General features: G+C 71.0%; 53 protein-coding genes and 1 pseudogene (1 of these 54 running past the window's edge). 17 read left to right on the top strand and 37 right to left on the bottom strand.

Annotation, left to right across the window (positions count from 1 at the left end; all coding sequences use genetic code 11):
- On the bottom strand, positions 1-382 hold the beginning of the coding sequence (locus ABLE53_RS23570) for a calcium-binding protein (protein ID WP_348861623.1). 1,004 nt of this gene lie to the left of the window's left edge; the window shows 382 of its 1,386 coding nt (coding positions 1-382); the start codon lies at positions 380-382; its stop codon lies beyond the left edge, outside the window.
- Positions 383-476: 94 nt separating this feature from the next.
- A complete protein-coding gene (locus tag ABLE53_RS23565) occupies positions 477-1,247 on the bottom strand; it encodes a YebC/PmpR family DNA-binding transcriptional regulator (protein WP_348861622.1) in 771 nt (256 codons plus the stop codon).
- A 125-nt stretch (positions 1,248-1,372) separates the two neighbouring features.
- Between ABLE53_RS23565 and ABLE53_RS23560 the strand changes: the two genes are divergently transcribed.
- Both ABLE53_RS23560 and ABLE53_RS23555 read left to right on the top strand, forming a co-directional pair.
- The gene (locus ABLE53_RS23560) at positions 1,373-3,790 is read left to right on the top strand and encodes an HAD-IC family P-type ATPase (protein ID WP_348861621.1); all 2,418 of its coding nucleotides are present in this window, start codon (positions 1,373-1,375) and stop codon (positions 3,788-3,790) included.
- 219 nt (positions 3,791-4,009) lie between these two features.
- On the top strand, positions 4,010-4,951 hold the full coding sequence (locus tag ABLE53_RS23555) for a type IV toxin-antitoxin system AbiEi family antitoxin domain-containing protein (protein ID WP_348861620.1): 942 nt from the start codon (positions 4,010-4,012) through the stop codon (positions 4,949-4,951).
- A 118-nt stretch (positions 4,952-5,069) separates the two neighbouring features.
- On the opposite strand, the gene pdxT is transcribed toward ABLE53_RS23555, so the two are convergent.
- The 21 genes from pdxT to ABLE53_RS23450 all read right to left on the bottom strand — a co-directional run bounded on the left by pdxT (position 5,070) and on the right by ABLE53_RS23450 (position 24,930).
- Positions 5,070-5,651 carry a pyridoxal 5'-phosphate synthase glutaminase subunit PdxT gene (gene pdxT, locus ABLE53_RS23550; protein ID WP_348861619.1) on the bottom strand — a complete coding sequence of 194 codons (582 nt, stop codon included), beginning with the start codon at positions 5,649-5,651 and terminating at the stop codon, positions 5,070-5,072.
- A 24-nt stretch (positions 5,652-5,675) separates the two neighbouring features.
- Positions 5,676-6,125, bottom strand: a complete 450-nt coding sequence (locus ABLE53_RS23545; protein WP_348861618.1) for a fibronectin type III domain-containing protein — start codon at positions 6,123-6,125, stop codon at positions 5,676-5,678.
- Positions 6,122-6,763 (bottom strand): SipW-dependent-type signal peptide-containing protein, encoded by a 642-nt coding sequence (locus ABLE53_RS23540; protein WP_348861617.1) that lies wholly within the window; start codon positions 6,761-6,763, stop codon positions 6,122-6,124. Before ABLE53_RS23540 ends, ABLE53_RS23545 begins: the two co-directional genes overlap by 4 nt.
- Positions 6,756-7,313, bottom strand: a complete 558-nt coding sequence (locus tag ABLE53_RS23535; protein WP_348861616.1) for a signal peptidase I — start codon at positions 7,311-7,313, stop codon at positions 6,756-6,758. Before ABLE53_RS23535 ends, ABLE53_RS23540 begins: the two co-directional genes overlap by 8 nt.
- A 5-nt stretch (positions 7,314-7,318) precedes the next feature.
- Positions 7,319-7,855 carry an alternate-type signal peptide domain-containing protein gene (locus tag ABLE53_RS23530; protein ID WP_348861615.1) on the bottom strand — a complete coding sequence of 179 codons (537 nt, stop codon included), beginning with the start codon at positions 7,853-7,855 and terminating at the stop codon, positions 7,319-7,321.
- 228 nt (positions 7,856-8,083) lie between these two features.
- On the bottom strand, positions 8,084-8,986 hold the full coding sequence (pdxS, locus tag ABLE53_RS23525; RefSeq protein ID WP_348861614.1) for a pyridoxal 5'-phosphate synthase lyase subunit PdxS: 903 nt from the start codon (positions 8,984-8,986) through the stop codon (positions 8,084-8,086).
- 62 nt (positions 8,987-9,048) lie between these two features.
- The gene (locus ABLE53_RS23520; protein WP_348861613.1) at positions 9,049-9,837 is read right to left on the bottom strand and encodes an inositol monophosphatase family protein; all 789 of its coding nucleotides are present in this window, start codon (positions 9,835-9,837) and stop codon (positions 9,049-9,051) included.
- The gene (gene pgsA, locus ABLE53_RS23515) at positions 9,834-10,457 is read right to left on the bottom strand and encodes a phosphatidylinositol phosphate synthase (protein WP_348861612.1); all 624 of its coding nucleotides are present in this window, start codon (positions 10,455-10,457) and stop codon (positions 9,834-9,836) included. The genes ABLE53_RS23520 and pgsA overlap by 4 nt, the downstream gene beginning before the upstream one ends.
- 53 nt (positions 10,458-10,510) lie before the next feature.
- A complete protein-coding gene (locus ABLE53_RS23510) occupies positions 10,511-11,128 on the bottom strand; it encodes a hypothetical protein (protein WP_348861611.1) in 618 nt (205 codons plus the stop codon).
- A 109-nt stretch (positions 11,129-11,237) separates the two neighbouring features.
- The gene (locus ABLE53_RS23505; RefSeq protein ID WP_348861610.1) at positions 11,238-12,362 is read right to left on the bottom strand and encodes an ROK family protein; all 1,125 of its coding nucleotides are present in this window, start codon (positions 12,360-12,362) and stop codon (positions 11,238-11,240) included.
- A gap of 65 nt (positions 12,363-12,427) precedes the next feature.
- Positions 12,428-13,702, bottom strand: coding sequence for a sugar ABC transporter permease (locus ABLE53_RS23500; RefSeq protein ID WP_348861609.1), 1,275 nt, complete (start codon positions 13,700-13,702; stop codon positions 12,428-12,430).
- A complete protein-coding gene (locus ABLE53_RS23495; protein ID WP_348861608.1) occupies positions 13,699-14,496 on the bottom strand; it encodes an ATP-binding cassette domain-containing protein in 798 nt (265 codons plus the stop codon). Before ABLE53_RS23495 ends, ABLE53_RS23500 begins: the two co-directional genes overlap by 4 nt.
- Positions 14,497-14,613: 117 nt before the next feature.
- Complete coding sequence (locus ABLE53_RS23490) at positions 14,614-15,747, bottom strand: sugar ABC transporter substrate-binding protein (protein ID WP_348861607.1); 1,134 nt, start codon at positions 15,745-15,747, stop codon at positions 14,614-14,616.
- 151 nt (positions 15,748-15,898) lie between these two features.
- Entirely contained in the window at positions 15,899-16,444 is a 546-nt protein-coding gene (locus ABLE53_RS23485) for an HIT family protein (RefSeq protein ID WP_348861605.1), read from the bottom strand.
- A gap of 63 nt (positions 16,445-16,507) precedes the next feature.
- On the bottom strand, positions 16,508-17,233 hold the full coding sequence (locus tag ABLE53_RS23480; protein WP_348861604.1) for a TetR/AcrR family transcriptional regulator: 726 nt from the start codon (positions 17,231-17,233) through the stop codon (positions 16,508-16,510).
- A complete protein-coding gene (locus ABLE53_RS23475; RefSeq protein WP_348861603.1) occupies positions 17,230-18,903 on the bottom strand; it encodes an FAD-dependent oxidoreductase in 1,674 nt (557 codons plus the stop codon). Before ABLE53_RS23475 ends, ABLE53_RS23480 begins: the two co-directional genes overlap by 4 nt.
- 18 nt (positions 18,904-18,921) lie before the next feature.
- On the bottom strand, positions 18,922-19,935 hold the full coding sequence (locus ABLE53_RS23470; protein WP_348861602.1) for an AurF N-oxygenase family protein: 1,014 nt from the start codon (positions 19,933-19,935) through the stop codon (positions 18,922-18,924).
- A 123-nt stretch (positions 19,936-20,058) separates the two neighbouring features.
- Positions 20,059-22,092 (bottom strand): threonine--tRNA ligase, encoded by a 2,034-nt coding sequence (gene thrS, locus ABLE53_RS23465; RefSeq protein WP_348861601.1) that lies wholly within the window; start codon positions 22,090-22,092, stop codon positions 20,059-20,061.
- A 106-nt stretch (positions 22,093-22,198) separates the two neighbouring features.
- Complete coding sequence (locus ABLE53_RS23460; RefSeq protein WP_348861600.1) at positions 22,199-22,975, bottom strand: GH12 family glycosyl hydrolase domain-containing protein; 777 nt, start codon at positions 22,973-22,975, stop codon at positions 22,199-22,201.
- An 86-nt stretch (positions 22,976-23,061) separates the two neighbouring features.
- Positions 23,062-24,060, bottom strand: a complete 999-nt coding sequence (locus ABLE53_RS23455) for an SDR family NAD(P)-dependent oxidoreductase (protein ID WP_348861599.1) — start codon at positions 24,058-24,060, stop codon at positions 23,062-23,064.
- A 105-nt stretch (positions 24,061-24,165) separates the two neighbouring features.
- The gene (locus tag ABLE53_RS23450; protein WP_348861598.1) at positions 24,166-24,930 is read right to left on the bottom strand and encodes a FadR/GntR family transcriptional regulator; all 765 of its coding nucleotides are present in this window, start codon (positions 24,928-24,930) and stop codon (positions 24,166-24,168) included.
- A gap of 189 nt (positions 24,931-25,119) precedes the next feature.
- On the opposite strand from ABLE53_RS23450, the gene ABLE53_RS23445 reads away from it, so the two are divergent.
- The 7 genes from ABLE53_RS23445 (at position 25,120) to ABLE53_RS23415 (ending at position 32,986) form a co-directional block, all read left to right on the top strand.
- The gene (locus ABLE53_RS23445) at positions 25,120-26,055 is read left to right on the top strand and encodes a proline iminopeptidase-family hydrolase (protein ID WP_348861597.1); all 936 of its coding nucleotides are present in this window, start codon (positions 25,120-25,122) and stop codon (positions 26,053-26,055) included.
- Positions 26,056-26,101: 46 nt separating this feature from the next.
- Positions 26,102-27,811 carry an ABC transporter substrate-binding protein gene (locus tag ABLE53_RS23440; protein ID WP_348861596.1) on the top strand — a complete coding sequence of 570 codons (1,710 nt, stop codon included), beginning with the start codon at positions 26,102-26,104 and terminating at the stop codon, positions 27,809-27,811.
- Entirely contained in the window at positions 27,808-28,857 is a 1,050-nt protein-coding gene (locus ABLE53_RS23435; protein WP_348861595.1) for an ABC transporter permease, read from the top strand. The genes ABLE53_RS23440 and ABLE53_RS23435 overlap by 4 nt, the downstream gene beginning before the upstream one ends.
- On the top strand, positions 28,857-29,825 hold the full coding sequence (locus tag ABLE53_RS23430; protein WP_348861594.1) for an ABC transporter permease: 969 nt from the start codon (positions 28,857-28,859) through the stop codon (positions 29,823-29,825). The genes ABLE53_RS23435 and ABLE53_RS23430 overlap by 1 nt, the downstream gene beginning before the upstream one ends.
- The gene (locus ABLE53_RS23425; protein ID WP_348861593.1) at positions 29,818-30,834 is read left to right on the top strand and encodes an ABC transporter ATP-binding protein; all 1,017 of its coding nucleotides are present in this window, start codon (positions 29,818-29,820) and stop codon (positions 30,832-30,834) included. The genes ABLE53_RS23430 and ABLE53_RS23425 overlap by 8 nt, the downstream gene beginning before the upstream one ends.
- A complete protein-coding gene (locus ABLE53_RS23420) occupies positions 30,831-31,844 on the top strand; it encodes an ABC transporter ATP-binding protein (RefSeq protein WP_348861592.1) in 1,014 nt (337 codons plus the stop codon). The genes ABLE53_RS23425 and ABLE53_RS23420 overlap by 4 nt, the downstream gene beginning before the upstream one ends.
- Before the next feature lie 146 nt (positions 31,845-31,990).
- Positions 31,991-32,986: a phage baseplate protein gene (locus ABLE53_RS23415; RefSeq protein WP_348861591.1), complete on the top strand. Its 996-nt coding sequence runs from the start codon at positions 31,991-31,993 to the stop codon at positions 32,984-32,986.
- A 13-nt stretch (positions 32,987-32,999) separates the two neighbouring features.
- On the opposite strand, the gene ABLE53_RS23410 is transcribed toward ABLE53_RS23415, so the two are convergent.
- From ABLE53_RS23410 to ABLE53_RS23395, 4 genes are all read right to left on the bottom strand, one after another.
- Positions 33,000-34,571, bottom strand: coding sequence for an HD domain-containing phosphohydrolase (locus ABLE53_RS23410; RefSeq protein WP_348861590.1), 1,572 nt, complete (start codon positions 34,569-34,571; stop codon positions 33,000-33,002).
- 10 nt (positions 34,572-34,581) lie between these two features.
- Positions 34,582-35,373 carry a methanethiol S-methyltransferase gene (gene mddA, locus ABLE53_RS23405; RefSeq protein ID WP_348861589.1) on the bottom strand — a complete coding sequence of 264 codons (792 nt, stop codon included), beginning with the start codon at positions 35,371-35,373 and terminating at the stop codon, positions 34,582-34,584.
- Complete coding sequence (locus tag ABLE53_RS23400) at positions 35,370-36,122, bottom strand: hypothetical protein (RefSeq protein WP_348861588.1); 753 nt, start codon at positions 36,120-36,122, stop codon at positions 35,370-35,372. Before ABLE53_RS23400 ends, mddA begins: the two co-directional genes overlap by 4 nt.
- 111 nt (positions 36,123-36,233) lie before the next feature.
- On the bottom strand, positions 36,234-36,536 hold the full coding sequence (locus tag ABLE53_RS23395) for a hypothetical protein (protein WP_348861587.1): 303 nt from the start codon (positions 36,534-36,536) through the stop codon (positions 36,234-36,236).
- A gap of 226 nt (positions 36,537-36,762) precedes the next feature.
- Here ABLE53_RS23395 and ABLE53_RS23390 point away from each other — a divergent pair, with 226 nt between their 5' ends.
- Complete coding sequence (locus tag ABLE53_RS23390; RefSeq protein ID WP_348861586.1) at positions 36,763-37,440, top strand: Crp/Fnr family transcriptional regulator; 678 nt, start codon at positions 36,763-36,765, stop codon at positions 37,438-37,440.
- 138 nt (positions 37,441-37,578) lie between these two features.
- Entirely contained in the window at positions 37,579-41,418 is a 3,840-nt protein-coding gene (locus tag ABLE53_RS23385; protein WP_348861585.1) for an adenylate/guanylate cyclase domain-containing protein, read from the top strand.
- A gap of 4 nt (positions 41,419-41,422) precedes the next feature.
- Here the strand turns inward: ABLE53_RS23385 and ABLE53_RS23380 are convergent, their stop codons facing one another.
- Together ABLE53_RS23380 and ABLE53_RS23375 are read right to left on the bottom strand one after the other, a co-directional pair.
- Complete coding sequence (locus ABLE53_RS23380; protein WP_348861584.1) at positions 41,423-42,070, bottom strand: hypothetical protein; 648 nt, start codon at positions 42,068-42,070, stop codon at positions 41,423-41,425.
- A 263-nt stretch (positions 42,071-42,333) separates the two neighbouring features.
- Positions 42,334-43,392, bottom strand: a complete 1,059-nt coding sequence (locus ABLE53_RS23375; protein ID WP_348861583.1) for an Lrp/AsnC family transcriptional regulator — start codon at positions 43,390-43,392, stop codon at positions 42,334-42,336.
- Positions 43,393-43,480: 88 nt separating this feature from the next.
- On the opposite strand from ABLE53_RS23375, the gene ABLE53_RS23370 reads away from it, so the two are divergent.
- The 3 genes and pseudogenes from ABLE53_RS23370 to ABLE53_RS23360 all read left to right on the top strand — a co-directional run bounded on the left by ABLE53_RS23370 (position 43,481) and on the right by ABLE53_RS23360 (position 47,403).
- The gene (locus tag ABLE53_RS23370; RefSeq protein WP_348861582.1) at positions 43,481-44,671 is read left to right on the top strand and encodes an amidohydrolase; all 1,191 of its coding nucleotides are present in this window, start codon (positions 43,481-43,483) and stop codon (positions 44,669-44,671) included.
- Positions 44,668-45,996, top strand: coding sequence for a DUF3100 domain-containing protein (locus ABLE53_RS23365; RefSeq protein WP_348861581.1), 1,329 nt, complete (start codon positions 44,668-44,670; stop codon positions 45,994-45,996). The genes ABLE53_RS23370 and ABLE53_RS23365 overlap by 4 nt, the downstream gene beginning before the upstream one ends.
- Positions 45,997-46,000: 4 nt before the next feature.
- Positions 46,001-47,403, top strand: a pseudogene (locus tag ABLE53_RS23360) (L-serine ammonia-lyase).
- 16 nt (positions 47,404-47,419) lie between these two features.
- On the opposite strand, the gene ABLE53_RS23355 reads toward ABLE53_RS23360, so the two are convergent.
- From ABLE53_RS23355 to ABLE53_RS23345, 3 genes are all read right to left on the bottom strand, one after another.
- Positions 47,420-48,124 carry a class II aldolase/adducin family protein gene (locus ABLE53_RS23355; RefSeq protein ID WP_348861580.1) on the bottom strand — a complete coding sequence of 235 codons (705 nt, stop codon included), beginning with the start codon at positions 48,122-48,124 and terminating at the stop codon, positions 47,420-47,422.
- Complete coding sequence (locus tag ABLE53_RS23350; RefSeq protein ID WP_348861579.1) at positions 48,121-49,563, bottom strand: MFS transporter; 1,443 nt, start codon at positions 49,561-49,563, stop codon at positions 48,121-48,123. Before ABLE53_RS23350 ends, ABLE53_RS23355 begins: the two co-directional genes overlap by 4 nt.
- 79 nt (positions 49,564-49,642) lie before the next feature.
- Positions 49,643-50,299: a PadR family transcriptional regulator gene (locus tag ABLE53_RS23345; RefSeq protein ID WP_348861578.1), complete on the bottom strand. Its 657-nt coding sequence runs from the start codon at positions 50,297-50,299 to the stop codon at positions 49,643-49,645.
- Positions 50,300-50,403: 104 nt separating this feature from the next.
- Here ABLE53_RS23345 and ABLE53_RS23340 point away from each other — a divergent pair, with 104 nt between their 5' ends.
- Positions 50,404-51,393, top strand: a complete 990-nt coding sequence (locus ABLE53_RS23340) for an ABC transporter substrate-binding protein (RefSeq protein ID WP_348861577.1) — start codon at positions 50,404-50,406, stop codon at positions 51,391-51,393.
- A 51-nt stretch (positions 51,394-51,444) separates the two neighbouring features.
- On the opposite strand, the gene ABLE53_RS23335 is transcribed toward ABLE53_RS23340, so the two are convergent.
- From ABLE53_RS23335 to ABLE53_RS23325, 3 genes are all read right to left on the bottom strand, one after another.
- Positions 51,445-52,341 carry an MFS transporter gene (locus tag ABLE53_RS23335; protein ID WP_348861754.1) on the bottom strand — a complete coding sequence of 299 codons (897 nt, stop codon included), beginning with the start codon at positions 52,339-52,341 and terminating at the stop codon, positions 51,445-51,447.
- 63 nt (positions 52,342-52,404) lie between these two features.
- A complete protein-coding gene (locus tag ABLE53_RS23330) occupies positions 52,405-53,205 on the bottom strand; it encodes a family 1 encapsulin nanocompartment shell protein (RefSeq protein WP_348861576.1) in 801 nt (266 codons plus the stop codon).
- Positions 53,202-54,308, bottom strand: coding sequence for a Dyp-type peroxidase (locus ABLE53_RS23325; protein WP_348861574.1), 1,107 nt, complete (start codon positions 54,306-54,308; stop codon positions 53,202-53,204). The genes ABLE53_RS23330 and ABLE53_RS23325 overlap by 4 nt, the downstream gene beginning before the upstream one ends.
- A gap of 250 nt (positions 54,309-54,558) precedes the next feature.
- Here ABLE53_RS23325 and ABLE53_RS23320 point away from each other — a divergent pair, with 250 nt between their 5' ends.
- Entirely contained in the window at positions 54,559-55,509 is a 951-nt protein-coding gene (locus ABLE53_RS23320) for a cation diffusion facilitator family transporter (protein WP_348861573.1), read from the top strand.
- 83 nt (positions 55,510-55,592) lie between these two features.
- Complete coding sequence (locus ABLE53_RS23315; RefSeq protein WP_348861572.1) at positions 55,593-56,063, top strand: hypothetical protein; 471 nt, start codon at positions 55,593-55,595, stop codon at positions 56,061-56,063.
- Between the two features lie 26 nt (positions 56,064-56,089).
- Here the strand turns inward: ABLE53_RS23315 and ABLE53_RS23310 are convergent, their stop codons facing one another.
- Together ABLE53_RS23310 and ABLE53_RS23305 are read right to left on the bottom strand one after the other, a co-directional pair.
- A complete protein-coding gene (locus ABLE53_RS23310) occupies positions 56,090-56,503 on the bottom strand; it encodes a hypothetical protein (RefSeq protein WP_348861571.1) in 414 nt (137 codons plus the stop codon).
- A 94-nt stretch (positions 56,504-56,597) separates the two neighbouring features.
- Entirely contained in the window at positions 56,598-57,161 is a 564-nt protein-coding gene (locus ABLE53_RS23305; RefSeq protein ID WP_348861570.1) for a CBS domain-containing protein, read from the bottom strand.
- Positions 57,162-57,296 lie beyond the last annotated feature (135 nt).

The raw sequence follows: 57,296 nt of genomic DNA, 5'->3' as shown, positions 1-57,296 counted from the left end.
CGCCGTTGCCTGTCAGTGCGTCCGTCCCGTCGTCCCCGAAGAGCCGGTCAGCGCCGTCGCCGCCGACGAGGCGGTCGGCGCGGGCGCCGCCGTGGACCAGGTCGTCACCGGCACCGCCCCAGACGTGATCGCCGCCGTCGCCGCCACAGATCACGTCATCTCCGCCGCGGCCCTCGACCGTGTCGTTCCCACCGAGGGCGACGATCACGTCGCGGCCCGCGGTGCCCACGAGGTGGTCGGCCTTCGCGGTGCCCACGATCGTGGCCGGCTGGCCGGCGCAGGTCGGGCCGGCGGCGTACGCCGGAGAGGTGGCGAGGAGAGGCACGCCGAGCCCCGTGACCGCGGTGGCGAGGGCGACGGCCGTGTGTCGTAGGTGTGTCATGACGGATCCTTCTCGAAGCAACAGGACCTGCCTTGGACGCGCCTCCGGCCGCCGAGGTTGTCCTCGACGGCCGGAGATCAGGATCAGGGGGGGCTCAGGCGTTCTCGAGCTCGGCCATGACCTCGTCGGGGACGTCGACGTTGGTGAAGACGTTCTGGACGTCGTCGAGGTCGTCGACGGCGTCGACGAGCTTGAAGACCTTCCCCGCGGCGGCCGGGTCGGCGACCGGGATGTCCATCGACGCGACGAACTCGACGTCGGCGGAGTCGTAGTCGATGCCGGCGGCCTGCAGGGCGGTGCGTACGGCGACGACGTCGCTCGCCTCGGACACGATCTGGAACGACTCCTCGAGGTCGTTGACCTCCTCGGCGCCCGCGTCGAGGGTGGCCTCGAGGACGTCGTCCTCGGTGACCTCCTTGCCCTCCTGGCTCTTGGGAACGACCACGACGCCCTTGCGGTTGAAGAGCCGCGACACCGACCCCGGGTCGGCCATGGTGCCGCCGTTACGGGTGACGGCGGTCCGGACCTCCATGGCGGCGCGGTTGCGGTTGTCGGTGAGGCACTCGACGAGGAGCGCGACGCCCTGCGGGCCGTAGACCTCGTACATGATCGTGTCGTAGCTGACGCCGCCGCCGTCGAGGCCGCCGCCGCGCTTCACGGCCCGGTCGATGTTGTCGTTGGGGACGGACTGCTTCTTGGCCTTCTGGATGGCGTCGTAGAGCGTCGGGTTGCCGGCCGGGTCGGGGCCGCCCATCTTGGCCGCGATCTCGATGTTCTTGATGAGCTTCGCGAAGAGCTTCCCGCGCTTCGCGTCGATGACCGCCTTCTTGTGCTTGGTGGTCGCCCATTTCGAGTGGCCGCTCATGTTCCCCGTCCTGTGTAGCTCTGCGATCGGTCGTCCGGGACCGCCGCCCGCGGCGATCCGACACATTCTATCGAGGGCCTCCCCGGCGACGGTCTCCACGTGCGTCGTCCGGCTAGGGTGCGTTCGTGACCAGGGAGTCGCCGGAGCTGACCGCCACCGCCTCCGTCCCCTTCCGTACGCCGACGGTGGGGCTGTCACAGCGCCAGGTGGCCGAGCGCGCGGCCGCCGGCCGGACCAACGCCTCCGACGTCCGCACCAGCCGTCCGCTGGTCGACATCCTGCGGGCCAACGTCCTGACACCGTTCAACGGGCTCCTCGCGGTCCTCTTCGTCATCATCGCGATCACCGGCCGCTGGCAGAACGCGCTCTTCGGCTTCGTGGTGCTCGCCAACACGCTCATCGGCGTCGTCCAGGAGCTGCGCGCCAAGCGGACCCTCGACCGGCTGGCCATCCTCAACGCGCCGCGTGCCCGCGTCATCCGCGACGGGACCGGCGAGGAGCTCCCGGTGGAGGAGGTGGTCGCCGACGATCTCGTCCTGCTGCGCACCGGCGACCAGGTCCCGGCCGACGGCGAGCTGCTGGACTCCGGCGGGCTCGAGATCGACGAGTCGCTCCTCACCGGCGAGTCCGACCCGGTCGCGAAGGAGACCGGCGACCACGTCCGGTCGGGCTCGATCGTCGTCGCCGGCGAGGGGCGCTTCCAGGCGACCGGCGTCGGCGACGAGGCGTACGCCGCCCGGCTCGCGACGGAGGCCAGGCGCTTCACCGTGACCCACTCCGAGCTGGTCGCGGCCACCAACAAGATCCTGCGCTGGGTCGCGGTGATGATGCTGGTCGTCGGCCCGATCCTGCTGGTGAGCCAGTTCCACAGCAAGGACAACGACACCTGGCAGGACGCCGTCACCGGCGCCGTCGCCGCGCTGGTCGGGATGATCCCGGAGGGCCTGGTCCTGCTCACCAGCCTCGCCTTCATGCTCGGCACCCTGACGCTCGCCCGCCGGCAGACTCTCGTCCAGGAGCTGCCCGCTGTCGAGGGGCTCGCCCGGGTCGACGTCGTCTGCCTCGACAAGACCGGCACCCTCACCCGCGGCGACGTCGTGTTCGACCGGGTGGAGCCGCTCGGCAGCCCGCTCAACGACGTACGACAGGCGCTCGCGCTGCTGTCCACCACCGGCGACGCCAACGCGACGGCGAGGGCGATCGGCGAGGCGATGCCCGCGCCGACGTGGACGGCGGTAGACGCAGTGCCGTTCTCCTCCGCGCGCAAGTGGTCGGCGGCGGTGACCGGCGGCCGGGTCACCTGGGTCCTCGGGGCGCCCGAGATGGTCCTGCCGAGCCCCCAGCCCGGCCCGCAGCACCAGGCCCGGCAGGCCGCCGACGAGCTCGCCGAGCAGGGCAGCCGGGTCCTCCTCCTGGCCCGCGCCGACTCGCCGCCGGGGCGGGACGCCGACGGCGACGCCGCGCTGCCGTCGTACCTCCTGCCGGCGGCGCTCGTCGTCCTCGCCGAGCAGATCCGCGACGACGCGCCGGACACGATGAGGTACTTCACCGAGCAGGGGGTCGCCCTCAAGGTCATCTCCGGCGACAACCCGCGCACCGTCGGGGCCGTCGCTGCCGCGGTCGGCGTCCCCGGCGTGGCCGGCGCCGACGACGCGGTCGACGCCCGGACGCTCCCGGAGGACCCGGAGGCCCTCGCCGAGGTCCTCGACACCCACAGCGTCTTCGGCCGGGTCGCGCCCCACCAGAAGCGCGCCATCGTCGGCGCCCTCCAGCGCCGCGGCCACGTCGTCGCGATGACCGGCGACGGCGTCAACGACGCGCTCGCCCTCAAGGACGCCGACATCGGCGTCGCGATGGGCAACGGGGCGCCGGCGACCCGCGCCGTCGCGCAGCTGGTGCTGCTCGACGGGCAGTTCGCCCACCTCCCGGACGTCGTCGCCGAGGGCCGCCGCGTCATCGCCAACATCGAGCGCGCCGCCTGTCTCTTCCTGGTCAAGAACGCCTATTCGCTGCTGCTCGCAGTCATCTCCGCGGTGACCTTCACGGCGTACCCGCTAGCACCCATCCAGCTCTCCCTCATCTCGAGCGTCACCATCGGCGTACCCGGCTTCTTCCTCGCCCTCGGCCCCAACCGGCGTCGCTACGTCCCCGGCTTCCTGCGGCGGGTGCTCCGGTTCGCCGTCCCGGTCGGGATCGTCGTCGGGGTGTGCGCGTACGCCGGCTACCTCCTGGCGCGGGTCGTGGAGGGCTCCGGCGTCGACGGAGGGCGTACGACGGCGACGCTGGTCGCCCTCGTGGTCGGACTGTGGGTCGTGCTGGTGCAGGCCCGGCCGATCGCGGGCTGGAAGCTCGGCCTCGTCGCGGCGCTCGGGGCCGTCGTGGCCCTCATCGTGCTCGTGCCGCCGCTGCACACGGTCTTCCTGTTCGACTTCACCCCGTGGCGGATCGCCGTCGCGCTCATCGTGGGCGCGGTGGGCTCCTTCCTCGTGGAGATCACGCACCGCGCGGCGGCGGTCCTCACCGCGCCACGGTCGCAGGTCTAGAGGCGCCGGCGGCGGCTGTTCGTCAAGGGATGCAGCCGAGCGGTCACTCCCCCGGCGGAGCTCCGCGTGGGAAGTCGCCGTCCGGCTGCATCCCTTGACGGGCATCCACCCAGGTCCGATGGGCCGTTCGGCGTTCACAGGTCCGTGCCGCGCCGGCGCCATCCACAGAGGCGGTGACAGAACCAGCGGCCGCGAGGCGCTTCGTACGACGGTGGCCGCATGGATGCCCTGCAGATCATGGCCGAACAACGCGGCTTCTTCACCAGGCCCGACGCGAAGGCGGTTGGGTACGCCGACCGGCAGATCACCCAGATGGTTCGACGCCGCCTCTGGGTGCGGATCAGGCGCGGCGCCTACGCCTTCGCGACGACGTGGGCGGCACTGGACCCAGTCGGCCGACATCGGGTGCGCTCGAGCGCGGTGCTGCACTCGCTTGGGCCGGCGGTGGCGCTCAGCCATGTCTCCGGCGTCGTCCGGCACGGCATCGACGTCTGGAACCTCCCGCTCGACCGGGTCCACGTCACCCGGCTCGACGGCGGTCCGGGGCGTATCGAAGGCGACGTCGTCCATCACGAGGGCTTCTGGACCGACGACGAGGTCGTCCAGGTCGCCGGCGAGCGGGTCCTGGTGCCGGAGAGATGCGTGCTCGAGGCCGCCTCACGCGCAGATGCCGAGGCCGCGTGGTGTCTCCTCGACTCCGGGCTGCGATCGAGGACGTTCGACCGGGCATCCCTCGAGGCGAAGTACGACCAGCTGGAGCACTGGCCCTTCATGCATCGCGTGGCCGCGCTCGTCCCCCTCGCCGACGGCCGATCGGGCTCGGTCGGGGAGACTCGTGGTCGCCACCTCTTTCGCATGCAGGGGATTCCCGACCCCGTCCTCCAGTTCGAGGTCCGGCGACGTGACGGCTCGATAGCCGGCCTCGCGGACTGGGGATGGCCGCGTCTGGGCGGACTCGGAGAGTTCGACGGCCACATCAAGTACGGCCGACTCCTCAAGCCCGGGCAGCAGCCGGGCGACGTCGTGTTCGAGGAGAAGCGGCGCGAGGACGAGATACGCGAGCTCACGAGCTACTCCATGGTCCGCCTGATCTGGGACGACTACGACCGTCCACGGCAGACCGCCGAGCGCGTACGACGGGCCCTGCGGCTGGTGAGCTGAGCCGGCGGCCCGGCGCTGCCTGTTCGTCTAGGTATGCAGCCGAACGATCACTCCCCCGGCGGAACTCCGCACGAGGAGTGACCACTTTCCTGCATACCTAGACGAACGGGCGAGCCCGCTACGCGCCGCGGACCAGGTCGACGAAGAGCCCGTGGACCCGGTCGTCCCCCGAGACCTCGGGGTGGAACGACGTGGCGAGCAGCGGCCCCCGCCGCACTGCGACCGGGTGGCCGGCGGCCGTCGCGAGCACCTCGACGCCGGGCCCGACCTCCTCGACCCACGGAGCACGGATGAAGACCGCGTGCACAGCCTCGGCGAGGCCGTCGACCGCGAGGTCGTCCTCGAACGAGTCGACCTGCCGCCCGAAGGCGTTGCGCCGCACGGTCACATCCAGACCGCCGATCGTCTCCTGTCCGGCCACCCCGTCGACGATCCGGTCCGCCAGCAGGATCATCCCCGCGCACGTCCCGAACGCCGGCATCCCCTCCTTCACCCGCGACCGCAGCGGCTCGAGGAGGTCGAAGGTCCGGGCCAGCCGCCCGATCGTGGTCGACTCGCCGCCCGGGATCACCAGGGCGTCGCACGCGTCCAGCTCCGTGGGCCGGCGTACGGCCGGCGCGCTCACCCCCAGCCGGGTCAGCGTCGCGACGTGCTCGCGCACGTCGCCCTGGAGCGCGAGGACACCGATGGTCAGAGGCACGCAGGGATCGTAGTCGGGCAGCGGTCAGGAGACGCACTTGCCGAGCACGTCGAGCCCGGCGAGGCTCGTGATGCTGACCTTCGCCGTGTTCGAGGGCGCCGAGGCCCAGCCACGAGCCAGGGTCGCCACCGTGATGCTGTAGGTCGCTACGACCGACAGAAGCGTGGACGTCGGCTGCCAGCTCGTCGTGGTGACGTCCTGAGAGCCGCTCACGCCTGTCGACACACCCGACGGGACATAGCTCACGCGATAGCCGTCCACCGGCACACCGGCGGACGGCGCAGACCACGAGATGGTCGGTGTGCCCAGCAGAGCGCCGTCCGTGCACGTGATCGAGACCGTCGGCAGCGTCGGCGCCGTGACCGTCCCCGTCGTGGCGGTGGAGGTGTCGACGTACGCCGCCAGCGACCCGCGCGCCGGAAGCAGGAGCACCACGGCGACCACGGCCGCGACCAGCCAGCGGGTCGGCCTCACGACGTGACCTGGGTGGCGGTGAAGCCCAGCGACAGGGTGGCGCTCCGGCCCTGGTTGTCGCTCGACGCGTCCGTCGCCATCTGGACGAGCAGACAGAGCTGCGTCGAGGTGCCGTGCGCGATCCGAGGACCGGCGAGGATCTGCGTCGGGGCGGCCGCGACGACCGTCGTCTGCACGGCGACGCCGCAGCTCTGCTGGACCGGGTACGCCGTGTCCGAGGTGTCGGGCGTGCCCACCACGAGCTGCACCCTGAGCGGGTCACCCACGAAGCCCCAGGTCGACCCGTGGGCGGCGGTGACCGAGACGGTGAAGTCGGCGTCGCCGACGTTCTTCACCGTGACCGGGAACGCGTACGCCTCCGACGGCGTCAGGGCGGACACCGTGATCGACGCCGCCGAGTACGCCGTCCCCGGTCCCGCGGCACCTGGGTCGGTGTCACCGGTGGCGAGCTGCAGGTCCATCGAGCCGCTGGCGATGCTGCCGGTGGTGACCGCGCTGGTGTCGTTCCAGAGCGCGAAGCTGCCCTGGGAGGAGAGACCGAGGACGAGGACGAGCGCGGCCCCGAGCAGGGCCACCACGGCCCGCAGCGGCGGCCTCCGTCCGGCGTGTCGTACGGCGCGTCGCCCCTGGTCAGCCACGAGGTGGCCCTGCCTCGACGGGTCGGCGGGACCGTGGGCGCCGCTCCCGCAGCGTCCCGGCGAACATCGCGAGGGCGTAGACGACCAGCCCGCCCGCCACGACGTAGACGGCGGTCTGCCGCTGCTCGCCGGTGAGCACCTCGCTGACGTAGCCGACGTACGGCACGGAGTACCACCGCGTGCCCTTGACCTGTACCGGCCGGACCCACGCCTCATCGGGCGTGGGGTTGGCGTCGCCCTGGGTCCGGAAGACCGGTCGGCCGTGGCCGTCGAGGCCCTGCGCCACGACTCGATGGGTGACCACCTCCGGCTCGCCGGAGCGGAGCTGATAGGTGACGACGTCGCCCACCGCGATGTCCGGGGCGTCGGCCGGGCGTACGACGACCAGCGTCCCGGGCGGCATCCCGGGGCGCATGGAGCCGGTGAGGATGGTGTACGGCGTCGCGCCAGTCACCCGCGGGATCAGGACCGCGACCGCGAGGACCGCGGCGATCACGAGGATCAGCGCCCAGACGACGGCGCGCCAGGCCCACCCGAGAGCAGCGCGCATGGAGGTCAGCTGTGGTTCTGCGACGCGGTGACGGTGATGCTGTCGAGCGTCGCGGAGAGGCCCTGGCTGTTGTTGCTCGACGCCGCGTCGAAGGGCACGGACACCACGACCGAGAGCCTGTGGCCGTCCTGATCCTTCGTGAACGTCGCCAGGTCGCCACCGTCCGTCGTGTCGCGCACCGCGACCGTCGGGTGCAGGTCGGCGACGAGGGCCGGGCCCGAGCCGTCGGCGAAGGTCGGCGTCGAAGCCGAGATGGTGCCGGAGAGGTGCTTGCCGGTCACGGTCAGCGTGTACGTGCAGGTCTTGCTCAGCACGTCGCCCGGGACGACCTTGTCGGTCGCGGCGTACGCCGTGCCGTCGGCGAAGGTCCAGCCGGTGCACGGCGCGTCCGCGTCGGCGGGTTCGAGCTTCAACGTGCCGGCGTCGATCCCGGTACCGGTGACGGTGTCCCCGGACGTCCAGTACGCCAGCGAGCCGGCACCCCCGAGCAGAAGGACGGCTGCGGCACCGGCCGCGAGCACGCCCTTGGTCGACTTCTTCATCGTGCGTGTTCCCACCCGCCGGCGGGGTCGCCGCCGGCTCGATCTGTGCACGGCGCAGCCGTGCCGCCCGGCGGTCGCCGGGACGGGGAACAGCAGACACCCCGGCGTACGCCTGTGTCCGTGGAACTGGTCTGAACCACCCGAACGGCACCGCTGGGTAGCCGGACCGGGCTATCCGACGTCTGTCAGAGGTGGTCCAGACAGGTCAGGTGCGCGGTCGCCGCGCCGTCACCAGCCGCGCTCGGCGAGCCGGTGCGGCTGCGGGATCTCCTCGACGTTGATGCCGACCATCGCCTCGCCGATCCCGCGGGACACCTTCGCGACGACGTCGGGGTCGTCGTAGAACGTGGTCGCCTTGACGATCGCCTCGGCGCGCTGGGCTGGGTTGCCGGACTTGAAGATGCCCGAGCCGACGAAGACGCCCTCGGCGCCGAGCTGCATCATCATCGCGGCGTCGGCGGGGGTGGCGATGCCTCCGGCGGTGAAGAGCACGACGGGCAGGTTGCCGGTCGAGGCGACCTCCTTGACGAGGTCGTACGGCGCCTGCAGCTCCTTCGCGGCTACGTAGAGCTCGTCGGCGGAGAGCGACCCGAGCCGGCGGATCTCCTTGCGGATGGTGCGCATGTGGGTCACCGCGTTGGAGACGTCGCCGGTCCCGGCCTCGCCCTTCGAGCGGATCATCGCCGCACCCTCGGTGATGCGCCGCAGCGCCTCGCCCAGGTTGGTCGCACCGCACACGAACGGCACCGTGAAGGCCCACTTGTCGATGTGGTTGTCGTAGTCGGCGGGGGTGAGCACCTCGGACTCGTCGACATAGTCCACCCCGAGCGACTGGAGCACCTGCGCCTCGACGAAGTGGCCGATCCGGGCCTTCGCCATGACCGGGATCGAGACGGCCGCGACGATGCCGTCGATCATGTCCGGGTCGCTCATCCGGGAGACGCCGCCCTGGGCGCGGATGTCGGCCGGGACCCGCTCGAGCGCCATCACCGCGACGGCGCCGGAGTCCTCGGCGATCTTGGCCTGGTCGGGGGTGACGACGTCCATGATGACGCCGCCCTTGAGCATCTCGGCCATGCCCCGCTTCACGGGGGTGGTGCCGGTGTGCTGCTCGTGGATGCTTCCTGCCATGCGGGAATCGTAGGCCCACGATGGTTGTACGCCGACGGCGGCCGCCTCCCGTGGACGGACGGCTACCCGGCGCGCTCGCCGGTGAGCGCCTCGCAGACGTCCGCCACGGCCGTCGGGGCACCCGCCACCGACCACAGGACGCCCGCCGCCGACACCTGCCGGGCCGCGCCTCCGGCACCCAGGACGAGGCCCCAGCCGGGCAGCCGGTCCCACGCCGGGACGCTGTGCTGGCACCACACGTCGAGCTGGCCCTGGGCGACGGCGGTGAGGTCCATGGAGCCCGAGCCGAGCATGCGCAGGGTCGCGGCGTGCGACGCCACCCGCACGAAGGTCTCCCCCACCTCCCCGGTGTAGAACGGCGGGTGCAGGTAGGTCGTGAGGCAGGACTCTTCGAGCCGCCGGTCGCCGGCCGGCTCGAGGGGCTCGCCGTTGCGGGTGGTGGGTGCGCCGGGGCCGCCGACGTACAGCACGTCGTCGTGGGGGTGGTAGACCGCGCCGAGCAGCACCTCGCCGTCGTCGGGCGTGCCGTCGACGAGGGCGATCGCCGTACACCACCAGGCGAGTCCGTGGACGAAGTTGTAGGTCCCGTCGACCGGGTCGATCACCCAGCTCCGCCCGCTGCGGCTCTCCCGGGAGGCGCCCTCCTCGCCGAGGACGCCGTCGTCGGGTCGCTCGGCCGCCAGCCGGGAGACGATCAGCTCCTCCGAGGCCCGGTCGGCCTCGGTGACGAGGTCGGAGACCGACGTCTTCCGCTCCGCGCTGACGCCCTCGCGGCGCATCCGGAGGGCCAGCCGGCCCGCCTCGCGGGCCAGCTCCCCGGCGAGGCGTACGTCGTCGGCCAGCGCCGTCACGCCGTCGCCTCCCGGGCCTCGGCGACGGCCTGCTTCCGCACGACCCAGATCCGCTGGCCGACGGTGATCGTCGACGCGACGGCGAGGGCCCACAGCGTGATGTAGATGAGCAGGTCGAGGTCGAAGATGCCGGCGAACCCGGTCATCACGAGGATCGAGACGAGCCGGTCGGAGCGCTCGGCGATGCCGACCTTAGCCTGGAAGCCGAGCCCCTCGGCCCGCGCGCGGGCGTACGACGTCACCGACCCCATCACCAGGCAGACCAGCGATAGCCAGGTGTAGAGCGTGCTGTCGCCCGGCCCGGCGAAGTAGAGCGCGAGGCCACCGAAGACCGCGCCGTCGCCGATCCGGTCGAGGGTCGAGTCGAGGAAGGCGCCGAACTTGCTGGTCGTCCCGCTCAGCCGCGACATGTGGCCGTCGATGAGGTCGCTGAAGACGAAGCAGGTGATGAAGATCGTCCCTCCCAGCCGGTGGCCCTGCGGGTAGAACGCCAGCGCGCCCACGCAGACCCCGATGGTCCCGACGAGGGTCACGGCGTCGGCGCTCACGTGCAGCCTGATCAGCAGGTGGGCGATGGGCGAGATGACCTTCGTGAAGAAGGCGCGGAAACGTTCGAGCATGGCGGGCAGCAGCGTATCCGCCCGCCATGCGCCCACGGCTCAGGCAGTCCGCCTCAGGCCATCTCGGGGACCCTCAGGTGCGCCATCACCAGCTCGAACTCGGCCGCGTCGATCTCGTCGACGCCCGCCTCGCGGAGCCCCGCGTCCCGGATCGTCCAGGCCTGCTCGCGGCTCTGCTCCATCGCCTCGAGGCTGTCGAAGCTGACCGTCGAGCAGGCCCGGCCGGCCTCCTTGTTCGCCATCAGGCTGGCACTGCAGAACCCGGGCAGCTCGTCGAGCGCCGGCAGCACCGAGCTGCGGTAGACCTCGAGCGCGCGGGCCGCGTCGGCGTGGCCGGTCCGCAGCCAGGTCACCCGGCAGCAGGACCCCGCATGGGTCATGTGGTCGCGGTGCATCATCTCGACCTCCCACTCCTCCACGACCGGCTCGCCGCCCATCGCGCGGGCGAGCTCGTCGCGCATCGGGGTGATCCCGGCCATCGAGGACTCCATTTCCTCGGCCGTGCGCCACGACGTGGTGGAGATGGACATGCCCGAGTCGCGGTCGACCATCATCGAGAGCCCGATGCAGCCGTCCATGGCCGTGATGGCGTCGAACCGACCTTGCAGGTAGGCGATGCCGGCGTCGATGCTCGCCGGGTCGCCGGAGATGGTGGTGGAGCGAGCGAACACGGCGCTCTCCCTCCGTCCGGGGCAGCGCCCCAGCGGCGCCGCCGGTTGCGTCCACGTTCCTCCCGACGCACCGGGAGCGCAATAGTCCCCGCACGCCCTCGTACGTCGCTCAGCCGGCGAGCGCCTGCGGGTCCTCGAGCACCGGTGCGAAGGCGAGCTCGGCGGCGCCGATCAGGCTGGAGTCCTGCCCCAGCTCGGCCCCGCGGACCTCGACGTCCGCGGACGGCGAGAGCAGCGTCGAGCGGCGTACGGCGCGCTCGACCCGGTCCGACACCGACGGCCACAGCTGCGCCAGGCTGCCGCCGAGGACGATGACCTCGGGGTTGAAGACGTTGATGACCGCCCGCAGCCCGACGCCGAGCCACTGCGCGATCTCGTCGACCGCGTCGGCCGCGCGCCGCTCCCCCGCCCCGGCCGACGCGATCACCTCGGCGACCGCCTCGGGACCGCCGCCCGGCAGCCGGCCGGCGAGGGTGAGCAGGCGGTTCTCCCCGACCTTCATCTCCCAGCAGCCGACGGCACCGCAGCGGCACTCCTCCCCCTCGGTGTCGACCTGGAGGTGGCCGACCTCGCCGGCGTACCCGCCCGCGCCCTGCAGGAGGTGTCCGCCGACGATGAAGCCGCCGCCGATGCCGACGCTCGCGGAGAGGTACGCCGCGTGCGAGTGCCCGACGGCCGCGCCGCGCAGGTGCTCGGCCATGACGCCGAGGTTGGCGTCGTTGCCGGTGCTGACCTGGCAGCCGAGCCGCTTCTCCAGCAGCTCGGTGAACGGCTCGGACCGCCAGCCGAGGTTGGGCGCGAACTGCACCACACCGTCGCGGGTCCGGACGGTGCCCGGGACGGACACGCCGATCCCGAGGTACCGACGGGGCGGCGGCGCCGCCTCGAGGGTCTGCTCGATCATCTGCGCGATCGTCTCGACGACATGGTTGACGTCGTGCTCGCCGCGCTGGTGACGGCGTACGCGCCGGTCGAGGACGACGCCGCCGAGCCCGACCACGGCCACCTCGACCCGGTCGACCCCGAGGTCGACCGCGACGACGGCGTTCTCCGGCCGGGGTACGACGAGGTGGGAGGGCCGGCCACGGCCGGCCCGCTCCGCGATCTGCTCCGCCACCAGGTCGAGCTTCATCAGCTCGCTGGTGAGCCCTCCCACGGTGCTCCGGTTGAGCCCCAGCAGCCGGGTCAGCTCGGCCCGGGTGATCGGCCCTCGGGTGTGGACCGCGTGGAGCACCGCGTGGAGGTTGGCTCGACGTAGCTCTTCGGTCCCCGTGCCGAGAGCCGGACCGGAGGCGGCCATCAGATTCTGCCGGTCGAACTCGCTCGTCTGCGGCTGAGCGCGTCGACGCTCGCGGCGATCAGCAGCACTAGACCCGTCACCATCCACACCGTGCCCTGGGGCTGGTTGAGCAGCGCCATGCCGTTGTCGATGACGGCGACGACGGTGCCGCCGATCAGCGCGTCCACGATCCGGCCCTTGCCGCCGAAGAGGCTGGTGCCGCCGATGACCGCGGCGCCCACGGCGTACAGCAGGGTCGTGGAGCCGCCCGTCGTCGGATTGACCGAGTTGGTGCGGCTGGCGATGAGCAGACCCGCGATCGCGGCGACGGTGGACGACACCACGAAGCAGCTCAGCCGGATCCGGGCGACGTTGATCCCGGCGCGGCGGGCGGCCTCGGCGTTGCCGCCGACGGCGTACACGTGCCGGCCCCAGGCGGTGCGGTTCAGTGCGAAGGTCAGCACGATCAGCAGCGCGACGATGACGAGCAGCGAGATCGGGACCCCCTTGAGGGAGACCACGTTGGGGTGCCGGCTGCGCTCCACCGAGAGGTAGCCGACCACCGCGAGCACGACGACCGCCACGACGCCCGCCTTGAGCGCCCACTGCAGCATCGGCTGGACGGTCAGCCCCTTCGCCCGCCGGGAGCGGTCGGAGAGATAGGTCGTGAGGGCGTACGCCGCGATGCCGAGGATCCCGAGCACCCAGCCCAGCCAGACGGCGAGGTTGCCGTTGTTGAGCTTGTTGACGAAGTCGTTCTGGAACGGGATGGTGCCGCCCTCGCCGATGATCGTCAGCAGCACGCCCTGCAGGCCGAGGAAGGCCGCCAGCGTGACGACGAAGGACGGGATCCCGAGCCGTGCGACGAGCAGGCCGACGACGGCGCCGATGACTGCCCCGGCCAGCAGGCAGCAGACCAGCGCCGGCACCAACGGCCAGCCGTGGCGGGTCATCACCAGGCCCAGGACCGCGGCGGCGGTGCCGCCGGTGAACCCGGCCGACAGGTCGATCTCGCCGAGGAGGAGGACGAACACCAGCCCCATCGCGAGCACCGTGACGCCCGCGGACTGGCCGATCAGGTTGGCGAAGTTGAACGCGTTGGTGAAGGTGTTGGGCCGCAGCGCCGAGAAGACGATCACCAGCACGACGAGGCCGAGGACAGCCGGGAGCGAGCCGACGTCGCCGCCGCGGAGCCGGGCGAGGTAGGCGGAGACGATCCCGCCGAACGTGCCCTCGTCGGGCTCGGGCGGCTCCGACGGGCTGGGAGCGGACTGCTTGTCGAGGACCGTGGTCACGCCGCACCTCCGTTGCGCTCCGGGATCTGCCCCGTGGTGATCGCCTCGACGACCCGCCCCGGATTCGTGTCAGCGGCCCGGATCTGGCCGACCATCTGGCCGAGGTAGAGCACGGCGATGTCGTCGGCCACCTCGAACACGTCGTTGAGGTTGTGGCTGATGAGTACGACGCCGAGGCCGCGATCAGCCAGCCGGCGTACGAGCTTGAGGACCTGCTCGGTCTGGGCGACGCCGAGCGCCGCGGTGGGCTCGTCGAGGATGACGAGCTTGGAGTTCCACAGCACCGCGCGGGCGATGGCGACGGTCTGCCGCTGGCCGCCGGAGAGGGCGGCCACGTGGGTGCGCACCGACTTGAGGGTCCGCACGGAGAGGCCGTCGAGGGTCTCCCGGGCGCGCTGCTCCATGGTGTCCTCGTCGATCATGCCCCGTTTGAGGACCTCGCGGCCGAGGAACATGTTGTGGACGACGTCGAGGTTGTCGCACAGCGCGAGGTCCTGGTAGACGACCTCGATGCCGAGCTCGTTCGCGTCCTTCGGGCCGTGCACCCGGACGGGGCGGCCCTCGAAGAGATACTCGCCGCCGTCGAAGGCGTGGATGCCGGCGATCCCCTTGATCAGGGTGCTCTTGCCGGCCCCGTTGTCCCCGACGAGGGCGGTGACCTCACCGGGCCGGACGGTGAGGTCGACGCCGCGTAGGACGTGGACGGCTCCGAAGCTCTTCTCGATGCCGCGCAGCTCCAGCAGCGGCGCGGTCGACGCGCTCGGGCCGGCGTGCTCGGGTGCTTGGACGGTCACGGTGGTGACTCCTCATGGTCGGCGCCCCGGGCGGGGCGCGGGTGGCGTACGGGATCGGGCGCGGGTGACGCGGGGCCCGCTGTGGTGCGGGCCCCGCGCTGCGGTCGCTGCCGCCCCTTACTTGCTGACGCCGTACTTCTTGCAGAGCGCGGCCACGGCGCCGGTGCAGATCTGCGACGCGTCGGCCTGCCCGTCGTTGACCGGGTCCTTCACCGTGTCCCTCGTGACCCAGACCGGGGTCGCGAGCACCGAGGGGACCTGCTTGTTGAGCTCGGTGTCCTCCACCGAGCCGGTGGCCAGGGACTTCGCCTTGGCGTCGTCGCCCTTGATCAGCGCGATCGCGAGGTCCGAGGCGGCCTTGGCCTCCAGGGTGGTGTTCTTGTAGACGGTGCCGCACTGGTAGCCCTGCAGGATGTTCTGCAGGCCCTCGGTGCTGGCGTCCTGGCCGGTGACCGGGATCTTGCCGGCGTTCTTCGTGGCCTTCAGCCGCGCGATGATGCCGGTCGCCATCGTGTCGTTCGCCGAGATCACGCCGTCGATGTTCCCGTTGTTCTGGGTGTACATCTGGTCGAAGACCTGGCCCGCCTTGGTGGCGTCCCACTCGCCCGACTGGTCGCCGACGAGCTTGTAGTCACCGGAGTCCAGCTTCGGCTTCAGCGCCTTCGCGTAGCCGGACTTGAACAGCGCGGCGTTGTTGTCGGTGGCCGCGCCGTCGACGTAGACGATGTTGGCCTTGGTCTTGCCCATGTCGGTCAGGCACTGCTGCAGGCCCTGGCCCATCAGCTCGCCCACCTTCACATTGTCGAACGACACGTAGTACGACGCGCCGCCCCCGAGCGTCAGCCGGTCGTAGTCGATGCTCTTCACGCCGGCGTCGGCGGCCTTCTTGAGGCACGCCGCACCCGACTGGGAGTCGAGGTTGACGATCATGATGACCGCCACGCCCTCGTTGATCATGCTGTCGCAGAGCTGGCCGAACTTGGCCGTGCTGCCCTGCGCGTTCTGGATGTCGGCCTTCAGGCCTGCGGCGTCGAACGCCTTCTGCAGGCTCGGCCGGTCCTGGCTCTCCCAGCGTGGCGAGGTCGTCGCGTCGGGGAGGATCACACCGACGTCGGCCTCGGAACCACCGCTGCCGCTGCTGCCGCTGCTGCTGCTCCCGCACGCAGCGAGCACTCCCGTCGCGAGCACCCCAACTGCCATCAGCGACGCAAAACGAGCACCCTTGCGCCTGTCCATACTCTCGACCTCCATTGCTCGAGGCTCCGTGTGACCGGTGCCACACGGATATGTTGCGGACGACAACATAGTGACGGCGATCACACCGCGCAAGGGGCGTTAGACCACTTCGGCGGAAGACCTGGGGCCAGGTCCCCGGTCTGGGGGACGGTCGAGGAGGGCGCCCTCAGCGCCAGGCGCCGGCGAGCAGCTCGCGGGTGTCCCGCAGGAGCTGGGGCAGGGTCTTCGTGCGGCCGATGATGGGCATGAAGTTCTGGTCGCCCACCCAGCGCGGCACGACGTGCTGGTGCAGGTGCGCGGCGATGCCCGCTCCCCCCGCCTCGCCCTGGTTCATGCCGATGTTGAAGCCCGCGGCGTGGGAGACGTCCTTGAGGACCCGGACGGCGGTCTTGGTGAGGAGCGCCATCTCCTCGGTCTCCTCGTCGGTGGTCTCGACGTACTCGGCGACGTGGCGGTACGGGCACACCATCACGTGGCCCGGCGCGTAGGGGTAGAGGTTGAGGACGACGTACGCCAGCTCGCCGCGGTGGACGATCAGGCCGGAGTCGTCGTCGAGCGTCGGCACCCGGCAGAACGGGCACTCCTGGGTGGAGGGGTCGGCCGGCTTGTTCTCGCCGCGGATGTAGGCCATCCGGTACGGCGTCCACAGCCGGTCCAGGGCGTCGGGCTCCCCCACGCCGTCCTGTCGCAGCACGCTCGCGTCCTCCGTCACGCGGGCCAGACTAGCCAGCGGTACGGCGGGCCGGGCGCGCCGGGCGCACCGGTCGCGAGCGCGTCACGGGACGCTGGTCACCGGATCGGGGTCGAGCAGGCGCTGGAGCGGCACGTCGGGGTCGATCTCGACGCCCAGCGTCCGGGCGTGGCCCTGGAGGACGTACCAGATCGAGCGACTGGTCAGTCCGATGAGCATCGACGGTGACAGCCGGTCGGACCGGTGGACCCAGCGGCGTACGGCGCCGAAGACCGCGCCGACGAGGCCGAACACGAGCGGGTCGAGCGCCGCCGCCTCCTCCTCGGAGGGCTCGGCGCCGATCGCGACGACGCCGAGACCCAGCACCTCCGCGATCTGACCGGCCAGCCGCTCCATGCCGAGCTGGAGCGGGCTGCCTTCGTCGCCGCCGGGGTCGTGCTCGGCGGCGCGGTGCAGCGCCGGGTGGGCGACCGCCCAGTCGACGTAGGTCCCCACGACACGGCGGATGATCTGCGGGACCGTGCCGTCGAGGCTCACCGCCGGGAGGAGCTCCTCCCAGAGGCTGTCGAGGATCCGCTGCTGGACCGCGCGGTCGAGGTCGGCGCGATCCTCGAAGTGGCGGTAGACGACCGTCCGGGACAGCCCCGCGTCGGCGGCGATCTGCTGGACGTGGATGTCCGCGCCCGGCTCGCTCGCCTCGATCGCGGCGACCGCTGCGTCGACGATCCGGCGCCGCCGCGACTCGTTGTGCTCGTCCCACCGAGCGCGACGGCCGTCGGCCCCGCGCTTCGCCGCCTTCGGCGCCGTCACCGCGGGTCCCTGCGCAGCCGGGCGTAGCGCGGGCGGCGCGAGGTCGCGGCGATGCTCCGCATCTCCTCGACGTCGACGATCTTCACCCGCGGGCGTCCGGCAGCCACCCCACGGCGCTTCTCCTCGGCGTCGATCGCCTGCCACCCGGCGAGGTCGACCATCGCCGGCTGACGGGACCGCACGATCGCCGCGACGCCGCGCGCGTCCCCCACCGGCTCCGGGATGCTGCCCGCGTCGAGGTCGTCGAGCAGCCGGTCGACGGTCTCCTCCGCATCGGACTTGTTGGTGCCGATGAAGCCCGTCGGACCGCGCTTGACCCAGCCGGCGACGTAGACGCCCGGCATGACGCGCCCGTGGTCGTTGGGCACGACGCCGGAGGCGGCGTCGTACGGCAGGTCGGGGACGGGCAGGCCCTTGTAGCCGACGGCGCGCAGCAGCAGGCCGGCGGGCAGCACCTCGGTCTCGCCAGTCGGCACCGCGCGGGGCACGCCGTGCTCGTCGGGATGCAGCCGGTTGCGGCCGATCTCCACGGCGGCGACGCGACCATCGTCGCCGGCCAGCACGCGGGTCGGCGAGGAGAGGAACCGGAGCACGACCGTGCGCTTGGCGGGATCGACCTCACGCGCGTGCATCTCGCAGAGCAGCCGCGACTTCACGTCGCCGCCCGCAAGGGCCGCATCGGGCGGCACGTCGCCCGTGTCGACGACGACGTTGATGCCATCGTGGCCGGCCAGCCCGACCAGCTCCGGCACCGTGAACGCCGCCTCGCCGGGGCCGCGCCGGCCCAGCACGACGACCTCGCGTACGGCGCTGTCGCGAAGCACGGCGAGCGGCCCGTCGGAGACGTCGGTGCGCTGCAGCAGCTCCGGGTCCTCGGCCAGCAGCCGGGCGCAGTCGAGCGCGACGTTGCCGTTGCCGACGATGACCGCCCGCTCGTGTCCGAGCGCGACGTCGAGGTCCTGCCTGTCGGGATGGCCGTTGTACCACCCCACGAAGTCGGTCGCCGACAGCGAGCCCGGCAGGTCGTCGCCCTCGATCCCGAGCGGCCTGTCGCTGGCGGCGCCGACCGTGTAGACGACGGCGTGGTAGCGGGCCGCGAGCTCGGCGTGCGAGACGTCCTTGCCGACCTCGACGCCGAGGAAGTAGCGGAAGCCGGGCTGGCTCTCGATCTGGGAGAAGAGCTTCTCGACCTGCTTGGTGTGCTGGTGGTCGGGCGCGACACCCGCCCGCACCAGGCCGTACGGCGTCGGCAGCCGGTCGAACACGTCGACCGTGATCTCGGGGTGCTTCAGCAGCTCGTCGGCGGTGTAGAGCCCCGCCGGTCCGGCGCCGACCACCGCGACGCGGTAGGGACCCGGACGCCGCAGCCGGCGCTGCTCGTGCACCGGCGCGAGGATCGCGCGGTCGCGGTGCGGGAAGACCTCGAAGTACTCCGCGTTGAGCGCCAGGAACGGCTGCTGCGCCTCGGTGAGCGTGGTGTGCGGGACGATCGCGTCGGCCGGGCAGGCCGTGGCGCAGGCGCCGCAGTCGACGCAGTACGTCGCGTCGACGTACAGCATCTCCGCCTCGGCGAAGCCGGGCTCACCGGGCGCGGGGTGGATGCAGTTGACCGGACAGGCGACGACGCAGGAGGCGTCGGAGCAGCAGGACTGCGTGACGACGTGCGGCAACGAGGGATCCCGTCCGGCTCAGGAGGCGGCGTTGGCCGGCTCGCTGCGGAACCGGGCGGAGCGTCCGTCGATCTTCATCGCCTTCCAGACCAGCCTCGTGATGCGGTTGCGCAGGCCGAGGTCGTCGGCGAGCATCCGGACGTCGGAGAACATGTCGCGCAGCGTCTTCTGCGACTCCGGCGCGTCCCACCAGATCTCCTTGGCGACCTCGTCGGGGATGCCCATGTCGGCGCGCGCCTGCTTGCTCGGGACCATGATCACGTCGCAGAGCAGCCGCATGATGACCGGGTAGATCAGCCCGAGGATCTGCCGGCGTACCGGGTTGAGGTCGGGCACGTGGTGCTCGAGGAACTGGTGGGCGAAGCCGATGTGCCGCGCCTCCTCGGCCACGTGGATCTGCATGATGCGGTTCATCAGCGGGTGCATGCCGCGGCCGCGGAGGATGTTCTTCTGCAGGTGGTCGATCGGCTCCTCGCCGGCGAGGATGCCGACGAAGAACGCCTCCGGGAACCAGCCGCCCGCGGTCGCGAGGATCGGCACGAGCACCTTGAAGCCGCGAGGGGTGCCGACCGCGTCCGGGCAGACCCGGTTGACGAGCTCCTGGAACATCTGGGTGTGGTGGGTCTCCTCCGTCACCTCGTGGGTGGCGTAGCGGAACTCGGGGTTGTCGTTGCGGCTCCAGAGCAGGTAGTTCATGACCCCGCTGATCAGGAGCTGCTCGAACTGCAGACCGACCTTGGCGACGAGCGCCATGCGGTACATCCCGATCTCGATCTGGCGCTCCTTGGGGAGCGACTTGTACCACGGGTGGGCGCCGAGCTCGTCGACGTCGCTCAGGATCCAGCGCTCGTCGTGCGGGATCACCGCGAAGTCGGGGTCGTCCCACGCGATGTCCTTGAACGCCTCGAAGTGCTGGTCGACGGAGGCCTGGGACAGCGTGCGGAGGGTCTCGAAGTAGCCCTGCTTGCCCTGGGGCACGTGGGCACCGGGAGCGTGCTTGGCTCCACGCCTCTCCTGCTGGACAGCGGTCATGCGGAGCACCTCTTCGGTGGGTCGATGACGTCGTACGTGATGGACGACACCCACGTTAGTGCGACGCGCGTACCGGAAACAAGAGTACGCGCGACATCGCGTCACATTTAGTTTTGGCCCTGCTCAGACCTGCTCGTGCGACTCCACGGCGCCGACGACCCGGGCGATCGCCTCGTCGATGGGCACGCCGTTGTCCTGGTGGCCGTCGCGGTAGCGGAACGAGACCGCGCCCTTCTCGACGTCGTCGTCGCCGGCGATCACCATGAACGGCACCTTCTGCACCTGCGCGTTGCGGATCTTCTTCTGCATCCGGTCGTCGCTGTCGTCCACCTCGACGCGGATGCCGGCCTTCCTGAGGCGGTCGGCGACGGCGTACAGGTAGTCGTGGTGGCGCTCGGCGATCGGGATCCCCTGGACCTGCACGGGAGCGAGCCACGGAGGGAAGGCGCCGGCGTAGTGCTCGACGAGTACGCCGAAGAAGCGCTCGATGGAGCCGAACTTCGCCGAGTGGATCATCACCGGCTGCTGGCGGGAGCCGTCGGCGGCGACGTACTCGAGGCCGAAGCGGGCCGGCTGGTTGAAGTCGTACTGGATCGTGGACATCTGCCAGCTGCGGCCGATCGCGTCGCGGGCCTGCACCGAGATCTTCGGGCCGTAGAAGGCGGCGCCGCCGGGGTCGGGCACGAGCTCGAGGCCGGACTCCAACGCGACGTCCTCCAGGATCTTCGTCGCGGTCGCCCACTGCTCGTCGGTGCCGATGAACTTCTCGTTGTCGGCGTCGCGGGTCGACAGCTCGAGGTAGAAGTCCTCGAGGCCGAAGTCCTTGAGCACGCCGAGCACGAAGTCGAGCAGGTGCTTGATCTCGGCCGGCGCCTGCTCCGGGGTGACGTAGGAGTGGCTGTCGTCCTGGGTCAGGCCGCGGACGCGGGTCAGGCCGTGGACGACACCCGACTTCTCGTAGCGGTAGACGGTGCCGAACTCGAAGAGCCGCAGCGGCAGCTCGCGGTAGGAGCGGCCGCGGCTCGCGTAGATCAGGTTGTGCATGGGGCAGCTCATCGCCTTGAGCTGGTACCTGCTGCCCTCGAGCTCCATCGGCGGGAACATCGTGTCGGCGTAGTACGGCAGGTGGCCCGAGGTGTGGAACAGGCCGTCCTTGGAGATGTGCGGGGTGCCGACGTACGAGAAGCCCTCCTCGATGTGCCGGCGGCGGACGTAGTCCTCCATCTCCCGCTTGATGATCCCGCCCTTGGGGTGGAAGACCGGCAGGCCCGAGCCGAGCTCCTCGGGGAAGGAGAACAGGTCGAGCTCGCGGCCCAGCTTGCGGTGGTCGCGGCGCTCGGCCTCCTCGATCCGATGGAGGTGCTCCTCGAGCGCCTCCTTGGACTCCCAGGCGGTGCCGTAGATGCGCTGGAGCTGCTTGTTCTTCTCGTCGCCGCGCCAGTACGCCGCCGCCGACCGCATCAGCTTGAAGGCGGGGATCCGCTTGGTGGTCGGCAGGTGCGGACCCCGGCAGAGGTCCTTCCAGGCGACCTCGCCGTTGCGGTTGATGTTGTCGTAGATGGTCAGCTCGCCGGCGCCGACCTCGACCGAGGCCCCCTCCACCGCCTCGCTGGTGGAGCCGGTGGAGGCGCCGGAGCCCTTCAGCCCGATCAGCTCGATCTTGTAGGGCTCGTCCTGCAGCTCGGCGATCGCCTCGGCGTCGGAGACCGGACGGCGGGAGAAGCGCTGGTTCTCCTTGATGATCTTCCGCATCCGGGACTCGATCTTCTCCAGATCGGCCGGGACGAACGGGGTGTCGACGTCGAAGTCGTAGTAGAAGCCGTCCTGGACCGGCGGGCCGATGCCGAGCTTGGCCTCCGGGAAGAGGTCCTGCACCGCCTGCGCCATCACGTGGGCCGTGGAGTGGCGCAGGATGTCGCGCCCGTCCTTGGAGTCGATCGCGACGCCCTCGACCTCGTCGCCGTCCTGCAGCTCGTAGGCGAGGTCCCTGAGCTGCCGTCCGGTGGTCGAGCCCGCTCCGTTGGTCGAGCTGGTCGAGACCCTCGCGGCGATGATCTCCGGGTCGTCCCGGAAGAGCTCCCATGCCTTCGTCCCCGTCGTGACCGCCCGCTCCTCACGCTCCTGCGCGGTGAGTACGACGATCTTCAGCTCGGACACGAGAGGCTCCTGTGGTCAGGTCGGTTCCCGCCGTCTTCGGCGGCCACTCGATGGTATCGGGGCGCGGCTGACGGACCCGCATCGTGCTCCCCCGCTCAGCCTCGGCTCACTTGCGCGCGGAGCTCACCGAGAAGCGGCTCGTCGCGAAGCGCACCCGCTGGCCCGCCGTACGCACGACCTCGAAGCCGAACCCGACCTGGCCGACCGTCGTCTTCTTCCGGAGCCAGCCCTTCCGGACGAGCCAGTGCAGCGGCCTGAGCAGGCCGAGGGTGCCGTGGGTGAGCCGCCGCGGCGGCGTGAAGGCGATGTACTGGTGGCCGGCGCCGGTCCACACCTGCCACTTGATGCCGTTGAACCACAGATGACCGGCCCGGTGGCCGAACGGGACCTGGTGGCGGTTGTCGGTCCAGATCATGACCTCGTTGCTGTCCGCGTCGGCGACGCCGTTGAGCCAGAGGTCGTACGCCGCGTCGTAGATGCCCTTGCCCGGCGTACGCGCTGCCCAACTGGTGCGCAGCTTGGTGAACGACGAGAGCCGCGGCTCGTGGCCGGTGCTCCAGTTGTGGTAGTCGCGGTGGGCGTTGGGATAGCTCTTGACCGCCTTGTCGGTGGGGTTGCGCACCTTGACGTCGACGGTCCAGCGCGACCGGCTGCAGACCCGAAGCCGCTGGGTCATGTGGTAGCCCGAGGCGTTCCACATGTCGTTGTCGACGGTGTAGACGCCGCTGCTCGCCATCCCGTGCGGCTCGGTCGTGACGAACTTCGGCTTCGCGCACACGGCCGCCGCGCTCGCCGGCGACGCCGGTGTCACGAGGGCCAGCAGCGGTGCGAGAAGGAGTACGACGACGGCCGCGGTACGCGTGCGGGGGCGGGGCTCGGCCACGGCGCCCGATCTCCTGGTCGAGGGCATTCCCCCACCCTGCTGGGTGCGGCGCGGGCTCGGCCATCCCCCAAATTGGGTATGCGCGGTCATGTCAGCGCCGCCTTCCGCCCGCGGAGGAGCCTGCCCGCGCCGACGATGCCGACGGCCACGGCGGCCGTCGCCGCGATCCGGGCCGGGCGGTTGCGCCAGTGCCCGGAGACCCCGTCGGTCGTGGGATCGGGCCGCAGGACGTTCCCCGGGCCGGGCTCGATCCGCTCGTCCCCCACCGCGACGAACCGCATCACCGTCGGCGCCAGGTCGCCGTACGTGCCGGGCATCAGCGCGTGCCCGAGGCTGGCGAGGTGCTGCAGCTGGCCCACGTCGGTGTGGGAGCGCGGGCGGCGGGCCAGCCGGACGATCACGCGGGCGACCCGCCAGGGCGAGGACACCGGGGGCACCGGCTTCACCCGCCGGCCGAGGTAGTTCGCGGCGTGCCCGAAGATCGGCGTGTCCATCGAGCCCGGCAGCACCGTGCACACCGAGACATCGGGCAGGTCGTGGAGCTCCTGGCGCACGGCCTGGCTGAAGCCGAGGATCCCGAACTTGCTGGCCGCGTAGCCGCTGACGTACGGCGTCGCCATCTTGCCGTAGAGCGAGGACACGTTGATCAGCACGCCGCGACGCTGCCGGCGGAAGACGGGGACCACCGCCCGGGTCCCCCACATCATCCCGAGCAGGTTGACCTCGATGATCCGGCGCTGGATCTCGACGGGGGTCTGCTCGACGGTGCCGTACGACATCACCGCCGCGTCGTTCACCCACACGTCGATCCGCCCGTGCTCGGCGAGCGCCCGCTCGACCAGCCGCCCGTGCCCGTCGGCGTCGCTGACGTCGAACGGGAAGGTCGTGACCGACGCCGCGCCCGCCTCCCGGCACTCCGCGGCGGCACCCTCGAGCGCATCCGCGGACCGCGCGGCCAGGCACAGCCGCGCGTGCTCGGCCGCGAACAGCCGCGCGGTCGCCCGTCCGATCCCGCTGGAGGCGCCGGTGATCACCACCACCGCCCCGTCGGGATCGATCCCGCGACGGTGCCCGAGGATCCTCATCGCCGCCGCAGCCGTGCATCCGCGTCGTCGACCATGGCCGCGGTGTACCCGGACGCCCTTGCCCGCATGCGGCTGCCGCGCGGCGCCCGGCAGCCTGGAGCAGGATCACTCGGTCCCCGCGGACTTGCGGTCCAGCAGCTCCCGGACCTGGCGGGCGCTGATGTCGAAGTGCCGCGACGCGACCGCGCCGGCGCGTTCGACGTCGCCGTCGCGGATCGCCTCGACGAGCTCGGTGTGCTCGACAAGCGCCTCGTCGAAGGCCGCGACGCTGTAGGGCTCGATCGGCAGCCCGATCGTGATCCTCGCGAGCAGGTCCTGGCTGAGCCGGAGCGCCTCGTCGTTGCGGGTCGCCAGCGTCACCGCCCGATGGATCGCGCCGTCGGCGGCGTGGGCCTCGGACGGGCTCCCGGCGCTGGCGTACGCCGAGAGCGCCTGCTCGAGAACGCGTACGTCGTCGGGCGTACGCCGCTCGGCCGCCGAGCGCGCGATCATCCCCTCGACCATGCCGCGCAGGTCGAAGAGCTCCTCGAGCTGCTGCCGGCGGGGACGGAGCGTACGCCCGACGGACGCGGCCGACTGCGCCGTCCAGTCGGCGCGCACATAGGCGCCACCGCTGCGGCCGCGCCGGATCTCGACGAGCCCGGCGTCCCGCAGCCGGTGGTAGGTCTCGTGGACCGTCGAGCGGGCCACGTCCAGCATCTGCGCGAGCGTCCGCTCCACCGGCAGCCGCTCCCCCGGAAGGAACTCGCCGAGCGCGATCGCCGCGACGAGTCGGTCGGTGACCTCGTCCACGGTGCTCGGCACCTGCACCGGCTGGGAGAGCAGACCGGGCGGATCCTGCTCCACGTGCGCTCCCTCCACCCGCTCCACGCCCGAAACGTAGCCGACGTGTCCCCGTCGGCCGAGCATGTCGAGAAGCATGCTGAGAGGCCGGTTTCCGGCTCGTTACGGTCTTCGAACGTCTCTGTAGAAAGGCTTGCCACCCAGACCATTCCTGACGAGATTGACAGCCGCGCCCGCCAACGGGCCGGCGTGCCCCACTCCCGGAGGAGTCGTCAGTTGGCCATCCCCGAGCCCACCGCCACCGGCACCGTTCCCTTCGGGGAGTGGGAGACCTGGTACCGCATCACCGGCGAGCTCGGGACAGGCGCGACGCCCGTCGTCGTCCTCCACGGCGGCCCCGGGGCCGCGCACAACTACACCCTCACGATGGCCCGCCTCGCGGAGCAGGGCCGGGCCGTCGTCCACTACGACCAGCTGGGGATCGGCAACTCCACGCACCTGCCCGACAAGAGCGCGGACTTCTGGACCGTGGACCTCTTCCTCGCCGAGCTCGACAACCTCCTCGCCGCTCTGGGGATCGCCGACGACTACCACGTGATCGGCCAGTCGTGGGGCGGGATGCTCGGCGCCGAGCACGCCGTCAGGCGGCCGGCGGGCCTCAGGACGCTCACGATCGCCGACTCGCCCGCCTCGATGGAGCTGTGGTCGCAGGCGGCCGACGAGCTGCGCGCGCAGCTGCCCGCCGACGTCCTCGCAACGCTGGTGAAGCACGAGGAGGCAGGGACCTACGACGACCCGGAGTACAAGAAGGCGTCGAAGTACTACTACGACCTGCACGTCTGCCGGATCGTGCCCAACCCGCCCGAGGTAGCGGCCACCGACGCCGCGATCGAGGCCGACCCGACCGTCTACAACACGATGAACGGCCCGAACGAGTTCCACTGCATCGGCACCCTGCGGGACTGGTCGGTCGTCGACGAGGTCAAGTCGATCGCTGTGCCGACGCTGCTGGTCAACGGCGCGTACGACGAGGCCACGCCGCTCACGATGCAGCCGTTCATGGACGGGATCCCCGACGTCCGCTGGGAGGTCTTCCCCGAGTCCAGCCACATGCCGCACGTCGAGGAGGAGGAGCGCTTCCTCTCCGTCGTCGGCGCCTTCCTCGACGAGCACAGCCTCGACGGGCACGACGACCCGCGGTCTGCCCAGTGACCGACCAGCCCATCCCTCCTGCCCAGCCCTTGAAGGAGCCGAACCCATGGCACGACGCCTCGCAGCGGTCCTGACGACCGCTGCCCTCGCCCTCGCCACCGCGGCCTGCGGTGGCGGCAGCTCTCCTTCGGGCGGCAGCTCCCCCGGCGCGAGCAGCACCGCGCCCGCGACCTACCAGAAGCAGCACGCCGGCGGCACCCTCCACCTCGTCGCCCAGGCGGCCGGCGGCACGCTCGACCCTCAAGTCAACTACACGCTCCAGTACTGGCAGCTCTACCAGGCGACGTACGACGGCCTGCTCGCCTTCACCAAGGTCGGCGGTGACCAGAGCTTCCAGGTCGTCCCCGACCTCGCCGCGGCGCAGCCGAAGGTGACCGACGGAGGCAAGACATACACGTTCACGCTCCGCAAGGGCATCAAGTTCTCCAACGGCCAGCCGGTGACGACGAAGGACGTCGTGGCATCGTTCGAGCGGATCTTCAAGGTCTCCAGTCCGACGGCCGGCACCTTCTACAACGGCATCGTGGGCGCGGACGCGTGCATGAAGACGCCGGCGACCTGCACGCTGCCGAAGGGCGTCGTGGCCGGCCCAGGCAACACCGTCGCGATCCACCTGACCGAACCCGATCCGGAATTTCCCTACAAGCTCGCCGTCCCGCACGCCTCGATCCTCCCGGCGGACGCGCCCGCGAAGGACGGTGGCACGACGCCGATCCCCGGCACCGGCGCGTACTACTTCGCGTCCTACAACCCGAACCGGTCGCTGGTCATGAAGCGCAACCCGCACTTCGAGGCGTGGAACGCCGACGCACAGCCACAGGGCTACCCGGACGAGATCGACGAGACGTTCGGACTGACCGTGGAGGCGGAGGTCACCGCCATCGAGAACGGCCAGGCCGACTGGATGCTCGACTCGCCGCCGGCCGACCGACTCTCCGAGATCGGCACGAAGTACGCCGACCAGGCCCACGTCAACACCCTGACGGCTCTCTGGTACGCCACCATGAACACCAACATGGCCCCGTTCAACAACCTGAAGGCCCGCCAGGCGGTCAACTGGGCGATCGACCGGAGCGCCACGGTCAAGATCTTCGGCGGCACCAACCTGGCCGCGCCGGTCTGCACCTTCCTGCCGCCCGGGTTCCCGGGCCACACCGACTTCTGCGACTACACCAAGGGCGGCGGCACGACCTGGAAGGCCGCGGATCTCGAGAAGGCCAAGCAGCTCGTCAAGGAGTCCGGGACCGCGGGACAGACCGTCGGCATCGTCGTGAGCTCCGACGATGTCAACAAGCAGATGGGCGAGTACCTCCAGAGCGTGCTCAACTCCATCGGCTACAAGGCGGTCCTCAAGCCGTTGTCGGGCAACATCCAGTTCACCTACATCCAGAACACCAAGAACAAGGTGCAGATGGCGGTCTCGCAGTGGTACCAGGACTATCCCGCCGCCTCCGACTTCCTCCACGTGCTGCTCTCGTGCGCCTCGTTCCACCCCGGCAGCGACTCGAGCATCAACATCTCCGGCTTCTGCGACCAGAAGATCGAGGCGCAGATGAACGCGGCGCTGAAGACCGAGCAGACCAGCATGGACGAGGCCGACAAGCAGTGGGGCGAGATCGACAAGGCGGTCATGGCGCAGGCCCCGGTCGCCCCGCTCTTCACGCCGAAGCTGATCGACTTCGTCAGCAAGCGGGTCGGGAACTACCAGTTCAGCAAGCAGTTCTACATGCTGGTCGACCAGCTGTGGGTCAAGTGACCGATGACGCGTACGCCGTGACCGGCGCGCCCGCCACGCCGGCGGCGCCGTCCGCCAGGAGGTCTCCGGGCCCCTGGCGGACGGCGCTCGGCACGCTCGCGCGCGACAAGGTGGCCATGGCCGCGCTCGCCGTTCTCCTGCTGGTCGTGCTGGCCTGCCTGCTGGCGCCGGTCTACGCCCACTCCGTCGCGCATACGAACCCGTTCACCTCGCACGTCGACGGGACGACGGTCATCGACGGCAAGGAGCAGCCGGTGCTGGCGCCCAGCACGAGCGGCCTCGGCCTCGGCGTGACGCCGATCGGCCCGACCTGGGACCTCCACCACTACTTCCTGGGCGCAGACGGCCAGGGTCGGGACGTGATGGCCAGGCTGCTGTGCGGCGGCCGCAACACGCTGCTGATCGGCGCCGTCTCGGCGCTGCTCTGCTGCGTGATCGCGGCGATCCTCGGTGTGGTCGCCGGCTACTTCGGCGGGATCGTCGATGCGGTGCTCAACTGGCTCTTCGACGTCGTCTGGGCCTTCCCGGTCTACCTACTCGCGATCTCGCTGTCGGTGGTGCTGCTGACCAGCGGCCTCGATCTCGGGCCTGTGCACATCAGCGGCAACAGCCTGTGGCTGCCGATCGTCATCATCGCCATGATCTACGTGCCGTACGTCGGCCGTCCCCTGCGCTCCCAGGTGCGCTCGCTGCGGCAGCGGGACTTCATCCAGGCAGCCGTGGGACTCGGCGGTGGCGACGCGCGGATCCTGCGCAAGGACGTGCTGCCCAACGTCATGCCGACGGTGCTGGTCTTCGTGCCGCTCATGATCGCCATCAACATGCTCACCGAGTCGGCGCTGTCGTTCCTCTCGATCGGCGTCCAGCCGCCGCAGGCCAGCTGGGGGACGCTCATCAACGACGGCGTCGGGCTGCTCTACACCCGACCGGCCGTCACGCTCGCACCCGGCCTGATGATCGTGATCACCGCCGTGGCGCTCAACATCCTCGGCGACGGCGTACGCAGCGCCCTCGACCCCAAGGCGCGGCTGCGGGGTGCGGCCTGATGCTCTGGTTCGCCGTCCGCCGGCTCCTGCAGACCGTCCTCGTGCTCTTCACGATCAGCGTGCTGGTCTTCCTGATCTTCTTCGCCACGCCAGGGGTCGATCCGGCGGCGCGGATCGCCGGACGCAACGCCGACCAGGCGACGCTGGCCCAGGTGCGCCACGAGTTCGGCCTCGACCAGCCGCTTCCGGTCCGCTACGCGCTGATGATGAAGCACCTGTTCATCAGCCACGACCTCACCTCCTTCGTCAACCGCGGCGCGAAGGTGATCCCCCAGATCCTCGAGGCGATCCCGATCACGCTCTCGCTGGTCGTCGGCGCGGCCGTCATCTGGATGGTGGTCGGCGTTCTTCTCGGCACCCTCTCCGCGGCCAGCCGGGGCACGCTGCTCGACCCGCTGATCATGCTCTTCGGGATCGTCGGCGTCTCGGTGCCCGTCTACTGGCTCGGTGAGGTGGTCAACCTCTTCTCCCAGAGCAAGTGGCACGACGGCGTCTTCGCCTGGGTGCCGCCCCTAGGCTACGTCGAGTTCCGGCACAGTCCGGGGGGCTGGGCGCTCCACCTGCTCCTCCCGTGGCTCACCCTCGCCGTGCTGTACGTCGGAATCTACGCCCGCGTCCTGCGCGGTGAGCTGCTCGAGGCGCTCAACGAGGACTACGTCCGCACCGCCCGCGCCAAGGGGCTCTCCGAGCGGCAGGTGCTCGTCCGTCACGCGTTGCGCTGCTCGCTGGTGCCCCTGGTCGCCCTGTTCGGGCTCGACTTCGGCGCGCTCATCGGCGGCGCCGCGCTGCTGACCGAGGTGGTCTTCGGACTGCCCGGAGTCGGGAAGCTGACCTACGACTCGCTCCAGAACCTCGATCTGCCGGTGATCATGGGCTGCGTCATCTACGCCGGCTTCTTCGTCGTGATCGCGAACATGGTCGTGGACCTCGTCCAGGCCCTGCTCGACCCGAGGATCCGTCATGCCTGACACCGCCGCAGACCGGGCGGAGCCGCTGCTCGACGTACGCGATCTCACCGTCCGCTTCCGCACCCGGCGCGGCACCGTCACGGCGGTCAACGGGCTCTCCTTCACGCTGGGCGGCGGTGACGTGCTCGGGATCGTCGGCGAGTCCGGCTCCGGCAAGAGCGTCTCGATGATGAGCCTGATGCGGCTCATCCGCGACCCCAACGCGATGATCGAGGGACAGGCCCTGTTCCGCGGACGGGACCTGATCGCGATGCCCGAGAAGGAGCACCGCCGGCTGCGAGGACGCGAGCTCGCCATGATCTTCCAGGATCCGATGACGTCGCTGACGCCGGTCTACTCCGTCGGCCGGCAGATCGCCGAGCAGATCCGGGTCCACGAAGACGTCTCGCGCTCGGCAGCGCTCTCTCGTGCGGCCGACCTGCTCGACCAGGTCGGCATCCCCGACGCGAGCCGCCGGGTCAAGGACTACCCGCACGAGTTCTCCGGCGGCATGCGGCAGCGGGTCATGATCGCCATGGCGCTCGCGTGCAACCCGGCGCTGCTGATCGCCGACGAGCCGACGACGGCGCTGGACGTGACGACGCAGGCCCAGATCCTGGATTTGATGCGTGGGCTGCGCGCCGAGCACGGCTCGTCGATCATCCTCATCACGCACGACATGGGCGTGGTGTCCTCGATGGCCGACAACGTGCTCGTGATGTACGCCGGCCGGGCCGCCGAGCAGGGCCCGCGGCGCGAGATCTTCCGCAACCCGCGCCACCCCTACACGTGGGGTCTGCTCGACTCCGTGCCCCGGCCGCGCGCAGCGCGCGTACGCCGCTTGCCGACGATACCCGGCACGCCGCCATCGCCACTCGACGTACTCCCCGGCTGTGCGTTCGCTCCCCGGTGCCGGCTCAGCTTCGACCGCTGTTCCGAGCAGCCGCCTCTGGAGGGCGGAGCGCATCGGGACGCCTGCTGGCTGCCGGACGACCGCGGCAGCCTCCGCCTGTCCCGGGAGACGCGATGACCGGCGAGGTGATCCTGCGGGCGGACGACGTGGCCAAGCACTTCCGGATCGGCAAGGGACCGCTCAGGCCGGGTGCGGACCTCCGTGCCGTCGACGGCGTCTCCCTCGAGGTCCACGCCGGTGAGACCCTCGGCATCGTCGGCGAGTCCGGCTGCGGCAAGTCGACGCTCGGACGCTGCGTGGTCCGGCTGACCGAGCTCACGTCCGGCCGGGTCACCTTCGCCGGCCGCGACATCAGCACCCTCTCGCGACGGCAGCTCAGGCCGGTCCGCAAGGAGCTGCAGCTGGTCTTCCAGGACCCTTACACCTCCCTCAACCCGCGACGACGGGTGAACGACATCCTGTCCGATCCGTTGGAGATCCACGGGTACGGCGACCGGCGCAAACGGGAGCGGCGCGTCCGGGAGCTGCTCGAGGTGGTCGGCCTCAACGCCACCCACGCCGACCGGTTCCCACACGAGTTCTCCGGCGGGCAGCGGCAGCGGGTCGGCATCGCGCGGGCCCTGGCGATGGACCCGAAGGTCATCGTCGCCGACGAGCCGGTATCGGCGCTCGACGTCTCCATCCAAGCGCAGGTGCTCAACCTCTTCCACGACCTGCAGGACGAGCTCGGGCTGACCTATGTCTTCATCGCGCACGACCTCGGCGTCGTACGCCACGTGTCGACCCGGATCGCGGTCATGTACCTCGGCGAGGTCGTCGAGCTCGCCCCCGCCGAGGAGCTGTACGAGCAGCCCGCCCATCCCTACACGCAAGCGCTCCTCGCCGCCGCTCCGGAGGTCGACACCGGGGAGGACGACGACGCCCGCGAGCAGGTACTGCTCAAGGGCGACATTCCCACGCCGCTCGACAAGCCGTCGGGCTGTGCGTTCCGCACCCGCTGCCCCTACGCCCAGGACAGGTGCGCCGAGGAACGCCCGCTCCTGCAGGTGCGCCCGCGCGGGGACGCCGAGGGCGGCACCGGGGAGGGCGGCCAGCGGTACGTCGCCTGCCACTTCCCGCTGGCCTGACTGTCGATCCGCCGGAGGCGGAGGAGTGGACGCAGTGCACAGCATCGTGCACTCCACGCCAAGGACACCGGCCGCCGTCGCTGTCAGCGTTGGTGCCGTCGCCGGACCGGCGTCGTCACCGATCGTCGGACATGAAGGGGAAGTCGATGGGCTGGGAAGCCGGCATCAGCCGCCGAGGGCTGCTCGCGGCGAGCGGAGGGATCGCCGCCGCGGTGGGCGGACCGCTGGCCGGGTGGTCGGCGCCCGCGACCGCGGTGCCGACGGGGCAGTTCGACCTGACCGCGCCGTCGCACGATCTCTTCGTGCACCGCAAGCTGTACCACGTCAGCCGGGTGATGCAGTCGTTGGCGTTCGACAGCACCAACCGCCGGCTGTTCGTGGCGCAGCTGCAGCCCAACAAGACGAGGGATGCGGACGCCCACGGCGACCTGTGCATCAACGAGCTCGACTTCCACGGCAACTGGCGCGGGCACATGCACATCAACGACTGCGGACACGGAGTGTCCTTCGGCGTCGACGCGATCAGCGGCAGCCCCGAGCTGTGGATCGAGGCGGACGTCAGGACGGACGACAACGGCCACGGGTGGGGCACCCGACTGATCCGCGTCCCCTACACGGCGGGCGAGACGATCAGCTCCCACGACTGGGGACCGAAGTACCAGCCCGTCCTCGGTGCCGACCACATCACCTGCGCCACCGACTCCTACCACCGGCGGATGGTCGTGCGGTACCTCGAGGACGGCGCCTTTCACTACGGCCTCTACGACATCGAGAGCATGCTCGCCACCAGCTCCGACCCGGTGCCCGGCTCGGGGGCCGTGTCGGTCCACCCCCACATCAGGCAGCCCGCCGGCCTGGGCACGTTCCAGGGATACACGGTCTACGGGGACTACCTGTACCTGCTCACCGGCGATTCCGGCGAGGACAACGCGCGCGTGTACAGCGTCGACCTGCGCACCGGCGAGACGATCCAGTCCGCCGCGACCCACGCCGGGGTGAAGCGCCTCGTGAACAACCGCGAGCCGGAGGGGCTCGCGGTGTACGTCACCGCGGCGGGCACCCCGCGTCTGTTCCTCGGCTTCGCCTCCGGGTACGTCGGCAAGCGCGTCGCCAACGTCTTCTACAAGAACTACCCCGCCTGACGGACTCGACCGTTCATCCGTGGTGGAGCCGACCGGCGAGCCCGTGCTCGAGCGCGTAGAGGCTGGCGCCGACGCGGTTGGCGGCGCCGATCTTGGCGTAGGTGCGCTCGACGTGGTTGCGGACGGTCTTCTCGCTGAGCACCAGGCGGGTGGCGATCTCGCGGTTGGACAGTCCGCGGGCGACCAGGCCGAGGATCTCGACCTCGCGGGGCGTGAGGGTGTCGTCGCGGCGTACTCTCGCCGGCTTCTGCCCGGCGGCCGCGAGGACCGTCTCGACGCACTCGGTGTCGAGCTCGCCGCGGGTCGCGCGCTCCCGCAGCCGCTGGGCTGCTGCCTCGGGCGGGAGCACGTCGCGGTAGGGCCGGGGCTCGAGGGCCGCCTGGTAGCCCACGACGGCGGCGAGCAGGCGCTCGCAGCGGCCCAGCGCCGTGCCGGCCAGCCCGAGCGGGTAGCCCGACCCGTCGAGGTGCTCGTGGTGGGACCGGGCGACCAGCCGTTCCGCGGCCAGGCCGGGGATCCGGGTGACCACGCGGTCGGTGAGGTAGGGGTGCATCCGCACGCGCTCCCACTCCGAGGCGGTGAGCTCCGACGGCTTGGACCAGACCTGGTTGGAGACGCCCAGACGACCGACGTCGTGGAGGTGCCCGGCCCGGCGTACGGTCGTCGCCTCTGCGGGGCTGAAGCCGAGCCGCACCGCGGCCTCGTGGGCGAGCTCGGCGACCCGTCGTGAGTGGCCGAGCGTGAACGGACACTTGAGGTCCACGAAGTCGCCGATCGCGGTGAGGAGCCGGTCCAGGCCGGCGTCGTCGAGTCGCACCTCGGCGTCGGGCGCCACGGCCAGCGCCCTCTCCCATGCGTCGTCGCCGGGGCTCTCGAGCAGCGCCGCCGGGTCGGCGACGAGCGCGTCGACGACCGCCGGGTCGAAGTGGCCCCCGCGCTTGCTCCGCGCCATCGCGACGGCCCCGTCGACGCCGTACAGCCGGTGGTGGACGTCGGCGTAGTCGGCCACGTGCGCGACGCGCATCTCGACCGGGATCGCGTCACCCGTCGCACCGGTCGGCAGCCCGCCGCCGTCGTACCGCTCGAAGGTGTAGGCCAGCGCGTGCTCGACGTCCGGGCTGAGCCCGACGTGCCGGGCGAGCGCGGCGGCGGAGGTGCAGTGCGAGTGGATCAGCGCGGCCAGCTGGCCGCGCGCGTCGCGGAGCAGCGTGGCAAGGACGCGTACGCGGGTCCCGAGCGGCTCGCCACGGGCGACGTTGCCGACCAGGAACCGCATCATCGGCAGGCCGGCCGAGTCGGCGAGGTAGGCGCCCTGGCGTACGGCTATGTCGTCGCCGAACCAGCGCGCGTACTCCTGCGAGTCCGCGTGGCAGCCGATCCACATGACCAGCGTCGAGTAGTAGACCGTCGCCCGCTGCTCCCGGCTCAGGCCGAGCCGGTCGGCGAGGCCGCACGCGATGACTGCCGAGCGGAGCATGTGCTCCGCCGGCTGCCCCAGGCCGAGGTCGATCGCGACCGACAGCCCGGCGAGCACCTCGACCCGGCGCGGCAGCGGGTGCCGGCCGGGTCCGGTGGCCCTCTCCATGAGCTGATTGTCAGGCACGGCGCCGTCCGGGGACCAGCATCGGCACCCGGCGACGGTAGGCGCGGTAGGCCTCGCCGAACTGCGCGACCAGGTCGCGCTCCTCGAACCAGATGCCGACCAGGATGTAGCCGGTCGTCATCGCCGCGAACAGCAGGTGGCCGGCGGTCATCGTCGGCGTCACCCAGAAGGCGATCAGGAAGCCGAGGTAGATCGGATGGCGGACGACGGCGTACCAGAGCGGCGTGACGAGGGTGTACGCCGGCAGCGTGCGGCCACGGAGCGCGGCCGTCACCTGGCGCAGCCCGAACAGGTCGAAGTGGTTGATCAGGAACGTGCTCGCGAGGACGAGCCCGAACCCGGCCAGGGACACAGCCCGGAGCACGCCGCGCGGCCCGGCGCCGGAGACGTCCCAGACGGTGCCGGTGACCGGGTGCCAGCCCCACTCCAGCAGCGCCAGGCAGGCCGAGGCCGCCAGCACGAAGGTGCTCCGCTCGACCGAGGCCGGCAGGTGCCGGGTGAGCCAGCGCTTGAATGACGTCCGCGCCATCACGCTGTGCTGCACCGCGAAGAGCGAGAGCAGGAGCACGTCGACGACGACCGCGGTCGCCGTGCCCGTGTCCGGCCCGCCGCGGTCGATCGTGCGCGGGACCAGCAGCGTCCCTCCGACCGTGACCTTCGCGTCCTCGACGAACGCGACCGCGTAGAGGAAGACGCCGAGGAACGCGACGTACGCCGCCACGCCGTACGCGAAGCCGAGGATGCGCACGCTGCCCACCCGCGCGGGTGCCGCGGTCGTGGTCACGACGGCACCCCCGTACGCGCGGCCGGGGCGGGCCGGGTGCGTCCGGCGCTCGCCGGCGGGGTGAAGCGGGTCTTGCCGACGAAGAAGAGCCCGCGCTGGGGCAGCCAGAGGTCACCGAGCCGGGTCTGCTGGTCCAGGGGTGCCGGGTGGCCGATGTCGACGCCGTCGACCGTCGCCCGTCCGCCGACCACGCGCCAGACGTGCCGCGGCGCGATCCGGAAGCGCGGTCCGTCCGGCGTCGCACCCTCCAGGCGCAGGCGCCCCGTGCCGAGCAGCGCGCCCGCCGGAGGCCCGACGGCGCTCAGCACCGAGTCGCCGGGCCACGCGTCGTACGGCAGCAGGCGGGCCACGCCGGTCATGAGGCGGGTGAGCGGCGTACGGCCGAGGTCGAGGTGCCACCTCAGCCGGTCGCCGACCGTGACCTCGAGGGACCAGTCCGAGAGCCAGTCGACCCCGATCTCCGGCACCACGCTGTCAGTGATCGCGGAGCCGAAGTAGCGCCCGCAGCTGAGCTCCGGCGCGGTGGTGGTGTGGATCGTCCAGCGTCCGGCCGGGCCGCGGTGCCAGACCGCACGGAAGGCGGGCCCGACCGAGCTGGCGACGAAGTCGCGCAGCGCCAGGTAGTGGCCGCTGGAGAACGGGACGCCGAAGGCGCCGTACCCGAGGAATCGCTCGTCGTCGCCGGCCGGCAGGCGAGGAGCGCTCACGATCTCCTCGACGGCCCGGCGTGGGGTCTGCTTGATTGCCATGCCCCGAGCATCGGGCGCCGCCCGACCACCACGCGTGAGGCATCTGCCTCAACTGCTCGGACACGCGACGACGGGGCGAGGGCCGGACCCTCGCCCCGTCGTGGGACCTGGTCAGTTGTAGTAGACGAAGGCCCTCTGCGTCGCCGTGCTGAAGGCCGGGCAGTTGCCCCGCTGGTTGTTCTGCAGCTGCGTGCTGAGCACGTTGGCGTTGATGTTGCAGAGCGCGGCGGCGACGGGGATCGAGACGTTCTGGAGGATGGTGACCTGGTTGCCGTTCAGGACGTTCTCTACGTTGACGTTGACCAGCCCGGACTGGTGGGCGGCCGCCTCGGCGGGGGTTGCCGTGGCGATGATGGGCACTAGGGCGGCGCCGGCGATGGCGAAGCTTGCGACACCCTTACTGATCTTGCGCATGATGGCCTCCTTTGGTCGTTGTGCGCTTGCGCGACACCTCTGACTCTGACGGGACACGCGGCGGCCGACAGCCACCTAGGAGACGCCTCGGCTGTCATCTGGGCGACACCGCGCCGTACGTCGTGGCATGGCGCCACGCCGTTCTGGTCACCCATGGTCATCGAGCCCACCCGTGGGCACGATGGGCGTGGAGGCTCCATGCGGGGAGGCACAGATGGGGACCTTGATGAGCGGAGTGGCGGCCGAGCTCGCACGCGTGCGACTCTTCGCCGCCTTGGACGACGCAGCGCTCCAGCGGGTGGCGGCGGCCGCGTTCACGCGCCGCATCGCGGCGAACCAGATCCTCTTCGTCACCGGCGAGCCGAGCGAGCACCTGTACGTCGTGCGGTCCGGGCTGCTCCGCGTGCTGACCACCTCGCCACACGGCGAGCAGTTCGTCCTCTCCACGGTCGGTCCGGGCGAGGTGATCGGCGAGCTCTCGCTGCTGGACCGGAAGCCGCGGTCGGCCGACGTGGTCGCCGCCGAGCTGTCCGAGCTGGTCGCCGTGCCCGCGGACGTCGCCCGCGGCGCCCTGATGAGCGACCCGCAGGCGGTGCTCGCCGCCGCGTGCGAGCTCGCCGCGCAGGTGCGCCGACTCACCGGCACCATGGGCGACCTGGTGTTCCTCGACCTGCCGCGCCGCGTCGCCAAGCTGCTGTTGCTGCGCGCGCGGGCCGGGTCGGGCGGGAGGACGGTGTCGGACCTCGGCGCCAGCCAGTCGGTCGTCGCCGCGCAGCTCGGGGTGAGCCGCCAGTCGGTCAACAAGGCGCTGTCGGGACTGGCCAGGCACGCCTGGATCGAGCTCGACGGGAAGAGCGTCGTGCTTCGCGACCCGGTGGCCCTGCAGCGCTACGTGGAGTCGTGAGCGGCGTTCTCGAGAGATGGGGGTGGAGCCGTGGAACTTCCCTCATTCTGGGGATAGCCGGGTCGCAGACATGCTGTCGGAGGTGGCGCATCTTTACCGTCGACGGTGCGTACGCGCGTCACCTCGGGGGGGTCGTCGATGAGGACACCGTCTGCGTCTCTTGCTGCCGTAGTCGGACCCGACCTCGACCCGTGGCAGGAGGGTGAGCTCGCGCCGTACGTCCCCCCGCTGCTGCGGACCTGGCTGGCGGACGACGACTCGTCGGCGCGCCGGACGGTCGCCGGCACGCTCGCGATCGTGGACATCTCCGGCTTCACCCGACTCACCGAACGGCTCGCAGCGCGCGGGCGGGTCGGAGCCGAGGAGCTCACCGACATCCTCGACGCCACCTTCAGCGAGCTGCTCCGGACCGCCCGCCGCCACGGTGCCTACCTGGTGAAGTGGGCCGGGGATGCGGTCGTCCTGCTCTTCCAGGGCGAGCACCACGCGACCCGAGCGGCGCGTACGGCGTACGAGATGCGCGGCGGCCTGCGCCGGGCCGGCACCGTGCACACCGGCGACGGACCCGTCCGCCTGCGGATGTCGGTCGGCCTCCACAGCGGCGAGCTCGACCTCTTCCTCGTCGGCGATCCGGACGTGCATCGCGAGCTGATCGTGTGCGGGGCGACGGCGACGCGGGCAGTGCAGGTCGAGTCCGCGGCCCGCACGGACGAGATCCGCCTCTCCCCCGAGACGGCGGCGCTGCTCCCCGACGCCTGCGTCGCCGTCGACGGCACGCTGCCGCTGCTGGCCCGTGCGCCGCACGTCCACGAGACTCCCGTGGCCACCGACCTGATGGACGCCGCGGGCGTGGATCTCGCGGGCGTGCTGTCGCCGCCGGTCCGCGACTACCTGCTCGACCGCGAGTTCTCCGCCGCGCATCGCAAGGTCGCCGTCGGGTTCGTCCGGTTCTCGGGGACCGACGGGCTTCTCGTCGATCGCGGGGCCGGCCAGGTCGTCGCGGCTCTCGACGAGTGCGTCCAGCTCGTCCAGCATGCCGCGCAGCGCCACGGCGTGACGTTCCTCGAGTCCGACATCGACACCGACGGCGTCCGGATCCTGCTGGTCGCAGGCGCGCCTCGCAGCGGCGAGCACAACGAGGACCGGCTGCTGCGTGCCGTGCAGGACCTGCTCGCCTCGACGACGCCGTTGCCGGTCCGAGCGGGTATCGCGCGCGGCGCGGTGTTCGCCGGCGTGCTCGGCCCGACCTTCTGTCGTACGTACTCGGTGAAGGGCGATGCGGTGAACGTCGCAGCCAGGCTCGCGGCCTCGGCCCGACCGGCCACGGCGCTCGTCACGCTGGCGACGCTGGCCCACTCCAGTGCCCGCTTCGAGCACGACGTGCTCCCGCCGATGAGGGTCAAGGGCAAGTCGGAGCCCATCGAGGTGGCCAGGCTCGGCAGCTCGGTCCTGCAGCGCCTGGAGTCGGAGACGGTCAGCCCGGACGTCGAGCTCACCGGCCGCGACGCGGAGCTCGCGGCGCTCCGTGCGGCCGTCGAAGCCGCGTCGGACGGCAACGGCGCGCTCGTCGAGATCGTCGGCGAGCCGGGCATCGGCAAGACCCGGCTCCTGCAGGCGCTCCTGGCCGACCTGGAGGTGCCGTCGTACCTGGTCAGCTGCAACGAGTACGAGACGCTGACGCCGTACTGGCCCTTCCGCGCGCTCTTCGAGTCCGCGCTACGGCTCCCGGGCGGCCAGCAGGACGACGCGGCGCTGCACGAGGCCGTCGCCGCGTCCGATCCCACGCTGCTGGCGTGGTTGCCGGTGCTGGCCAAGATCGTCGACATCGACGTGCCGTCCACTGCGGAGGTCGACGCGGTCGACGACCGGTTCCGGCAGGCGAAGCTGCAGGAGGTCGCCGCGCAGTGCCTCGCCGCCGTGCTGCCCGAGCGGACCGTGCTGGTCTTCGAGGACGTCCATCTCATGGACGACGCCTCGGCCGGTCTGCTCGACCGGCTGTGCGCCGACGTGGCCGACCGGTCCTGGCTCGTCGTCGTGACGAGGCGGGACGTCCCCGACGGGTTCGTGCCGCAGCGTACGACGACCGCGATGCGGCTGGCACCGCTCGACGAGGCTGCCGCGGTGCGGCTGGCGCAGCTGATGGGCGCGGCGGAGAAGCTGCCGCAGAAGGCGATCGACGCCGTGACCCGGCGGGCGGAGGGGAACCCGCTCTTCCTGCGGGGACTGCTGCACGCCTCGCTCGCCGGCGAGGCCCCCGACGCGCTCCCCGACACCGTCGAGGCGCTGATCACGAGCGAGCTCGACCGACTGCCGGCACCCGAGCGTACGGCGCTGCTCCACGCCTCGGTCCTCGGCATGCGCTTCGAGCGCCGCGCACTGCGCGCCCTGCTCGGAGGCAGAGGTCTCCCCACGGGCGCCGCCGCGGCGAGGCGGATGGCACGTTTCCTCCGGCCGGACGGGGACTCGTTCCTCTTCGTCCACCAGCTCGTCCGGGACACGGCGTACGAGACGCTCCCCTTCCGGTCCCGGCGGGCGCTGCACGGTGCCGCCGGCGATCTGCTCGAGGCGCAGGCGTCGGACCCGGACGAGATCGCCGAGGTCCTCTCCCTGCACTTCAGCCAGGCGGACCGGCCCGACAAGGCCTGGCACTACTCGCGGATCGCCGGGGAGCGGGCGGCGGACAAGTACGCCTACGTCCAGGCCGAGGAGCTCTTCGTCCGCGCCCTGCAGGCGGCCCGCCAGGTCCGGCTCGTCCCGACCGAGGACCTCGTGGCGACGAACATCGCACTCGGCGACGCCCGCTTCCGGATCGGCCGCCAGGAGGAGGCGCTCGAGCCGTACCGCGCGGCCCGGCGCGCGATCGCCGACAGTCCAGTCGCGGCGGCGCTCCTGCTGCGGCGGGAGGCCGAGATCGACTACCGGCGCGGGAGGCTGAGCGTGGCACTGCGGAAGCTCACCCGCGGTCGTCGCCTGCTCTCCGAGGACGACGAGGGCCACCAGGCCGCGCTCGCTCGCATCGAGGCCTTCTACGCCATCGCCCGGGAGAGCCAGGGCCGGTACCGCGACGCTCTCGAGTGGGGGCGCCGCGCCGAGTCGCACGCGCGCAGATCGGGCGACCTCGCGGCGCGGGCCGAGGCGTTGCAGGCCGTCTTCACCGCGCAGGCGATGCTCGGCGACGCCTCCCATGCCGACTCCGCGCGAGAGGCGATCAGCCTGTACGAGCGCCTCGGAGACCGGGCCGGCCAGTCCCGGGCGCTCAACAACCTGGCGATGCTGGCGTGGCTGGAGGGTCGCGGGATCGAGGCGCTCGAGATGTTCCGTCGGGCCCAGCGGCTCGCCACCGACGCGGGTTACGCGGTCAAGGCGGCCGCCGCGGAGTACAACGTCGGGGACGTGCTGCTCAGGACCGGCCGCCTGGAGGAGGCGCGCACGCTGTTCGCCGAGCTGATCCCGGTGCTGCGCTCCGTCGGGCTGGAGGAGTACGCCGCGACGGCGGGCCGGGCCCTGGGCACGGCGATGGCGCTGACCGGTCGAGCCGACGAAGGAGCTGACCTGCTCGCCCGCGCCCGCGAGCGCCTGCTGGAGCTCGGCGAGCCGGCGGAGGTGCTCGAGACCGATGCTGCCCTCGCGTGGACGGCGCTCGAGTCGGGGGACGCCGAGCAGGCGGCCACCCGGGCGGCCGAGGCGGCGAAGCGTGCGGAGTCGCTGGGCGACGTACAGCTCCTGCCCTGGCTGTTGCGCCTCCACGGGGCGGCGCTCGCCGACCTCGGCGAGTCGGCCGCTGCCTTCAACAGGCTGCGGCGGGCTCGCGAGCTCGCGGAGGCGCAAAGCCGGGTCGAGCTCGGGTTCGTCCTCGCCGAGCTCGCCCGGGTCAGCCGCGGGCTCGGCTCCCCGGCGCAGGCGGCGGAGTACGCACACGCCGCCGAGACGGCCCTGGCCCAGCTGGGCTTCGTCGGCAGCCGTCGCTACCCGCGCTGAGGAGTCACGTCCCCATGAACTTCGGATCCTCGACGAACAGCACCGGCATCGTCAGCGGTCCCGACCAGGACGAGCAGACGGTGTCGCACCGCGCGTCGGCACGACTGATGGCGCCCACGTCGACGCAGAACGCACGACCGCCCGTGTCCTGCCGGTCGATGGTGCCGGTGGGCAGCGGCGCGTCGTCGACGCCGTTGCACGCCGGTGCCGGCGCGAACGGCTGGAACGTCCCGTTCGGGTTGCGGAGCGCGACGTACATCGTGTGAGCGTTGAACTCCCGGACCTGCAGCTCGGAGAGAGTGCTGCCGGGGACGAAGTCGGCCGGGCACACCTGGTCGTTGCACGTCCAGCTGACCGACGCCGGGTCGCTGTCGGAGTACAGCGGGTGGCCCGCCGCGTCCTTGAAGCTCCCGATCAGCGAGAACTCGCTCAGCACTCCCGCGCACGAGATCCCGGGCTGCGGGACGCACGGCCCGATCGTCAGCGTGACCGGCCCGTTGGCTCCGTTCGCCAGGTGCGCGACGGCAAGGCCCGTCGGCAGCCTGAGCGCGCCGGCCACCAGCGTCAGCGGCACGCCGGGCAGGCCCCAGACGCCGCCGGGCGGTGGCGTCGACCCCACGGCTGTCGTGTGGTTCGCGAGAAGCGCGAGCACCGAGAACAGTGTTGCCGCAAAGACTGCGGTCACCCTCCGCTGTCGTCGTTGACTGGATGCGGACATGCGCCCCTCCCCGGGTCAGAGGCACGGATGCGAGCCGCGCGCAGCGGTCCTCCCCCGCACTCGTGCCATCACCACTCCTGCGCGTCCTCGCCAACGTAAGGAGGCGGGTGCGGGCGAGCAGCCATCGAACCGACACCCGTGCTGTCAACTAGGCGACAGGGCCACGGCGGGCGGCTACTTCGGCTCGTGCAATGTCGCTAAGCGAGCTCGAGCGGGACGACGCCAGTGGCGAAGCCCCGCGGATCCAGCATGCGGCCGGCGAGCTTGAAGGGCCGGATCACGACGCTGCGATCCACGATCTCGACATGCGGGAGCTTCTGCATGACCTGCGTCTCCAGTCGTTGTCCGTCCACGACCGTTCGCAGCCAGACTGCAACGAGCAGATTGAACGGTCCGGCAGCCGAGAGCACAGCGCGTACCTCGGGGATCGTGGCGAGGCTCTTGGCGGCCGCATCGATCCGATCGGAGGGGACGCGTACGAAGAACCACTCCGAGACCGGGAACCCGGTCAGGACGCGGGCCAGCTCGCAGCGCAGCCGGACCTGTCCCTGACCCACGAGCGCATCGAGACGCCGCCTCGCCGTGGTCTCGCTTGCATCGATCACGGCCGCGAGATCGGCGAGCGACGCGCGACCGTCCTGGGAGAGGGCGGCGACCAAGGCACGTTCACGAGGCCCCACCGTGCGTCGCGTCGGCTCGCCGGACCGGCGCGGCAGCGTCGACCTCATCCTGGTCTCCTGCGCTTTGTCCAGGGCGCGCAGCCGCCACTGGCTGGCGTCGGCGTACGAGGCGGCGATGACGTGACTCTGTACGGAACGGACGTGCGGGACGCGCGAGACGCGCTCGAGGAGATAGGTCGCCAACTGGAACCCGTCGAGGCAGGTGACCGTGACCAGCAGATCGCGCGCACCGGCGGCGACGTCGATCGTCATCGCCTGAGGGTCCGCGGCGAGCTCTGCTGCGACGTCGAGCGAGTGACCGGCGTCGACCGTGATCTCGATGAAGCCCAGCGCGGGGGCGGAGGTGAACAACGGCTGACACGAGACCCACGCAGCACCCTCCTCGGCGAGCCTCGCCCAGCGTCGGGAGACCGTCGACGCGTCGATCGCCAGCACCCTGCCGACCTCTGCCCAGCTGGCCCGAGGATTCAGCTGCAGCGCACTGATCAGCGCCAGGTCGACCTCATTGATGGCGAATTCCAGCGCATTGCCTCCATTCATGCGGAAATCATGCAGCCCACCGCCCCATTGCGTCACGAGACCGCATCGTTCTCATGGTCTTCATCACGACGCAAACACCGGGAGCACCATGTCCGCACTGTCCGAACCGGCCTCGGCTACCCACATGCTCGCCGACGCCGAAGCAGTGATCAACGGCCGCGGCCCCGACCTGCTCGCGCTGAGCCACACGGTGCACGAGCTCGGAGAGCTCGCCTTCGAGGAGCACCGGTCCGCCGCGGCAGTGAGCGGAATGCTCGCTGCCGCCGGGTTCGACGTGCGCCACGGCGTCGCCGGGATGGAGACCGCCTTCAGCGCGACGTACGGAAGCGGCTCCTTCGCAGTGGGGATCTGCGCAGAGTACGACGCCCTGCCGGAGATCGGTCACGCCTGTGGCCACAACATCATCGCGGCGAGCGCCGTCGGTGCCGCGCTCGGTCTCGCCGAGATCGCCGACCGACTCGACCTCACCGTCGTCGTGCTCGGCACGCCGGCCGAGGAGCACGGTGGTGGCAAGGTCTTGATGCTCGAGGCAGGCCTCTTCGACGACCTGGCCTGCGCGGTGATGGTGCACCCCGGCCCGCTCGACCTGCGCCCTGACCAGGCTCCGTCGCAAGGGGTGGCACGGTTCGCCGTCACCTATGCCGGACGGGCGGCGCACGCCGCCGCCGCACCTCATCTCGGAGTCAATGCCGCAGATGCCGCCGTACTTGCCCAGGTTGCACTCGGGCTGCTTCGCCAGCAGCTTCCGGCGACGGCGCGCGTCGCGGCGTTCGTGCGCGAAGGCGGGAAGGTCACCAACATCATCCCCGAGCACGTGGTGGTAGACGTCGAGATCCGCGAGTTCGACGTCGCGGAGCACCGACGGCTCAAGGAGCGGGTCCTCGCCTGCTTCGAGGCCGGCGCCGTGGCCTCAGGATGTAGCTGGACCGCGGACCTGACCGAGCCGGAGTACGAGCCGCTCGACCAGGACCCGCGGCTCGCCGCGGCGTACGCCGACGCCGTCACCGGCCTGGGACGCGAGTTCGGCACTCGGACCCTCGCCGGCGGGTCGACCGATATGGGCAATGTCTCGCAGTACCTGCCGGCGATCCACCCCACGGTCGGCGTCATCGGCAGTGAGCACGCTCCGCACACTCACGGCTTCGCCGCCGACGCCGCCTCCCCTGCCGGTGACGACGCCGTCCTCGACGGTGCTCGCGCACTGGCCCGCACCATCATCGCGGTCGCCGAGGACGCCGACGCGCGCGCTGCGCTGCTCGCCGAGCGAGCAGCGCGGGCCCCCTATCGCCGGCCGGGCTCCGAGGAGAACCGATGACCGCTCTTACCAGCACTCCACGCACCTTTCGTCTAGGCACGACCAGGCCCGCGGCCGCGATGGCTGTCGTCGCCACGCTCGGGCTGCTGCTCACCGCCGTTTCCGAGCTGCTCGGGGCCCACACGCTCAACCTCGGGATCGGCGATGTCACCATCTATCCGCTCGCCTGGGCCATCATCCTCGGCGCCGTCATCTCGATCCAACGGGTGCGAGCTCTGCCGGTCCGGCTGCAGCAGATCGCGGCGGCGCTCGCCCCCACGGGCATCCTGCTGCTCGGCGCGCGGCTTGCGCTGACCGTCGGACAGAACCTGCCCGTCCTCAAGCACGTCGGTGCGGCCCTGTTGCTCCAGGAGGTCGGTCACCTCTTCGGCACGGTGCTGTTCTCCCTTCCGGTCGCTGTCCTGCTCAAGATGGGCCGCGCGACCGTCGGCGCCTGCTTCTCCATCGACCGTGAGGGCTCATTCGCGATGGTCGCCGAGCGCCACGGCGCGGACTCCGACGAGTACCGCGGCGTTCTCGCGATGTACGTCTTCGGCACGATCGTCGGTGCGCTCTACGTCTCGCTGCTCGCCTCCTTCCTCGCACACGCCGGGGTCTTCGATCCGCTCGCACTCGCCATGGGCGCCGGCGTCGGCTCCGGCTCGGTCATGGCGGCAGCGACCGCGTCGATCGCCTCCCAATACCCCGACATGGCCCAGCAGGCACTCGCCGTAGCCGCCATCAGCAACCTCGTCACCGGCTTCCTCGGTCTCTACGTCGGCATGTACGTCGCCCTGCCGCTCGCCGAGCGCTTCTACCGCTTCCTCACCCGCTCCGGTGCGAGCGCCGATCCTGCCGCGGCACCGGGCACCCCGGCCCGGTCGGACGCCGAGAAGAGCGTCACGGCTGCCGTAGCCGGCCCGTCCGCGCTGTCCGGCTGGTTCGCACTGCCGCTCATGGCTGTCGCCATGGTCCTCGCGGAGGCGATCTTCGGCCACGGGCTGCAGTGGCGCTTCCTCGTCGGACTCGCTGTGCTGGTGACCATCGTGCTTCTCGCCCAGGGGCTCAACCGACTGACCCGGCTTTCCACGATCATCGGCGTCACGACGATCGGCATCCTCGTCAGTTGCCCGTGGTCGCCGCTCTCGGATCGGCTGGTCGACATCATGACGCCGGTCGACTTTCTCGCCCTCACCACCCCGGTACTGGCGTTTGCGGGCCTGGGGCTGGGCAAGGATGCTCCGCTGATGCGACGGATCGGCTGGCGCGTGATCCCGGTCGGCCTGGTCTCCTTCGCCGCGACCTTCGTCGCCTCGGCCGCCATCGCCGAGCTGGCCCTCCACTGAGCCCGTGACCGTCAGCATCTTCGACCTCTTCAGCGTCGGCATCGGGCCCTCCAGCTCTCACACCGTGGGCCCGATGCGAGCCGCCCGGTCCTTCGTGCAGACCCTCGCCGACCTCGGCGACCTCGAGGCGGTCGCGCGCGTGCGGGTCGAGCTGTACGGCTCCCTCGCCGCCACGGGGGCCGGACACGGCAGCGACCGCGCCGTGCTCCTCGGCCTCGAAGGTCACCATCCCGAGACGGTCGACACCACCGTTGCCTGCGATCGGCTCGAGCGACTGCGCGACCGACCGGAGCTCCACCTGCTGGGCATGCAGCGCGTGGCCTTCGACCTCGACCACGAGCTCGAGCTCCACCCGCGGGAGACGCTTCCGTTCCACCCCAACGGCCTGCGCTTCCATGCGTACGACGTCGACGGGCACGTGCTCCTGACCCGCACCTCATACTCCGTCGGCGGAGGCTTCGTCATCGACGAGCCCGGTTCGTGCGACTCCGGCGCCGCGCCCGCCGTGCCCACCGCGTCCGGACCGGCGCCGTACCCCTTCTCCTCGGCAGCCGACCTGCTCGCCCGCTGCCGTGAGACCGGCCTCCCGATCAGCGAGGTGATGCTCGCCAACGAGTGTGGACGACGATCACGGTCCGACGTACGCAACCACATCGGTCGCGTCTGGCAGGTCATGCAGGAGTGCGTAGAGACGGGCTGTCACACCGATGGCATCCTCCCGGGCGGCCTCAAGGTACCGCGTCGCGCCCCAGAGCTCTTCCGCCGCCTCAGCTCCGCCCACGACACGGACGCACTGTCCCCGCTGGACTGGGTGAACGCCTTCGCCATGGCCGTCAACGAGCAGAACGCCGCCGGCGGCCGAGTCGTCACGGCACCCACGAACGGAGCGGCCGGAATCGTGCCCGCCGTCCTCCACTACTACGTGAGGTTCTGCGCACCGGCCCAACCGGTTCAACCTGCCAGTGAGCTCAGCTCGGTCGAGCGCTTCCTGCTCACGGCAGGAGCCATCGGCGCCCTCTACAAGGAGAACGCCTCCATCTCCGGCGCCGAGGTCGGTTTCAAGGCGAGGTCGGCTCGGCATCGTCGATGGCGGCCGCAGGGCTCTGCGAGGTCCTCGGAGGCACCCCCGAACAGGTCGAGAACGCCGCCGAGATCGCCATGGAACACAACCTCGGCCTCACCTGCGATCCCGTCGGCGGCCTCGTCCAGATCCCCTGCATCGAACGCAACGCCATGGGCGCGGCCAAGGCCATCAACGCCGCGCGGCTCGCCTTGCACGGCGACGGCCGTCACCTGGTCTCTCTCGACCAGGTCATCCGCACCATGCGCGAGACCGGCGCCGACATGAAGGCCGCCTACAAGGAGACGTCGCTCGCCGGGCTCGCCGTCAACGTCGTCGACTGCTGAGACTCGCCAACGCGGGTCAGGACTCGGTGGCGCCCGCCTTGCGGCACAGGTAGTCGTACCCGGCGCAGAGCTGGCTCGGCGGCCAGACCTCCGACCGCTTGAGCGCCAGCTCCTCGCTGTCCGACCAGCTCCGGAGCTCGCCGGCGGCCATCGCCGTGAGCTGGTTGCGGCAGGCGCGGTCGAGCAGGAGCGCGCGCATCACGGCGGCAGCCGGGTCCTCCCCGATCGTCACCAGCCCGTGGTTCGGGATCAGGGCGCCGACTCCGTCGCCGATCGTCTCCGCGAGCGCGTCCCCGAGGTCGTCGGTCCGGATCAGGCTGCCGGTGAGGGTGAACCGCGGGATCTGGGGCTCGGCGAACTCGACGCCGTCGTGCGAGATCGCCCGCAGCGGAACGCCGAGGGAGGCGAAGGAGACGGCCGAGGGCGAATGGGTGTGCACGACGCAGCCGACGTCGCGCCGTGCAGCCATCACCCGGGTGTGGATGGGGTACTCGATGTGCCGGCTCCCGTCCCCGTCGAGGACTGAGCCGTCGTGACCCACCAGCACGACCCGGTCCGGACCGATCTCGTCGAAGGACCAGCCGGACGCCTTCATCCAGACCCCGCGCCCCTCGGGGTCGCGCAGCGAGGCGTGTCCCCAGACCATGTCGGACTGGCCGGCCGCACCGAGCGCGCGGTTTGCCAGCGCCGTCTCGGCGGCGATCGTGCCCGGATCGCTCACGCCGGGACCTGCTGGCCCGACGAGGGACGTACGGCGCGGCGGGCCCGCTGCAGCAACGGCCAGCATGCCGCGAGCGCGACGAGTGCGGCGATGCCGGAGATGAGGAAGGAGAGCCGGTAGGCGTCGAGGGTGGGTACGCCGGCGGCGTTGGCGTGTCCGGCGAACAGCGACCCGGTGATCGCGCTGCCGAGCGAGTTGCCGGCGGCGTACATGACGATCGAGAGCCCCACGGCCATGCCGGACTGCTCGGCCGGGACGCTGCGCAGGATGATGATCTGGGTCAGTGCGAGGACGAGCGCCAGGCCGGCGGAGTCGACCAGAAGCGCGACCAGCGTGCCGGCCGCGTGCGCGACCAGCGGGCCGTAGAGCAGGAAGCTGACCACGAGCAGCCCCGCTCCCAGGGCGAGCGCCTCGACCTGCCGTCCGCGGTGCACGAGCGCCCGGATGACGAAGAAGCTGAGCACCGAGCCGATCAGCTGGGGCACGGCGTACCACGCCGCCTCGGAGGCCGACCAGCCGTAGCCGGCACCGGTCACGGCCGGCGTCTGCGCCAGCCGGGTGACCGCGGAGAGGGCGCTGTAGATCCCGATCGCCGCGAGGAAGGTGATCGCGTACGGCAGCCGGACGGCCGGGGCGAGGAGGTAGCCGACGTTGATCAGCGGGTAGCGCGCACGCCGCTGCTGGACCCACCAGATCGCGAGGATCACCAGACCGCCGAGACCGGCGGCCAGGACCCGGCCGGAGGTCCAGCCCCAGGACGGACCCTCGGTGATCGCCAGCAGCACCCCGACCGGGCCGAGCGCGAGCAGGATCGCGCCGATGACGTCGAGATGTCCCTCGGCGCGGGCGTCGGAGTCCCGCACACCGGCCACCACCGCGACCAGGCCCAGGAGCGAGGCGATGACGCCCACCACGAAGTACGCCCGCCAGGACGCATGTCCGGTCGCGGCCAGTGCCCCGAGCAGGAGGCCGGCCGAGATCCCCGCGCCGGTGCCGGAGTGGATCGCACCGATGGTGAACTGGGCGCGTCGCGGCGCCATCGTGTCCGAGGCGATCGCCTCCGGCAGGGCCAGCATCGGCATGATCGCCCCCATCAGGACCCGCGCGAGCACCAGGCCGCCGAGGGAGTCGACGAAGCAGCCGATCACCGACCCGACGAAGACGAGGGCGAGAGCGAGCAGGACGACCGCCTTCTTGCCGATCAAGTCGGCCAGGCGCGAGAGCACCGCGAGGAACACCGCGCCCGACAACAGGCTCGCGGTCACCAGCCAGGAGGTGTTGGCGGGCGTCGAGTGAACCGCCTCGCCGATCTGCGGCAGCAGCGGGATGATCCCGACCTGGAGCAGCTGCAGGCTCAGGCCGAGATAGACGAGGATCGCGACGGCAGTGGAGCCGTTCAGCTCGCGCGGCGCGCGTACGGCGGAGTCGTTGCCGGACATGGCTGTGTGCCCCGATCTTGGAGGTCCGAATGTGATCGAGCACACTCGACCACTCACCGCCGGGTATGTCAAGCAATACCTAAATCTGCTCGGCGACCTCTTCGTCGGCCAGGACGTGGGGGCGCACGACCGGGCGCCCGTGAGGGATGCGGCTGGTGTGCTCGAGCCGTTCGACCAGCGCGAGGCCACGTTCCGCCCACGCCACCTCGGCCCGCGCCCGCTCGATCAGCCCCTCGTAGGCGTGCACCTTGTAGGCGACGATCGCGTCGTGCGCCGCCTCGGGCGCCGCCTCGAGACGGCGCCGCATCAGGTCGGTGTCGTGCCGTTGCAGCCGAGCCACGTGCTGCTGCCAGTGCTCCTGGACCGCCCGGTGATGGTCGCGGTGCTCCTCGAAGTGGCGCCGGGTCTCGTCGAAGGACTCGTACTCGAAGTACGTCGCCCGCAGGTACGCCGGCTCACGGACCCGCGCCGGGCGCTCCAGCCTCTGGACCCACTCGACGAGCTCCTCTCCCCCACGAGCGGTCAGCGAGTACGCCCGCTTGGTGGCCCGCTCCCCGCGTGGCAGCGCCTCCGCCTCGATCAGGCCCTCGGCCTCCATCCGGCGCAGCTCGGGGTAGATCTGCGAGTGCGGCGCGTGCCAGAGGTAGGTCACCGAGACGTCGAACTGCTTGGCCAGCTCGTACCCGGTCATCGGCCCGGCATCGAGCAGCGCCAGCAACGCGTGGCGCAACGACATCAGCGACCACCTTTCAGCCCAGCATCGATTTATGTATCGTCATACACACTCCACCCGACCGGCCGACGACCGCAACGGCGCGCCCGAAACTGCCGAGGACGACCATGACCGTGCCCCTCACCCTTGCCTGCGAACGATACGACCGCACGGAGGCGCTCCGGGACGGACGCGTCCGCCCGGCCGGCGTCGACCTGACCTACCTGCCGCAGCAGGTCGAAGAGACCTTCTTCCGGATGGCACGGTTCCGGGAGTTCGACGCCTCGGAGATGTCGCTGTCCAGCTACGTCGTCAGCCTCACCCGCGGCGACGCGCCGTTCGTGGCCCTCCCCGTCTTCCCCTCCCGGCTCTTCCGGCACAGCGGCATCTACGTCTCAGCGGCCTCGGGCATCGAGCGCCCCGAGGACCTCGTCGGCCGCCAGGTCGGCGTCGCGGAGTACCAGCTGACCGCCAACGTCTGGATCCGCGGCATTCTCGCCGACCGCCATGGCGTCCCGGCCGAGTCCGTGGTCTACCGCACCGGCGGTCTGCACGACCCCGGCCGGCCCGAGAAGCTCGCCGTGACGCTGCCCTCCGACATCCGGATCAAGCCGATCGACGCCGACCAGACGCTCTCCGAGATGCTCGCAACCGGCGAGATCGACGCCCTGTACACCCCGCGGACACCCGCCAGCTTCACCGCGGCCGACGGTCGCGTACGCCGCCTCTTCGAGCCCTCGGGACCGGCCGAGGTCGACTACTTCCGCGCCACCGGCATCTTCCCGATCATGCACGTCGTCGTCCTCCGCCGCGACGTCTATGAGCGCAACCGCTGGCTCGCCCGCTCCCTGTACGACGCCTTCTGCGAGGCCAAGCGACTCTGCGAGGACAACATCGAGGAGACCGCCGCCGCGCGCTACATGCTGCCCTGGCTCCATGACGAGGTCGCCCGCACCAAGAGCATCCTCGGCGACGACTACTGGCCCTACGGCCTTGACCGCAACGTCGAGACCCTGCGCACCTTCCTGCGCTACTCCCACGATCAGGGCCTCGCCGGCCGCCTGCTCGAACCAGAGGAGCTCTTCGCGCCGGAGACCCTCGAGGACACCCGCATCTGACATGCCGCGGCACCGGCCACCCTCTTGGACGACCTCGAGAGCGATCAGCGACTACGGGGTGTTGTCCGCCCACGTGGAGGTGCGCCCGCTGTACGCCGCTGCTGCCACCAACAGCGCGGCTCCAACAAGCGCCAGACCGAGAAGCAGCCGTGGGTACGAGATCGAGCTCGCGCTGACGGCCAGGAACAGCGGCGCCAGGAACCCACTGTGTGCCACGCCCTGGAACAGCGCGGCCGCCGTCGGAAGCGCGCTCGGGGGGGCGATGCGTCTGATCTCGGCGAGACCCGACTCGATCGTGAGCCCGTAGCCCGCCCCGAGGAGCACTGCCGCACCCACCACCAGGACGGGCGAGGTCAGCTCGACGGCCAGCGCTCCGAGGAGCAGACCGCCCACGACGGTCGCCATCGCGGCCAACGTCGCACGGGCACTCCCCGGGCGGTCGATACGTGCGGCGAGGGGCTGGACGGCAAGGCCCACCGTGAGGGTCACCGCCGCGACGATCCCGCTGAAGAGCGGCGCGTGGTCCCTGACACGGTCGACCACCAGCGGCGGCAGCACGACGTACGACACGGTGACGGCGGCGAAGATGGCCGGGCTGGCGGGAAGGACGATGCCGACGAATCGCGGATGGGAGATCGCTGACCATCGATCGCCCGCACCGGGGCTCTCGACCGGTGCCGCCAGGTGCGCAGTCTCGAGCGTGACCGACGTCAAGGCGAGCACCGCAACGGCAAGGGTGGCGTGCAGCAGGCATGGCAGGACCGTGGGACGAGGCAGCCACTCGGCCACGGCGCCCGCAACCAGGGGACCCACCGCGAAGCCGGCGCCGGTCGCGTAGATGATGCGGCGCACTCCCCTGCTGTCAGGTCCGGAGAGCTCCTTCAGCCAGATGCCACCGGCCGAGACGATGAGTCCGGTTGCGACACCCGTTGCGAGTCGGCTCCCCAGCCCGCGATGACGAGAGCGGCCGCCACAGGTCGCCAGTCGCGCTGTGTGCGCGGCCGACTCGCCTCAGTGCACCGGCAGCGGAACACTTGCCTCGGCCGTGTACGCAGCGAAGGTCAAGGACTCCTGCAGGTAGAGCTCGACATGCTGGTCGTCGTGGGAGTGGTAGCCGATCGACAGGTCCTGGCCGAGATGCAGCGCGTAGTCGCCACCACGGGTCGTCAGCAGCACGGCACCGTCCAGTGCCGGCGCCCAGATGATGTCGCTGTCGAGAAGACGGGCCAGGTGGTGCAGGATCGGGTAGCCCTGGTCCGTCGTCTCCGAGACGGCGGTGTAGAGCTCGGCCGAGAGCAACAGGTTGTACGGGCCGTCGACGCCGACGAGCCTGAGCGCGGTCAGCGCCTTGGCGACCGTGTCGGGAAGCTGCCGTGCTTCGGAGGCCACCGAGAGCGGGGCGTTGGAGCTGCTCGCTACGAGCCCCGTGATGCCGGCGGCTGCCGAGCCGTGGAAGATCGCCCGGTCCTCGGCCAGAGCCATCTTCTGCGCTGCGTCCTTGACCGGCTGCCAGTCGGAGTCCTGGGCGCCGCGCTCGACATCGTCGACGGCTGACCGTTCGAGGCGGAACGGCACCCGCATCTCCATCAGGAGCTGCGCCATCCGCTGATGCGTGATGACCCCGTCCATCCCTGCGTCGATGGGCTGGAGATGGCCGGTGCCGACGGCCGCGAGCTCGGTGCCCTCGGGGCCGATGACGTCGATGACACGGCGACCCGCGATCCATCGGGTGAAAGTACGCCGTGCCTCCTCCTCGATCTCGGCCCAGGCCGCCTCGGTGATGGGGGCGAGCTCGCGATGGAGGTTGTTCATGACGGGTTTCTCCTTTGGCTGCTGCTCTTCAGGCTGCCGATGCCGAGTGAGCCGAGTGAATCGTCGGGGATCGGGTCGGGGCCGTCGGCCGATGTCGCCTCATCTGACCCAGTGGTCTCGCTGTCGTGTCCACTGACGGGTGCCCCGGCCCGGGTCGCGGCGTCGAAGAACGGCTCAGGGTCCTCGAGGAAGTCCGCGGGCGGGACGAAGAAGAGGCAGCCGGTGACCGCGATGGAGAAGTCGAGGATCCTGTCGTGGTTGCCAGGTGGCTGCCCGAGGAACATGTTCTGGAGCATCTCCTCGGTGACGGCCGGATCTGCGGCGTACGCGATGAAGAAGGTGCCGAGCTGACCCGTGCCGACCGTGCCGAACGGCATGTTGTCGCGCACGATCTGCCGCTCCTCGCCGTCCGGGCCGACGATGGTGTTCGCCACCACGTGGGAGTTCGAGGGCTTGACCGAGTCGGGCAGCTCCACGTCGCTGAGCTTCTTGCGTCCGATGACGAGCTCCTGCTGCTCGACGGGCAGCGCATCCCACGCAGTGAGGTCGTGCAGGTACTTCTGGACGATGACGAAGCTGGCGCCGTAGTACGGGTCCTTCTCGTCCCCGATCAACGCGGCGTCGACCGCCGCGACGGGTGAGGTGGGGCTCTCGGTGCCGTCCACGAATCCGAGGAGGTCTCGTTCGTCCCAGTAGCGGAATCCGTGCACCTCGTCGACGCTGTCGACGGCTCCGGCGAACCTCAGCATCAGCTGGCGCGCGAGCTCGAAGCACAGATCGGGTCGATCGGCGCGGATGTGGAACAGCAGGTCACCAGGCGTGGCGACCGCCGTGTGGCGGGCACCGACCAGTGGCCGGAAGGGATGCAGCCCCGTCGGCCGAGGCTCGTCGTAGAGGCGGTCCCAGATCTCGGCACCGAGGCCGACGACACAGCTCAGGCGCAGCTCGGGCACCCGAAAGCCGACAGCACGGATCAGACCGGGCACATCGGCCAGGGCATCGCGTACGTCGTCCTCATGGCCCTTCCGCACCGTGACGGTGAGGAAGATCGCCGCCTTCGCCGGGGGCGCCAACACATCCTGGGCCCGATCCAGGGGCGTCACGCGCCTCACCTACCTGTCATCGAGCCGACGCCGCATCGCACTCCACGCTAGCGGGAGACGCCGTGGAAGAGCAGGGACAGCTTGAGGGCGGTGTCATGACCGATAGCCCCCACTGTGCGCTGCGCCAAGGCGTCGGACGAAGCGGGATCGGCCAGCCGAACAGCGACCGCCACCGCGGCCGTCGCAGCTATCGTCGTGGGTCGTGGCAAGGCACTCCGGGCCATCCGCGACCGCCGCTGACCAAGGTCTGGTGACCATCGTGGTCGCCTTCAGCGCCAATGCGCTCATCGCCGTCGCGAAGACCGCCGCCGCTGCCGTGACGGGGTCGGCCTCCATGGCGGCCGAGGCCGCCCACTCCTGGGCGGACACGGGCAACGAGGCGCTTCTCCTGATCGGTTCCCACGCGGCGGACCGGCCCGCGGATGCCCAGCATCCCCTCGGTTACGGCCGGGTCGGCTATGTGTGGTCGATGTTCGCCGCCTTCGGGATCTTCACCGTGGGGTCCGCGCTCTCGCTCTGGCACGGGATCCACGCGCTTCTCACCCACCCAGCACCGGTGACCTCCTACTCCGTGGCGTACGGCGTCCTCGCCGTCTCGTTCGTCCTGGAGGGCATCTCCTTCCTCCAGTCGCTGCGACAGACCCGAGCCGGCGCACGGGAGCGCCGCCTGCAGCCGCTGCGCTACGTCCGGGTCACGTCCAATCCGATGCTCCGCGCCGTGTTCGCCGAAGACCTCTCCGCGCTCCTCGGCCTCGTCGTCGCAGGCACCTGCATCGTGCTCCACCAGAAGACCGACAACCCCATGTGGGATCCGATCGGATCGATCATCGTCGGACTCCTTCTCGGTGGCGTGGCGCTGTTCCTCATCGTGCGCAACATGGACTTCCTCGCCGGCGAGCAGGCGACACCGCTCGCGCACAACGCCGTGCTGCAGCTGCTACTCGAGCAGCCCAGCATCGAACGCGTGAGCTATCTGCGTACCGAGTGGGTCGGTGCGGACCGGATCTACGTGGTCGCCGCCGTCGACCTCGTCGGTGACCTGCCGGAGTCGGGAGTGGCCGCGCAGCTGGCCGCCATCGAGGATCGCCTGCAGGCCGAGCCCAACATCGCCCACGCGGTGTTGACCCTCTCGCGACCCGGCGATCCGGTCGCATTGGAACCGGGCGGCCTCCCTAGCTGGTACCTCGCGCCGCCGACCTAGCCCATGCTGCCCGGCACAGATCACCACCGACCGCGGTCCGCGTCGGGTCCGGGGCCACGAATAGACGAGGAGAGAAGGCAGGCATGACTCCACAGAACATCGACCAAGCCACCAAGTCGCGGATACACGACGCGCTGCTGGCGCATCTGAGAGCAGGCATGGAGGCGCTGGACAGCACGGCCGGCTTCGAGCAGCGCACCGGAGAGCTCGGCCAGGAGGGGGCGACGCTGGAGCCGGACGACATCTCCCAGTCGGACGAGGCCGACGACCTGCAGGGGCTGTTCGATGACTCCGCAACCCGGCAGTCGCGTCTGCTGGCGGACGCCGAGCGCCTCGACTTCTCCCTGACCGATGTCGTCGGGCCCGGGGCCGTCGTGGGCCTCGATGATCGCCGTTACGTGGTCGGCGTCGCGTCGAGCCCCTTCGAGTCCGACGGGGCCGTCTACGAGGGCATCTCACTGGACTCCCCCATCTACCCCCGGCTGCAAGGCCGGCGAGCGGGCGAGATCGCCTCGTACGCCGGGGTGGACCACCGCATCGACTTCGTCGCCTGAGCGCACGCGGCGAGCGGCGTGCCCGGTCAGAGGAAGTCGGCCGCGTACACGTCGGCGTCCGTGGCGCGCGCGTGGCGACACAGGTGCTGGAAGTCGGTGAGGAAGGCTTCGGCGTCGACATCGAGGCCTTCGAGCCTCCGCGTCGCGCTCGAGGACCACGGCGCAGCGAGGTCCTGCAGCGTGCGTTCGTCCATCGCGGCCACCCTGTCTCGCAGGACGGATCCGATCCTCGTCAGTCCGTCGCCCTCAACGCTCGGGACCGGCGCGATCCGCTTGGCCTCCGCGTCGCTGCGCTCCTCGCCGTAGATCAGCTCGATCAAGAGGGTGAACGCGGGGTCATCGGGAGCCAGGGACGTCCTGATCGTCTCCAGGCCCTCGGGCGGCGTCGCTCGTGCATCGAGCGCATCGGCGTCGGTCCTTGCCGTGAAGTAGGTGACCATGCCGTCATCGTGGCGACGCCACTGCCCGACCGGAACCACCGCGCCGGCACGAGGCGCCAACCTTGTGCCGCCGGGCAACGTTGGTCCCCGGCCTTCACAACGCGACGGCGCGCGCCACGCTCGTGAGCGGAAGCATCTGCGTCTCGGGAGCCTCGTCGGCGGTCGGCGTCGAGAGCCGCTCGGCGGCACGGGCGGAGACGCCCGCGTCGGAGCAGAACCCGAGACCGCTTCTCTTCAGGCACAGCAGACCGAGGAGGTAACCGCGATCTGTGACCACGGCCAGCCGCCGTCGACCGACGGATCTCATCAACGCCCAGGTCGCTCGCAGGTCCGCGTCCGGAAGTACGGTTCGGCCGCTGAGCGTCCCGATGTCTGCGGCCCGAGCGATCCTGGGCAGCCGGGCCGTCAGATCACCGCGCTCCACGACCGTCTGCAGCCTCCCGTCGTCGACGAGCAGTGCCGCCAGCACGTGATCATCACCGAACTGCACGCGCACATCGGCGACCGTCGCCGCCGGACCGAACTGCTTCGGATATCGGACCATGGCGTCGGCGACGATGGCATGCGGGTCGAGGAGCCCCTCGCCGGATCGCGTTGCGGCGGCTGCCCAGTCGCCGACGAGCCCGAACCGCTCGGCGATGCCCTCCTCGCGGGTCATCACAGGCCCTTCTGGATCTCGGCCCACTTCCGCTCGACGTCGTCCAGACCGCCGCACATGAAGAAGGCCTGCTCGGCCACGTGGTCGTACTCCCCGTCGGCGATCTTGTTGAACGCCTCGATGGTCTCCGAGACC

Origin of the sequence: Nocardioides asiaticus (genome assembly GCF_040049175.1) — a bacterium.
Lineage (GTDB): Bacteria > Actinomycetota > Actinomycetes > Propionibacteriales > Nocardioidaceae > Nocardioides > Nocardioides cheoyonin.
The sequence above is the reverse complement of the archived record's forward strand: the minus strand, read 5'-3'. Positions and strand labels throughout refer to the sequence as shown.

What these genes read in the sequence shown, in the direction of transcription:
- ABLE53_RS23440 (WP_348861596.1), top strand. Translation starts at nt 26,102, where the DNA reads ATGGCACGACGCCTCGCAGCGGTCCTGACGACCGCTGCCCTCGCCCTC.
- ABLE53_RS23415 (WP_348861591.1), top strand. Translation starts at nt 31,991, where the DNA reads ATGGGCTGGGAAGCCGGCATCAGCCGCCGAGGGCTGCTCGCGGCGAGC.
- ABLE53_RS23555 (WP_348861620.1), top strand. Translation starts at nt 4,010, where the DNA reads ATGGATGCCCTGCAGATCATGGCCGAACAACGCGGCTTCTTCACCAGG.
- ABLE53_RS23350 (WP_348861579.1), bottom strand. Translation starts at nt 49,563, where the DNA reads ATGTCCGGCAACGACTCCGCCGTACGCGCGCCGCGCGAGCTGAACGGC.
- ABLE53_RS23385 (WP_348861585.1), top strand. Translation starts at nt 37,579, where the DNA reads ATGAGGACACCGTCTGCGTCTCTTGCTGCCGTAGTCGGACCCGACCTC.
- ABLE53_RS23530 (WP_348861615.1), bottom strand. Translation starts at nt 7,855, where the DNA reads ATGAAGAAGTCGACCAAGGGCGTGCTCGCGGCCGGTGCCGCAGCCGTC.
- ABLE53_RS23470 (WP_348861602.1), bottom strand. Translation starts at nt 19,935, where the DNA reads ATGACCGCTGTCCAGCAGGAGAGGCGTGGAGCCAAGCACGCTCCCGGT.
- ABLE53_RS23315 (WP_348861572.1), top strand. Translation starts at nt 55,593, where the DNA reads ATGACTCCACAGAACATCGACCAAGCCACCAAGTCGCGGATACACGAC.
- ABLE53_RS23340 (WP_348861577.1), top strand. Translation starts at nt 50,404, where the DNA reads ATGACCGTGCCCCTCACCCTTGCCTGCGAACGATACGACCGCACGGAG.
- ABLE53_RS23430 (WP_348861594.1), top strand. Translation starts at nt 28,857, where the DNA reads ATGCTCTGGTTCGCCGTCCGCCGGCTCCTGCAGACCGTCCTCGTGCTC.
- ABLE53_RS23345 (WP_348861578.1), bottom strand. Translation starts at nt 50,299, where the DNA reads ATGTCGTTGCGCCACGCGTTGCTGGCGCTGCTCGATGCCGGGCCGATG.
- pdxS (WP_348861614.1), bottom strand. Translation starts at nt 8,986, where the DNA reads ATGGCAGGAAGCATCCACGAGCAGCACACCGGCACCACCCCCGTGAAG.
- ABLE53_RS23400 (WP_348861588.1), bottom strand. Translation starts at nt 36,122, where the DNA reads ATGGCAATCAAGCAGACCCCACGCCGGGCCGTCGAGGAGATCGTGAGC.
- ABLE53_RS23410 (WP_348861590.1), bottom strand. Translation starts at nt 34,571, where the DNA reads ATGGAGAGGGCCACCGGACCCGGCCGGCACCCGCTGCCGCGCCGGGTC.
- ABLE53_RS23365 (WP_348861581.1), top strand. Translation starts at nt 44,668, where the DNA reads ATGACCGCTCTTACCAGCACTCCACGCACCTTTCGTCTAGGCACGACC.
- ABLE53_RS23305 (WP_348861570.1), bottom strand. Translation starts at nt 57,161, where the DNA reads ATGACCCGCGAGGAGGGCATCGCCGAGCGGTTCGGGCTCGTCGGCGAC.
- ABLE53_RS23490 (WP_348861607.1), bottom strand. Translation starts at nt 15,747, where the DNA reads ATGGAGGTCGAGAGTATGGACAGGCGCAAGGGTGCTCGTTTTGCGTCG.
- ABLE53_RS23420 (WP_348861592.1), top strand. Translation starts at nt 30,831, where the DNA reads ATGACCGGCGAGGTGATCCTGCGGGCGGACGACGTGGCCAAGCACTTC.
- ABLE53_RS23395 (WP_348861587.1), bottom strand. Translation starts at nt 36,536, where the DNA reads ATGCGCAAGATCAGTAAGGGTGTCGCAAGCTTCGCCATCGCCGGCGCC.
- ABLE53_RS23370 (WP_348861582.1), top strand. Translation starts at nt 43,481, where the DNA reads ATGCTCGCCGACGCCGAAGCAGTGATCAACGGCCGCGGCCCCGACCTG.
- ABLE53_RS23455 (WP_348861599.1), bottom strand. Translation starts at nt 24,060, where the DNA reads ATGAGGATCCTCGGGCACCGTCGCGGGATCGATCCCGACGGGGCGGTG.
- pgsA (WP_348861612.1), bottom strand. Translation starts at nt 10,457, where the DNA reads ATGCTCGAACGTTTCCGCGCCTTCTTCACGAAGGTCATCTCGCCCATC.
- ABLE53_RS23330 (WP_348861576.1), bottom strand. Translation starts at nt 53,205, where the DNA reads ATGAACAACCTCCATCGCGAGCTCGCCCCCATCACCGAGGCGGCCTGG.
- ABLE53_RS23390 (WP_348861586.1), top strand. Translation starts at nt 36,763, where the DNA reads ATGAGCGGAGTGGCGGCCGAGCTCGCACGCGTGCGACTCTTCGCCGCC.
- ABLE53_RS23310 (WP_348861571.1), bottom strand. Translation starts at nt 56,503, where the DNA reads ATGGTCACCTACTTCACGGCAAGGACCGACGCCGATGCGCTCGATGCA.
- ABLE53_RS23425 (WP_348861593.1), top strand. Translation starts at nt 29,818, where the DNA reads ATGCCTGACACCGCCGCAGACCGGGCGGAGCCGCTGCTCGACGTACGC.
- ABLE53_RS23565 (WP_348861622.1), bottom strand. Translation starts at nt 1,247, where the DNA reads ATGAGCGGCCACTCGAAATGGGCGACCACCAAGCACAAGAAGGCGGTC.
- ABLE53_RS23535 (WP_348861616.1), bottom strand. Translation starts at nt 7,313, where the DNA reads ATGCGCGCTGCTCTCGGGTGGGCCTGGCGCGCCGTCGTCTGGGCGCTG.